Genomic DNA, 57,671 nt, shown 5'->3' on the forward strand with positions numbered 1-57,671 from the left:
AGGGTGATGCGGGAGGAGTTCGGCGCGAAGAACCCGAAGTCGCTGATGCTGCGCTTCCACACGCAGACGGCCGGGGTGCAGCTGACCGCGCAGCAGCCGGAGGTGAACCTGGTCCGCGTCGCCGTCCAGGGCCTCGCGGCGGTCCTCGGCGGCACGCAGTCCCTGCACACGAACTCCTTCGACGAGGCGATCGCGCTGCCCACGGACAAGAGCGCGCGGCTGGCGCTGCGGACGCAGCAGGTCCTCGCGTACGAGACGGATGTGACCGCGACCGTCGACCCGTTCGCGGGCTCGTACGTCATCGAGAAGATGACCGACGACGTGGAGGCGGCGGCGGTCGAGCTCATGCGCAAAGTCGAGGACCTCGGGGGCGCCGTGTCGGCCATCGAGCACGGCTTCCAGAAGAACGAGATCGAGCGCAGCGCGTACCGCATCGCGCAGGAGACGGACGCGGGCGACCGTGTGGTCGTCGGCGTCAACCGCTTCCAGCTCGACGAGGAGGAGCCCTACGAGCCCCTCCGTGTCGACCCGGCCATCGAGGCCCAGCAGGCCGAACGCCTCGCGAAGCTGCGCGCCGAACGCGACCAGACAGCGGTGGACTCGGCCCTGGCAGCCCTGAAGAAGGCCGCGGAAGGCGAGGACAACGTCCTGTACCCGATGAAGGACGCGCTGCGGGCCCGGGCGACCGTCGGCGAGGTGTGCAACGCGTTGCGCGAGGTGTGGGGGACCTACGTGCCCTCGGACGCCTTCTGATCACCAAGGGCCAGATTCATAGCCGGAATTGCAGAGGATCGAAGGGAAACCCCGCATCATGGATCACCCCCTCCGTTTCGTGGTCGCCAAGCTGGGGTTGGACGGGCACGACCGCGGTGCCAAGGTCATCGCCCGCGCTCTCCGTGACGCGGGGATGGAGGTCATCTACACCGGGCTGCACCACACCCCGGAACAGGTGGTCGACATCGCCGTGCAGGAGGATGCGCACGCGATCGGCCTCTCCATCCTGTCGGGCGCCCACATGCCGCTGTGCGCCCGACTGCTGGAAGCTCTGGAACAACGTCAAGCGCAGGACATCCCGGTCTTCGTGGGGGGCATCATCCCGGCGGCGGACATCGTCCGTCTCAAGGAGCTCGGTGTCATGGAGGTCTTCACACCCGGGGCCGCACCGACGGCGGTCGTGAGCACGCTCACGGAGCGACTGACGAGCAGCCGGACCTGACCCGGTCCAGCACGTAACCACCTGTCCGCATCCCGGTCGGCGGGCAGGTGGTTACGTAGTGCGGGCGAGGGCGACGCCGTGGGGCTAGGACGTCACTGGGAGAGGACGTCCTGCGGGAGGTAGAGCGGCATCGAGTCCTCCCACTGGCTGTCGGTGAGCATCTTCTTGCCGGAGCCGTCCGCGTTCATGCGGAAGATCTGGCCGTACGGCTGGAAGGTGTTGTCGTACAACGCCGCCTCGTCCCGGAAGCCGTACTCGCCGCTGCTGTACAGGATGTTCCCGTCGGCGTCCCAGACAGCGTGGCCTTCGTTCGCGCCGCTGCTGGTGAGGACCTTCAGGCCGGTTCCGTCGGGGCAGATGGTGCACACGTCGAAATTGGTCGCGCTCGTCTTGCGGGTGAAGAGGATGAGCTTGCCGTCCGGCGACCAGTCCGGAAGGTTGTCGTACTCGGTGGTCAGTACGCGCGTCTGTCCGGTGGTGAGATCGAGGACGCGCAGCCCCTTGTCCTCCGCGCCCCACACCCGGTAGACGAGCTGGTTGCCGTCGGCGGAGTAACTCGGGAAACCGGCGTTGGTCGTCCCGTCCGTGAGCGTCTCCCAGGTGGAGCCGTCGCTGCGGACCCGCGCCACCACGGCCGTCTGGGTCGCGCGTTCCTGGAACCAGCCGCCCAGGCCGAAGGCGATCCATGCGCCGTCCGGTGACCACGTGGGGCGGAACGCGCCGGCCAGTCCCTTCGCGACCAGGGTCGGGTCGAGGCCCTTGTCGGTGGTGTCGAAGACGAGGAGCCGGTCCGAACCGTCCGGGCGCATGGTGACGATCGAGGAGTTGCCGAGCTGCTTCTCCGTGATCGCGAGGCGGCACTGCTTGGACAGGACGGGGAACACGTCGCAGAAGCGGTACTCCCAGTCCTCGTCCCAGCTGTACAGCGGGGTGTCCATCGGACGCGGCGTGAAGCTGACCTTCTCGTAGATCACCGATGTTCCGTCCGGCGACCAGACCGGTGAGCGCAGCGCCCGCTGGACGGACGGCAGCGCGTCCGACGTGTAGGCCAGGCCCTGGTCGGCTCCGCCCTTGATGAGATAGCCGATGTCGGTGTCGTTCACGTACTGAGGCGCGACCTTCAGATGGGAACCCGAGGTGTGCTCGACGCGCTCACCGGTCGCGACGTCGACCGAGACGATCTGGGACTCGACCGTCCCGATGGCCTCCGGGCGATGGGCGCCCCAGGTGCCTTCGACGGTGATCTCGTAGAAGACGATCCTGCTGCCGTCCGGTGACCAGTTCGGCGAGCCGAGGCAGTACCCCTCCCTGGTCGCGACCTGGCGGAAGCCGGTGCCGTCCGGCCGGATGATGTAGATGCTGAGTTCCTGCGTGTGCTCCCAGCCGCGGCCGTCGTTGTGCCCCTGCCATTGCGTGTTGCGGTCGCTGGAGAAGGCGATCCACGCGCCGTCGGGCGACCAGGAGGGGCGGAAGTGGCCGTCGGGGCTGGCGGGATCGCCGGCGACCGCCGAGCTGTTGGTCAGGTTCGTCAGCTTGTTGGTGGTGAGGTCGAGCACCCAGATGTGTGCCTTGTGGTCACCGCGGGTGGAGACGAAGGCCAGTTTGGTTCCGTCCGGTGACAGGGCGGCGCTGTTGTTCATCGCCGTGCCGGTCACCAGGGGCTGGATGCCTGTACCGTCGACGGAGGCCCGGTAGAGGCCGGAGTTGCCGTCGCCCGTCCGTTCCGATGTGAAGACCACCGACGTGCCGTCGGCGGCGAAGGCGGCGTGGTAGTCGAAGCCAGGGTTCGCCAGCAGCTTGCGCTCGTTCGAACCGTCGATGTCGGAGATGTACAGATCCGACGCGGACGGGCCGATGCGGTTGAGGAGCATCACCCCCTTCTTGCCGTCGGCGGCGGCCGCCACGGAGAAGGACCCGGGCAACAGCGCGGCGCCGACGGAGGCCGCGCCGACCGCCAGAAACGCTCTTCGCCCCATCGCGGTTGATGCCGTGTGTCCGGTGGATCTGCCGGTGCCGGTTCTTCGGTTGCTCATTGCCGTACCGATTCCCTTCATGTGGAATCCCGGTTCTCCCGGGACCTTCTTGACGAACCCGCGGACGACTGGGGCCGCGGGGACTCGTGCCATGGCCGGTGCGCAGGCCGGGCTCCGGGCATGGGTGACCCAGGGCCCGGCCTTGGATGGGGGGTTGGTGTCAGGCGAGTGTCAGGTGCGGTCGTCCGTGGGGCGGCGACGCGCGCTGAGCCCGAGGCGCCTCAGGGCGAGCTTGTCGAGCCAGGTCAGCAGACCGTTCAACAGGAGCGTCATCACGACCAGGACGATCAGGCCGGCAAATTCGGTGGCCGCGTCCAGGTTCATCGCGGAGGTGAAGAGGCCATGGCCGATGCCCTCGGTGGAGGCGATGAACTCGGCCCCGATGACGCCCAGGATGGCCAGCGGGCCGCCGGTCTTGAGCGCGGCGAAGAACGGCGCCGCCAGCGTGGGGATCGTCACGTAGGTGAGCAGGTGGTGCCGGCGTCCGCCCATCACCTGGACGACCTCGACGAGTTCCCGCTCCCTCAGGCGCAGGCCCAGATAGATGTTGTAGAACATCACGAACGCAGGCCCGATCAGCGCGATCGTGATCTTCGACCAGACGCCGATGCCGAAGAACAGCAGGAACAGCGGCGCCAGCGCGATCTTGGGTATGCCGTTGAAGGCCGCGACGAGGGGTTCGAGGACCCGGCCCGCCAGCGGGAAGGAGCCAAGGAGCAGACCCATCAGGGCGCCGACGGCGACACCGATACCGAAGCCCGCGGCCACCTCGATCGCCGTCGTCTTGATGTCGGTCCATCCGGACGACGAGGTGAGCAGCTTGCCGAGGGCGTCCGCCACGTCGGTGGGCTTGCTGACCGCGTACTCGGGCAGGACCGGCCCGCTGAGCACCTGCCAGAGGACCAGCGCGAGCGCGATCACCGCGAGGCGCAGTGCCACCAGAGTGAGCGGGCCCTGCCACCGGCTGCCGCTGCTCCTGCGCTTCGTCGCCGGGGCGACCTGGCTCTGCTTCTTCACCGGTTGGCCTGTGGCAGTCACCATGTCCCGTTCCTTTCCGTTCGCGGCGGCCGGATCACGACCCGCCGCCCGCTGGCGCGTACTCGTTGGTCCAGTCGTCCGCGGTGACGGTCATCTTCTTGGTGAGCACGCCGAGCCCGTTGACGAAGTCGAGCGTCTTCTGCCACTCCTCGTCCTTCATCGCGGCGCTCGTCGGCCAGCCCGGCTGCTTCAGGCTGTCCCGCAGCACCTCGTCCGCGGTGCCCGGCATCGCCTTCTTCGCGATGTCCAGCAGTTCGGTGTCGTCCACGTGGGCGTTCATGTACGCCGTGGCGTCCTGGATCGCGGCGACGAACTTCTTGGCGGTGGCGGCGTTCTTGCCGACGTAGTCCTTGCGTGCGACGACCAGCTCTCCGTATCCGGACTGCTCGGCAGTCCAGTCGGGGAACCGCTCCGGGTCCACCACCACCACGCCGTCCCCGGACTGCTGGATGGACAGCGGTGTCGGCTCGGAGGTGATGAACCAGTCGATCTGGCCGCTGGTGAGGGCGGCCTTGTTCGCCGCCGGGCTCGGCAGCGACACCCACTTCACCTTGCCGGGGTCGACGTCGTGGCTCTTGAGGAACGTGCTCGCCTCGGCCTTGGTGTTGGCCGAGCTGGCGCCGCCGGTGGAGCCGGCCAGCGCCTTGGCCACCTGCTCCCCGGGGGTGCTGTCGGTCAGCTTGTGGGCGTCGGCGAACTTCTTGCTGACGACGATGCCGAGCGGGTTGCCGAGGCCGTCCGCCCCGATGGCGACCTCGGGGACGCCCTTGGCCAGGGCGGAGAGGAAGCCGGTCGGGCTGGAGTTGAGGAACTGTACCGAGCCCGACTGCAGGGCCGCGGGGCCGGTCGCGGCGGTCACCGACACGAACTTGACCTTGAGCCCGTGCTTGCGGAAGTAACCCTGGGCGTCCGCCACCTTCATCGGCAGGTCGAAGATGTTGTCACCGCTGCCGACAGTGACGGAGACCAGGCCGTCCTTGCCGGCCGTGGAGCCGCCATCGGAGTCGGCGCACGCGGTCAGCAGCGTGGCACCGAGGGCGATGGCGGTCGCGGCTGCCATGGCTCGAGGGCCCCGGCGGGTCAGTGGTGCGCGCCCGCGGACGACGAAGCCGTCCGTGTCGTGGTGTCGCATATCGTCTCCTGTCACCATGCTTCTTCCGTCCTGAAGAAACGCTTCCAAAACGCGAACCGGTCCGGATCGGCCACCGGGATCGGCCCGAAGCCGTCCCCGAGTTCCATCACCGCGGCCGAGTCCCGTGCGTATGCCGGCCAGTGCGGGAGCCCCGGGCCGTTGGGGTCCCCCGTGGCGGCGAAGTTGGCCCAGTAGGAGGACATGGCCTCCGCGATCCGGCGGTCGTCGCCGGTCCACCCGGTGCCGTCGTGGTCCGGGCCTTCGTTACCCGGGGCGCCGTGATCCGGGGCGCCGTGGTCCGGGCCGTCGTGGTCCGGGCCGTCGTGGTCCGGGCCGTCGTGGTCCGGGCCGTCGTGGTCCGGGGCGCCGTCCAGGGTGCCGAGCACGAACTCGATCTCCGAGCCGTGGGAGGCGCGCCGGGGAATCTGGCCCCGCGCCGGCGAGGCGTGGGTCCAGAAGTAGGTGTGAACGGGGCGGCGTACGTGCCGGGTCCAGTCCGCCGCCCACAGGAAGGTGGAGGTGCGGGCGTTGTCGCGCACCGCGGCGCAGTGTGCCCGGGCCGCCTCGTCGTCCGTGCCCGCCGGGTACAGCCGCAGGAACTCCCCGGCCAGGGCGCCGAACCTGCGGCGCGCCGCGGTGACGTAGTCGTCCAGCGTCACATGGACCGGGGGCATGCCGGGCCGCGAGGTCCCCGGCCCGGCCGCGCGGTGGGCGGCGAAGGTGCTCTCGGGAACCGCGCCGCTCTCGTCGAGGTTGTTGCCCGCGAGGTAACTGACGTCGTTCTGCAGCCCTTTGGCGTACGTCTCCTCGTAGCCCGCCGGGATCACCCAGCCGTCCACCACCGGGCGGAACAGTGGCGGCTTCGCCGGACCGCCGGTCTCGACCGCGTCGTCCACGGCGTCGTCCCCTGCCACCAGCCGTTGCCAGGGCAGCGACCGCAGCCGGGCCGGCGTCGGCGCGCCGCGCTCTGCGGCGTACCGGGCGCCCGCGCGTTCGGCGTCGGCCAGGAGCCGGTACGACGTGGCCAGGTACCGCAGTTCGGGGTCACGGCAGTAGCGGGCGTGGCTCTGCGCGATGGCCCGCTGGAACAGTCCTGCGGCCAGTGGCGACATGGCCAGGAAGTTCACGGCCCCGGCGCCCGCGGACTGTCCGGCGATGGTGACCCGGCCCGGATCGCCGCCGAAGCCGGAGATGTTGCGGCGTACCCAGCGCAGGACCGCGACGCAGTCCAGCAGCCCGTAGTTGCCCGAGGCGTGATGCTCGGACTCCTCGCTCAGTTCGGGCGTGGCCAGGAAACCGAGGGCGCCGAGACGGTAGTTGAAGGTGACGACGACCAAGCCCTTGCGGGCGAGGGGCTCACCGTCGTAGCGGGCGCTCGCGCCGGTGCCCGTACGGAAACCGCCGCCGTGGATCCAGACCAGCACCGGACGCCGCTGCCCGGCATCGGCCGCGCCCGTCCAGACGTTGAGGGACAGGCAGTCCTCGCTCATCGGCAGGCCGGTGTCGGCCGCCTCGCTGTTCGGAGCCTGCGGGCATATCGGGCCGAAGGCGGCAGCCTCGCGTGTCCCGGTCCAGGACGGCGCGGGCCGCGGCGGCCTGAACCGCCCGTCCCCGACGGGGGCAGCAGCGTAGGGGATGCCCCGGAAGACGGTGACCGAGCGGTCCCGTCCCGGCACGCCCGCCACCTGCCCCGATTCGGTGGTCACTACATGGCGCATAGGGGCCCTTTCTGATCGGGCGGGGGCTCGGGCCGGGCCCGATCACTGGAGTTCGCGGAAGGTGCGGGAGCGGCGGGAGCGGCGGGAGCGGCGGGAGCGGCGGGAGTCACGGGCTGCTCACCGGGGTCAGCACCCGCGTCCTCGTCGCGCTCCGCGTCCTGGGCAGGCTCCGCGTCCTGGGCAGGCTGCGCGGACGGCTCGCCGCTGTCGACGTCGGCCGATCGCAGCAGCAGCGCCCGCCGGGCGGAGGCGACGTGGTGGCGCATCGCTGCCACGGCCGCGTCCGGGTTGCGGGTGACGATGGCCAGCAGGATCGCCTGGTGCTCCTCCAGCGACCCGGACCTGGGGTGCGGCGCGGTCAGATTGCGGTACTGGCGCATGACCAGCGGGTACAACAGGGTGTCGAACGCCCGGGCCAGCGTCTGCTGGTGGGCGGCCTCCTTCACCTGCTGGTGGAACCGGCGGTTGCCCCGCGAGTACGCGGCCTGGTCGCCGCGCTTCTTGCAGTCCTCCATTTCCTCGAGCGTGGCGCGCAGTTCACGGATCTCCTCGTCGGTGGCCCGTTCCGCGGCCTTGCCTGCCAGCGCGGACTCCAGCGTCTCGCGGGCCTCCAAGATGTCGGCGGCCTCCTCGACGGAGAAGCTCCGCGTCCGCACGCCGCGGTTGACCTCGCTGGTGACGTAACCCTCCTGGGCCAGCCTGACCAGCACCGAGCGCATGGTGCTGCGCGAGACGTCGAACATGCGGGTCAGCTCCGCCTCGGTGAGCCGTGTGCCCGGCTTGACGTTTCCCGACAGCAGGAGCGAGCGCAGTCCCTCGTACGCCTGGTTGTGCCGGTTCCCCGACGTCTTGCCCTGATCCCCGGGCTGGTCGTGAGCGCTGAGATTCACCGTGGACACCTGTGTTTCGGCTGGGAGACGACGACTGATCAGGGATTATGTCCGAGGTCAGAGCGCCGCCTGGTGCTATGTGCGAGACCTGGCCGCACCGGATGCGGCCGGGCCCGTCGGCTGGGCCAAGTCCGGGTAGAGCCGCTGCGCCGTGCCCGCGAAGATCTCCTCGCGGCTCTGCTCCGGCAGGTCGGCGAGAACTTCCTCGGCGAGCCGCAGCAGCTCGGGCAGCGACTGCTCGGCTGCCGGGAGGTTCGACCCCCAGGCGATCCGCCCGGCGCCGAACGCCTCGACCACCGGTTCCAGGAAGGCGGCGGCCTCCTTGCCGGCGTCCCGCAGCCGCTCCAGGTTGCGGTGGGTGAGCTTGAGGTACAGGCCCGGGTGCCGGGCGAGTTCGGCCACCGTGCATCCGGCGTCCGCGGGCGAGGCGGCGATGTCCGGGTAACCGATGTGGTCGAGGAGCACCCGCACACCGGGGAACCTCTCCAGCACTTCGTGCAACTGCCGGGTGGCCGGCCCGAGGCGCATCTGGAGGCAGACCGGAACGTCCACTTCCCCCGCCTTCTCCCAGAACGCGAACGCCTCGGGCGCGGCGAACCATTCGCCCTGGACGGGCACGGTGCTTCCGCTGGTGAACAGCCGCACTCCGGCGAGGCCCCCGTCGCCGGTGGCGGCCTCCAGGGCCGAGGCCGCGTCAGGCCGCAGCGGGTCGAAGGTGCCCACCGCCACGAAGCGATCGGGCCGCTTGCGGGTGCTGTCCAGCACGTAGGAGTTGTCGTATCCGTACGCCGTGGTGGCCTGCACCAGCACGCCCTGTCCGATGCCCGCCTCGTCCATCCGGGCCGCCATCGCGTCGGCGGTGACCGGCCGGGAGACGGCCCACTCCGACTGTTTCCCGCCGATCGGTGCTCGCGGGTACCGGGTCACGTCGTCCGATATGACATGGCAGTGCGCATCGACCACGTACACGTTCCAGCTCCTTGTGTTGTGCCGGGGATGTTCCGGTGTTCCCGTGTTCTGGTGTTCTGGTTCTCCGGTTCCGGAGATTCGTCTTGTGCCGGTGAAGGGACGCTCACGCGTCCTGGTAGTCGCCCTCCGCGAAGAGTTCGCGCAGGTCCGAGGGGAAGTCCGCGTCGAGCAGCCCCTGGTCGCGGGAGTAGCGCAGGATCGCGTGCAGGCTCGGCTCGTTGGCGCCGATGCCGTACGGGACGGGGTCGCCGCCGATTTCCCGTGCCTGCCGGGCGAACCTCGGGAGCGCGGACCAGTCCGGGTCGGAGGCGAGGTGCCGTCGTTTGCTCTCGACGAACGCCGCGTACAGCGCCGTCGGCAGGCCGGGTTCGCGTTCGACCAGTTCGGAGCGGATCGCGATCACCGAGTGCAGGGGATAGATCCCGGTCCGCAGATACCAGTCGGCGGCGAGCGTTGCGGAGTCGGCGAAGAGCGGATAGGGGCCCTCGGCGTCGCTCTCGTCGTCGGGGGCGGCGACGCCTGTCGCCGTCCAGTTCGGCCGGGGCGGTCCCGCCCTGCCGGTCCCGGCATTGCCGGAGAGCGCGGCGTCCAGTTCGTCGGCGCGCAGCAGTTCACCCAGGGACCGCCCGTCGGTGACCCGCTCGACGTTCGCGGGCGCGCGGCCCTCGATGTGGTCGTCGTCGTCCACCACCCACGTGATCTTCTCGTGCGCAACGCCGTACTCCTCGGACAGGACGCCCCGCACCCACACGCCGGTGCTCACCGAGTACGCGCGGACCCCGACCCGCCGTCCCTCCAGATCCCGGGGTACCCGGATGCCCGAGCCCTCGGCGCACTGGACGTCCCCGTGGTGGAAGCGCCGGTTGAGGAACACCGGGATCGCGGTGATCGGCACCCCCTCCTGGCGTGCCATCAGGTACGACACCGGTGCCAGCTCGCACACGTCGAACTCGAGGTCCCGGATCATCCGCCGGTAAGCGGCGATGATCGGCCGCACCTGCACCGGCTCGACCCGGTACCCGTCCACCTCCACGTCGCCGTCGAGTAGAGCCTGCCCGTGCGGGTACTCCCCGAGGGCCACCGAGAGCTTCTGCATTGCCTGCCTTCCGATGTGAGCCGTATGTGTCCGTGAGCTGTATGTGGGGCGTCAGCCGTACGTGGGCCGTCAGCCGTACGTAGGCCGTCAGCCGCCCAGGCGTGACGCCGGGACCCCGAGGGCCTCGCAGGAGCGCGCGACCAGCTCGTCGAAGTCGACCGGCCTCGGCAGCACGTCCTGCTCCAGCGCGTACGCCGCCGCCTGCGACACCGGGCCGCGCAGCGCCTCGAAGCCCACCGGGTGCAGGTCCACCGGGCCGTCCTGCGGCTCGGCGGCCAGGACCTCCCGCATCGCGTCGTACGCGGCGCAGACGGCGGCCGAGTGGGTGCGCGCGGCCTTCTCGGTGACGCCCACGACATGGTTGACCGGGGCGAATCCCTTGTCCTTGGACCACGCGGCGGCGACCTGCGCGGCGTCGGGGATGGCGGTGCGGATGCGGTCGTCCGCCGGCAGTTCGTTGCCCAGGACGGCGAAGTCGAGGCGACCGTCGAGGAAGTCCGCCGGCACGCGGGCCCCCGCCGGTGCGCGGCGTACCCAGGACGGGTCGGAGTGCCCGTCCACATGGCCGTCCTCGTACACCACCCAGTCCACCGCGCGCAGGTCGACCCCGTACTGCTCGGTGAGGAAGCCGCGTACCCACACGCCCGTGGTCTGGCTCCAGGAGCGGATGCCCACGGTGGCGCCCGCGACGTCCGCGACGGTCCGCTCGCCCAAGGTCACCAGGGTCTGGTGCTGGAACCGGCCGAGCGTGGTGACGGGCAGCAGGAGCACCGGCCGCTCGTGCGCGACGGCCTGCAGAAGTGTCACGACCGGCAGCTCACAGATGTCGAGTGCCCCTTCGCCGACCATGCCGCGCGAGGCCTTGTTCACCGGGCGCACGTCGATCCGCTCGGACTCGGTGCCGATCCCGCGGATGGCCGACTCCGTGGCGGCCGCGAGATCGTCTCGCCCCAGAACAAACTTCACTTGCGTCCTCCTTGAGGGGGGTGGATTGCTGCGCCGCGCCGCGACACGCCGTACCGCGACCGTGGCCGGTCACTCACCGGTGGAACCGCTCGTGGTGCTGCCGCAGCAGGTCGATGCCGTAGTCGTTGCCGTTGGGCGTGCGCACGACGGTGTGGATGTGGCGGCGCGAGGGGGTGTCGTTGTCGAACATCACGCCGGCCTGGTGCTCGAACTCGATGAGGATCACCGGGCTGTGGATGCGGTAGTAGAAGACCCCCTCGGCACTGGGGTCGCCCATCCAGGCGAAGTGCGTCTCCGCCTCGTGGGCGCGGACCTCCTCCATCCGGACCCGGGCGTGGTCCTCGCGGGCCCGGTTCACGTACAGGCCGAGCAGGTCGTGGGCGATCGCGCGCTGCGGCTCGGTGAGTTCGCCCAGCGGCAGGCCCGCGTAGTTCAGCTCGAAGTTGTCACGGAAGGCGCCGACGAACAGGCCGCCCGGCACTTCGTCCGCGAGCACCGCGCGGCCGCGCTGCTCGCTGGTCAGGCTGGTCAACAGCCGCTGGGCGACGGCCTCCTCGCGGCGGAAGGCGGCGGTCCCGGCGTACTTTCCGGCCTCGGCGACCACCGGCTCGGCGCCGAGGAAGGTCGGGGTCAGCGTCATCTGGTCGCCGACGAAGACACAGTTGACGCAGACGTGGTGGCCGTCGAGCTGCCAGCCCCACGGGCCGCCGCTCTCGGGTGATCCGTAGACGCTGAACCAGTACAGCCACTCGTTGAGCAGATGCTCCTCGCCACGCAGCTCGCCGATGGTCAGGTTCAGGTGCATCATGTCGACGACCTGCTCGTATCCGTACGCGCTGAGGCCGGCGCGGACCACGGCGAGCGCCTTGTCGCGCTGCTTGTCGTCGAGGTCCTCCAGGCACAGTCCGTGTCGCAGGAAGTACCGTGCGCCGTTCGCCCAGTGCCGCCAGGTCACGTCGTCCATGGCGAACTGCCCCTGCGCCAGTTCCCGGGGCGTCAGCGCGGCCAGGTATTCCTCGCCCGCCCGCCGGACACCGCTGACGTCGAGGCCGGTGTCACGCAAGGGGAACAGGTCGGGGCGTACGCCGTCCGACGTGGCCACTCCGCGGAAGGGCTCCGCTGCCGCGCGCCGCCTCCAGTCGATCTTCTCCAGCAGTTCCGGCGTGAGTTCGGCCGGTCGTCGTGTGGGGGCGTAGCCCCGCTTCCGCATTCCTGTCATCGCCGCCTCCCTCCGTGTTCTTCGTTCTTCTCTGCTGTCGGGGGGACCGCCTCGGCCCTCACCGGACGAAGGCCGCTTCCTTCTCGATCGCGTCGATGTCGAGGGGCGAGCGCACGAGTTCCTGTTCGAGGGCATAGCGGGAGGCGAGGTCCAGGCAGGCGCCGAACTCCTCGCTCCAGCCGGCCGCGACGGCGCGTGAGGCCGGTGAGCCGTCGCGGTCCTCGGCGGTGGCGCCGATCGCTTCGGCCAGGGCGTGGTACAGCGCGCGCACCGCGTCGGGGGCGGCGCGCAGCACGTCGTCGCGGACCACGACGACATGGTTGGCCGGGACGAAACCGTGCCGCTCCGTCCAGGCGCGCCCGGCGGCCTCGGCGTCCGGGACGATCGGGACCAGGCCCTCGCCCTGACCCGCGACCGCGCGCGGGCCGAGCACGGCGGCCTCGACGTCGCCGTCGCGCAGCAGGTCCGCGACGCGTCCGGCCGGTGACCGTGTCACGTACGACGGTTCCCGGTACTGCCGGACGTGGGGCTCCTCGGTGGTGACCCAGGTGACGTCGCGGGCTTCGATGCCGTACTCCTCGCGCAGGATGCCGCGCACCCACAGACCGGTGGTCTGGCTGTACGAGCGCACCCCGATCCGCCGCCCCGCGAGCTCGCCCGGGGCGAGTGCGGGGCCGTCGGGCAGGCGGGTGAGCGACCGGTGGTGGGTGCCGCCGATCAGCACCACGGGCAGCAGGGTGATCGGGACGCCCGCCTCGCGGGCCTGCAGATATGTCGCAAGGGCCAGCTCGCAGACGTCGAACTCCAGGTCCCGCACCATGCGGGCGAAGGCGGGATACAGCGGCGAGGAGTCCACGAAGCGGCAGTCCACGCCCTCCACGGACAGCGTCCCGTCCTTCAGCAGGCGCGTGTGCGGGTAGTCACCGAGGAGCACTGTGAGCGGTTTCGTCTGGCTCATGTCACACGTCCTCGCCGAAGAGGAGCCGGCGGTAGGGGACGCTGACCACGTCCCGGGTGATCCGGACGTCGACCACGGTGGGGCGGGGCGCTCGTACGAACTCGGCGAGGGCGGCACGCAGTTGGTCCGCGGTCCTGACGGTGGCTCCGCCGCCGCCGAGAGCCTGCGCAACCGGGCCGAGCTCGGGCGTCGGGATCACCGCGAGGTCGGGGTCCAGGCCGTCGGCCCGTGCCTTGTGGTACTCGGCGCCGAGACCCTCGTCGTTCATGACCACGACCAGGACGGGAATGTCGTATCGGCAGGCGGTCTCGAACTCCGAGAGGTGCATCAGGAAGCTGGCGTCGCCCTCGACCACGAAGGCGGGCCTGTTGCCGTTCGCCACGATCGTTCCGATGGTCAGCAGCGGGGCCTGGCCGATGGCGCCGAACATGCCGTAGTTCGACAGGATCTCGCGGGAGCGCTGGAAGAGCATGGTGCCGAAGTCGGTCTGATGGCCGCTGCCCAGGACCAGACCGATCTCGCCGGGAAGTTCCTCGTCCAGTACGTGGATGACCTCGCGCGGGTCGAGGCGGTCCGGCTCCCCGTGGAACTCGGCGGGGGCCACCAGCGGGGCGGTCAGCCGCTTGTGCACGTCGGCGGTGTGGAAGCCCTCCAGCGTGACCGAGCTGCTGTCCAGCGCGCGGCTGAGCTCGGTGACGGCGGTGACCGCGTCCGCCTGGAGGTAGCAGTCGGCCACCGCGCCGTTGCCCATGACGACGTGCGGGGCCGTGTCGATCTGGATGTAGCGGGCGTCCGGGAACAGGTAACCGTGCTCGATCGTGTAGTGGTTCAGGCTGGCGCCCACCGCGATCACACAGTCGGCCTCCTGCAGCAGCTCCATCGCCGTCTTGTTGCCGTACAGGCCGGCGATGCCCACGTGATAACTCGTCCTGTCGCAGAGCCAGTTCTTCGCCTGGAGGGTGGTGGCCAGCAGGGCGCCGGTCTGCTCCTGCAGGCGCAGGATCTGCTCACCCGCGTCCGCGCGGCGCGCCCCGCGGCCCGCGACGATCACCACCCGCTTGGCGGCCCGGATGATGTCGCGGGCCGCGGCGATACCGGCCGGGTCGGGCAGCGAGCGCACCCGCCGGATGAGGGCGGTGGACGGGACGTACTCGTCGCCGTCCTCGCAGTCCTGCTTCTGGACGTCGATCGGGGCGCTGAGCATGATCGGGCGTGACTCGGTCCTGGCCAGGTAGAAGGCCCGCTGTACGGCCTCCTGCGCCTGGTCGGCCCGCGACACGTGGACGAATCCGCACTCGATCGCGGCGGCGAACCGCTGCTGGTCCAGGTACTGCACGGCGCCCCGGTCGCCCCACGCCGTCTCGCCGCAGAACGCGACCAGCGGGGTACGCGCCCGGCTCGCCACGATCATCGAGGTGGCCAGCTGTGCGACACCCGGCCCACTGGTCGTCGTCACGACCCCCGGCTGCCCGGCAGCCCGCGCCCATCCGTCGGCCATGCCGAGGCCGGAGCCCTCGTGCCGCACCTCGAACAGCCGCACGCCACGGTCGGCGAGCGCGTTCATCCAGTGCATGTTGGCGTCGCCCATCATGCCGAAGACGTCGCGGGTCCCCTCCGCCACGAACGCCTCGGCGAGTGCCTCGTAGACCTTCATTACTTCAGGGCCCCTTTCAATACGTTCTTCGGTGCGTTCTTCGGGGCGTCGTTCGGGGCGTCCCTCGGAGCGTCCTTCGATGCGTCTTTCAGCACGTCCTCGAGGCGTCCGAACACGCGCAGCGCGTTGTCCCCGTACAGCGCCTGACGGTCGGGGCCGTCCAGCGTCGGGATGGAGTCCAGGAGGTACTTGGTGTCGTCGAACCGCCGTCCGGTCTCGGGGTCCACGGCGCGGACGGCGCCGATCATCTCCGAGGCGAACAGGACGTTCGCCGTCGGAACGACGTCCACGAGGAGTTCCAGGCCGCGCCGGTGATACACGCAGGTGTCGAAGTAGACGTTGCGCAGCACCGCCTCGGCCAGCGGCGGCCGGCCCTGGTCCAGCAGGAAGCCCCGGTAGCGATCCCAGTGGTAGGGGACGGCGCCGCCGCCGTGCGGCAGGATGAACTTCAGGGTCGGGAAGTCGGTGAACAGGTCCGACGTGCACAGCTGCATGAACGCCGCGGTGTCGCCGTTGAGGTAGTGCGCGCATGTGCCCTGCAGCGCCGGGTTCCTCGACATCGCGACGTGGATCATCGCCGGTACGTCGAGCTCGACCATCTTCTCGTAGAGCGGGTAGTACACCCGGTCGGTGATCGGGGGCGCCTGCCAGTAGCCGTCGGAGGGGTCGGGGTTGAGCAGGCAGCCGACGAATCCCAGCTCCTCGACGCAGCGCTCCAGTTCGGTGACGCTGTTGCGTACGGAGACGGCGAGGGCGTCGCCGGGCGACTGCGGGAGCTGGCACACCCCGACGAACCGGCCGGGGAACAGCGCACACACACGGGAGATCAGGTCGTTGCTGACCCGCGACCAGTCGAGGCTGGTGCGCTCGTCGCCGTAGTGGTGGGCCATCTTCCCCGCCCCCGGGGAGAAGAGCGTCACATCGGTGCCGCGCTCCAACTGCAGCTTGAGCTGGCCGTTTTCGATGGCGGCCTTGATCTCGTCGTCGGTGATGACCAGTTCGTCGGGCGAGACACGGGCCCCGGACTCCTCGAACGCCCGGATCTGCCGTTCCCGCCACTGCCCGAGCGCGGGCGGCGCGGTGGTGAAGTGACCGTGACAGTCAATGATCATGGGAGCCTCCTTCTCAGGCACGGCCGGTCAGCGTCCGGCCCAGGTCGAGGCCCGGGTGCGAGCGCACCGGGGCCGTCATCAGGAACCGGTAGCCGTCGTCGAGCACCTGCTTGACGTTGTCGGCCGTGACATGGGGGTGGCCGACGGCGACGCCCCGCTCGGCGCACGCGTCGAGAATCCGGCGCTTGGACTCCATGACCCGCGGGTGGTCGTACTGGCGGGGCACCCCGAGTTCCTGGCTCAGGTCGCCCTCGCCGGGCAGAACCAGGCCGATGCCCGGGACCTGGTCGAGGATGTCCGGCAGGTTCTCCACGCCCCGCTGGCTCTCGATCATGAGGACCACGAGGATCTCGCCGTCCGGATCGAGCGGCCAGACGCCGCTCCTCGCGTAGTACTCGGTGGTCGAAAGACCCCAGTAGCGCGCCGCCGCGGCCGGGCTGTCGCCGCGCAGGCCGGCGGGCTGGTGGCGGGCGGCGTCGGGCAGCGTGGGGTAGCGGCAGGCCGCGACCGCGTTGTACGCCTCCTCCACCGACGTGATGTGCGGCCACACGATTCCGTACGCGCCCAGGTCCAAGGCCTGCTTGGCGTGCCACTGCGCCTTCTCGGCGCCGTTGGTGGGGACCCGGACAAGAGGGGTGACCGAGGCGGAGAGGCTGTCGGCGGCGAAGATCTGACGCCGATTCAGCAGGTACTGCAAGCTGTCCCGGAGTGCGGGGACGTCCCATGGTTTGTGCTCGGTCTCGAAGACCAGCGCGTCGTAGTCGGTGGTGCTGAACTCGACGGCGACCGCCGGGTCGGCCGGGGCGAAGGACGCGAAGACGTGCTGCCCCGCGGCCAGGCCGCTGATCACCCTATTGAGCCTGGGCACTGCCACGGCCCGCCTCCTTCGACTGCTCCTGCGACTGCTTCTGCGACTGCTTCTGCGACTGACTCGGCGACTGACTCTGTGGCTGCTGGATCAACACCGACTGTCGTACGGCCGGCTCCCGTGCGCCCGTACGGCGCCCTTTCACAAGCCGCGCCCACCAGGCACGCAACCGGCCGATCAGGCCGGCGGTCCGAGGTGTCCCTGCGGCTTGGGTGGCGTGGGTGGCATGGGTGACACCGGCGGCCTCGGCCTCAGCGACGGCCTCGGCAACGGCCTCCGGGCCGGCGCAGTAGAGGACCAACTGGTCCGTGAACTCCCCCGTCATCCGTGCGACCACGGCTTTGGCGCCCGATTCGACCAGCGAGGCGAGCTTGCCGTTGAGCGTGATCTCGCCGTCGACGGCTACCCGCGTATCGCCGGGCCCGTCGCCCTCGACCACCCGGAACGTGGCGTGTGCGGTGAAGCGGGTGGCCTTCTGGCTGTCCCTGCCGCGTGCGGAGAGGCGGCCCTCCCAGGCCTCCGCGTCCAGTTCGAGCGTGACCCGGGCAGCGAACCTGACGCGTACGGCACCGAACTTGACGACCAGCGTCCCGTCGAACGAGCCGTCGTCGTGGGACTCCCCGAGTTCGGCACCGCCGATGCAGGACACGACGTCCTCGGGGCTCGAGATGACCTCCCAGACACGGGCCCGGGGGCTTGGAACAGTGATCTCTTCTGCGATCGATATCAACGCTGTTGCCCTCGCTCGGCTGATCGGCGGGTCTTCACGCGGTGGCGTCCGAGGTCTCGGACCTGAACAGACTCCAGAGGTCGTTGTAGAGCTCGGAGAACTCCGGCGACTCGATGAGGGAGCCGATCTGCCGCGGGCGTTCGAACGGGACGGGCAGCACACGGCGGATCGTGCCCGGCCCCTCGGACATCACGACGACCTCGTCGGCGAGGTAGATGGCCTCGTTGAGGTCGTGCGTGACGAAGACGAGCGTGCCGTGCTGCTCCTCCCAGAGGTTGAGCAGTTCCTGCTGGAGCTTGAGCCGGGTGATGGCGTCCAGCGGACCGAAAGGCTCGTCCATGAGCACGATGGAGGGGTTGTAGATCAGCGCTCGCGCGATCGCGCAGCGCTTCTGCATGCCACCGGACAGCTCCCGGGGGAAGTGGTCCTCGAACCCGGTGAGCCCGACCACCTTGATCCAGTGCTCGACCCTCGCGTCCCGCTCCTCCTTCGGAACCTTGCGGAACTTCAGCGCCAGGCCGATGTTGCCCCTGACGGTCAGCCAGGGCAGCAGGTTGGACTTCTGAGTCACATAAGCCGCAGCGGAGTTGACCCCCGCGACCGGCCCGCCGTCGAAGTGCACCTCCCCTCTCGTGGGGGAGAGCAGTCCGGCGGCCAGATTGAGCAGGGTGCTCTTGCCGCATCCACTGGGCCCGATCACGGCGACGAACTTGCCGCGCCCGACCTGGAACGACACGTCCTCGATGGCCGGCCGGACGGCCCCGGGGAACTCTAGGGTGACGTGCTCGAAGCGGAGTGCCTCCGGATGGGGGGCGGAATGATCGTTCGACAACGCGTGCCTCCTCGACCGCCAAGAAGGCGGGTAGGACATTGCTGTGCGCGGATCCGTGGGGTGTCACCCCTGTCACCCGTGCCGCCCGTGTCACCCGCGCTGACGCAGGAGCGGGTGAGGGGGCGAAGCGAATGAATTGGGTGAAGTGGGTGAAGTGGTGCGTTTGGCGTTCGCACGAGGGTCGGCTGGCCCGATGGCTCGGTCAGGCTTTTGTCCGACAACTTGTGCGGTGAACGTAACAGTGCCGACCCATGCCTGCAAGAGTCCGCGGCGAATCACGTGATCATCGCCCACTAATTGTCCAACAATCAGGGACCTGACCTGCGCTGTGGATCACTGGCGCAGTCGGCGGGCGATGCCCACGGGGCCGGCCTGGCGAGCGCAAGGGATTGAGGGCGCCACGCACATCGACGTAGCTCAGGACCGCCTGGTCCGCCCGGCCGTGCCCGGCTGACCTGCGACGTCACCAACTCCCAGCTGGTGGAGGGAATTCTGGGCACGGGCCGGTCCCGAGTGAGCCGTCGGGTCGCGCAGCCTTACGTTGCGCCGGATGCAGCCTCAAGCTCGGCACAGCCGTAGACGGCCTCACGGGCGAAGCCCAGACTGTGCGGCGGCTACGTGGTTGACGTTTGGCATTTGGCGTTTGGCATTTGGCGTTCGCATGCAGGGCACGGCTCGTCCCCGACTGGCGTTCTTCGTCTACAGAGAGGTCATCGCGCAGTGTGGGAAAACGAGCACGCCAAAACCGAGACTTCGCCGGCAGGAACCGCCCAACACCCGTCCCGTAGAAGAGTGCTGGGCGCCTTGGGGGCGTCCACAGCCGCCGCGGCCGTACCGACACTCCTCGGCACGCAGAGCGCGAACGCGTCAACTGGTGCGAACGCATCGACTGGTGCGACGCCGGAGCCCCTCTACATCGGCACGTGGCGGGGTACCCAGGTGAACGGCGCCTGGTTCGATCCCGACAGCGGGAGCATGACTCCCTTCGGAATCGCGGCGCAGGTGAACGCCGGCTGGCACACGAAGCACCCGTCGAAGCCGGTTCTCTACGTCGCCAGCGGGGACGCCGGCGGCACCGTCTCCGCGCTCCGGATCGACCGGAAGACCGGCGGCCTCGACCTGATCGGCCAGGTGACGACGGACAGCGCGGGCACGCCCGGTGGCTTGTCGTACATCGGCATCGACAAACCCTCGGACACCGTTCTGGCAACGAACTTCGCGGCGGGCCTGACCGCGGCCGTACCGATCAGAAGGGACGGCGGACTCGACGCCCCGGCATCCATCGTGGTGGACACCGGTTCCGGCCCCAACCCCCGTCAAACAAGCCCGCATCCACACCACGTGGTGGTGGATCCGAGCGGCAGATTCGCACTGGTCGCGGACTTCGGCGCGGACCGCGTCTTCATCTACGGGTTCAACCGCGAGACGCGCGCCCTGTCCACCGACGACACGACCGGAGCACCCTTCTACGCAACGAACCCAGGGTCTGGTCCTCGACGCCTGCTCTTCCACCCCAACGGCCGCAACCTCTACCTGCTGAACGAGCTGACAGCGGACCTTCAGCTCCTCGACTGGTCTCCCCGACACGGGCGAATCACCCTCAACCAGAGCCTGTCGATCGACTCACCCGAATACACGGGCACCAAGAGCGGAGCCGAGCTGAGACTGAGCGGCGACGGCCGCTTCGTCTACGCATCAAGCCGAGGTGAGAACACCCTCGTCGTCTACGCCGCCAACCCGGGAAACGGCCGGCTCACACTCGTCCAGCGCATCCCCTGCAACGGCCCCTGGAGCTTCTCCATCCACCCCAGCAACCGGTGGATGCTCGTAGCGAACCAAGTGGGCAGCTCCGTCCACCTGTTCAGCATCGATCCACGCTCCGGGAAACTGACGGACACCGGGCAGTCCATGCCCATCCCGAATCCGGACTGCATCACGTTCGGCCGGGACGCCGACCACAGTTCGTGATCCACCTTCGCGATCCGAGCAGCGCCGCCGTTCGTCTCCTCGGCCGAAAAGGAGGTCAGTCGGGCGAACGCCCCGGCAGGTAAGGACTCTGGCCGGTGTCCGCCGGGCATGGAACACTGGTAGGCGTGTCCGCCGTGTGCCGTGCGGCAGCCGTCGCGCCCCAGGGAGTCCAAGGAGGCGTATGTGTCCCCGGTCCCTGACTTCCCGGAGCTGATCGACCGGTTGGGCCCCGACGCGGCCCAAGGTCTGCTCGACTGGGCGGAGTTGAACGATCAGTCGGTCAGCCTGCTGCTTCCGTCCTGGCTGCCGCCGGGCAAGGGCCACACCGGAGCCGTGCTGACCGCGCTCGAAGTGGCGCCCCCGCCCAGGGTGGCCATCCTGAAGGTGCTGCCGGAAGGACCGCACCGGACGGAACCCGGGCGGCACACCAGGGCGTTGCGGGCGTCCCCCGGGCAGTTCGCGGAGGACCATCTCGTCGAGCAGGCCTTCGCCCCGTTCCCCCTCAAGGGCGGCGGCGCGCTGATGTTCCAGAGCGTCGCGGGCGACACGCTGCGCGCCGCCGTGCCGCTCGGCGCCCTGCGGGGACCGGAGTTCACGTGGACGTGCGCGCACGTGGTGCGGGGGCTGCTGACCGAGTGGAACACCCCTGTGCACAAGCCCGGACGAATGGCCGCCTCCGCGTTCCTGCGCACGGAGACGGACCCGGAGGGAGCAGGACTGCGCTCGCTCGAGCCGTGGCGTCGGCACGCCGGTCTTGAGGGGTCCGCCGACGCGTGGTTCGAGGCCGCAGGCCGCCGTCTGCCCAACCCGTACCTGATGGTGACGGGGCATCCGGAACTGCCCGACCCCGAGATGTCGGTCCTCACCGGGCTGACCCACGGCGACCTGCACACGGACAACATCATCGTCCCGCTGCGCCGCGACGTTCCGCTGGAGGAGGCGTACCGGCTGATCGACCTCGGCGGCTTCCGCCCGGACGGGGCCCTCACGTGCGACATCGCCATGCTGCTCCTGTCCGCGCTGGCACCGTTCGTCACGGGCCCGCTGCCCCGACAACAGGAGGAGGCACTGATCGACTACGTCGTCGCCCCGCGCGAGGAGCACGTCGACCGGCTTCCTCCTGACCTGGTGCGCCGCGTCGACTGCGTGCGGGACACCGCCGAGGAGGTGATGGGTCAGTGGCGGGAGCCGTGGACGGACCAGCTGCTGCTGTCCGTCGTCGCCTGCGCCCTGACCTTCACCACCTTCTCCGGCCTCGGCGCCCGTGCCCGTGACTGGTACCTGCTGCTCGCCGCGCACGCGGGCGGTGCGGTCCTGCGCTCCCGTACCGGAGGCGCGGCCTCGGTCTCCCGGCCCGCCGCGGACCCTGCACACGAGCCGCCGGCACCGCAACAGCCACTCCCGCCGGATCCAGGCGCAGTGCACCGCGCGCCGGGTCCAGGCGCAGGGCGCCGTCCGTCCGATCCCGGTGCGGCGGACCGCCTGCCGGATCCCGGCCCGACGCATCGCCTCCCGGCTCCCGGCGCACCGCATGCCACGCAGGTCGCGGTGGTCCGGCAGGGCGTCGGCAGCGCGGGCGACAAGGACCGGCGCAGGGCGCTCGTGGAAGCGCTCGAGGCCGTTCCCGCGGTGGCCGACAAGGACTCCCGCGAAGCCGTGCTGCGCCGGCTTCCCAGAAATCTGGCCACCAGCATCCCGAGGTCGAACATCCTGCGTGTGGAACTGCTCGGACTGGTCGACACCTGCCTCGCGTTCCCCGGCGGACTATGCGATCTCTGGGAGGCGATAGCGACAGTGGACACAGGGACCAGGGAACGCGAAGAGCTGCTCGGTGTCCTTCGGCGCATGCCCGACTTCCGCACCACGACGGACGAGGGGACGTGTGCGGGCTGAACGGGGCGTGTGCGGGCTATTCCACCACTCGGGGTTTCCGGGTGCGCGTCGCTGGGACATCATGAAAGAGCAGGACCACGGGCCGCACGGCCCGAGACGGGGAGGGCCGCAGGGAATGGATCACGCTGGGGCGATCATCGAGTCGGAGCTACTCGATCTCTCACAGCTCACGCTGGAAGACGTGCAGGCATATCGGAACGGCCACGAGTGGCAGAACGTGGAGCGGCGGCTGCTGAGGGAGTTCGGCAATCCCTCCGTCTTCGCAGGCGACCCCAAGAGCAGTGCGGCGCTGTGACCTCGAGGCCCAGACGGCTACCACGGAGGCTCATCGGTGCGTGGCTCCTCTATGTCCTCGGGGTGGTCGGCAGCGGGACCCCCACGGCACGGGCTTCCTCCCCGGCACTTTGACCTCCTGGCCGGCGGCGGGGGTGGGCATGCGGTCATCGCCCACCTGTGGGACTCCGAACGCAGCCATCGCCTGGTCCTGTTCGGGATGCTCACGGCCGCGGCGAGCGAACGCCCGGACGCCAAGGGCCCGTTGTCGGACACGGCGGAAGCGTGGGACCTCCTCGTCGCCTCCGAACGGCAGAGCGGCGCCATAGCGGACGACATACTCCTGCTGCCCGAGACGGGGCGCTGGCTGCGCCACTGCCTCCAGCGATTACAAGCGCCGGGGCACGGGCCGAAACCCGGCGAACCCCCGCTCTGGGTGGACGTGGGCCACCTGCACCTCCTGGCCGCCGTGGCCGCGGTACGCACCGGACTCCCGTTCCGCCTCAGGGTCCCCGCCTGGCACGGGCGGGTCTGGCTCCCCACGCTCGGCTGCGCGGTGCTGCCCGGCCACAGCGCCGCCTGGCAGGTGGCCGACGTCTCCTTCGCCGCCCGCACCCTCACCGTGACACTCGGCGGCACGGCCGGCAACGACCACGACCCCGTGCGGATCGAACAGCCCCTGTCCAAACCGTCCGCGCACTGGCGGGTTCCCCAGGTGCTGCCCCTGGACCTGGCGGACGGCCCCCGGGACGTCGTACTGCACGACATGGGCCCCTACCGCGTGCAGGGCGACGCATGGGGCAGGCCGGACCCGTCGCCCGCCCCGGGATGGGAGGAAGCGGCCCGCCACTGGACCGAACTCATGGAACGTGCCTGGCCGTTGCTCGCCCGGGTGGACCCCAGCGGCGCCGAGGACGTCAGCGCCTGCCTGCGCTCCATCGAACCGCTGCCCCCGGCCCGGCCCTTCCGCTGGCACAGCGCGACGATGGAGGACGGCATGGGCGGCATGGCGGCCTCGCAGCCGACCGGAGCCGAACCCGCCGCCGCGGCCCAGTTCGCCGCTGTCCTCACCCACGAGGCACAGCACAGCAAGCTCAGCGCGCTCCTGCACATGTACTCGCTGCACGCGGCCGACGTGGCACACCGCTTCTACGTCCCCTGGCGCGACGACCCGCGCCCGTTGCGCGGCGTCCTGCACGGCATCTACGCCTTCACCGGGGTGGCACGGTTCTGGCGCGGCCACCTGCTCAACGGCTGCGCCTACGACGAAGAGGGGCTGGCCGCCTTCGAGTTCGCCCTGCGCCGCCGCCAACTCCTGCTCGTCCTGCCCAGGTTGGTCCAGGAACCGGAGCTGACCACGCTCGGCCGCAGACTCGTCGAGCGCCTCCTGGAGACGATACGGGAATGGCAGGACGAACCGGTCAGGGCCGACTCCCTCGACTGGGCGGAACTGGCCGTCGACGACCACTCGCTGAGCTGGCGCGCCCACCACATGGTCCCCGATCCGGACCTGGTCGCCGACCTGGTGCAGGAATGGGGGGACGGCACCGCGCACACGGCCACGCCAGACCAGGCATGGCGCTATCCCGCACCCCGCCTCGTACCGGACCCCGCGGCCCGCCACCTGGACGCCCGGGCCGTCCTCATGCGGATGCGTCTGGTGCCCGCCACCGCGGCACAGGTGAGGGCCACGGACACCCTGGGAGACCTGGTGCTGGGAGCGCGGCCGGCGGACGTCCACCTGCTCGAGGGCCGGCCGCAGGCGGCGGAAGCCCTGTACACCGCCGAGATCAGAGCGCACAGCGACGCCGGACCGGCGCCCGGCGCCGTCTGGTCAGGGCTGGCGCGCACGCTGCACGGGCAACAGGAACACGCGTGGGCCGTCCGGGTACTAGGAGCCTGCCCGGAGCTGGTCCGCCACGTCTACGCGTCCATCAAGCTGAAGAGCGCCTCGGCCCCGGACCCGGTGACCGTGGCCGACTGGCTGGGCCGCACCGTGGCCGTGCCCTGACGGCGAGCGGTGCGGCCCCGGCGGCCTCACGGCATCGGGTCGGCGTCGCAGTTCGAGCGGCGCCAGGCCTCGGCATCCGTGGTGGCCGGGTGCGTGGCGCCGAGCTTGGCGCTCATGCCCTCCACCGCGGCCAGGTGCATGGCCTCGGCCTCCTCGGTCCGGCGCAGCGCCCGCAGATCGCTGGCGATGTTGTTCATCAGGGCGAGCGCGGTGGGATGCTGCTCGCCCAGCGTGGCCTTGACCCGCTCCAGGGTGCGCTCGTCCAGTTCCAGCGCGCCGGCCGCGTCCCCTTGGGCGTACATGTCGCTGGCGAGGTTGGTGGTGCACACCAGCACCGTCGGGTGGTCGTCCCCAAGGGCCTCGCGGGCGCGGCCCAGCGCGCTCTCGTTGAGAGCCCGAGCGGCCGCCACCTGGTTGACCAGGCGCAGGGTGATGGCGAGGTCGATGTCCGCCGCCACGGCGTCGGGGTGGTGCGAGCCGAACACCTCGGTGTACAGGTCCCGGGTCTTCTCCCCCAGTTTCAGGGCGTCGTCCAGGTTGTTCAGCTGCCTGAGGTCGACCGACAGGTTCAGGGACGCCACCAGGGCGTCCGGGCTGCGCTCGCCGTAGCGGTCGGTGAGCGCCTTGCTGGCCTGGAGGCTGAGTTCGTAGGCGCCCTCGTGGTCACCGGCCTTGCGCCGGGACACCGCGAGCCGGGCCAGGGCGCGCAGGGTGTGCGGGTTGGTCTCACCGAACACACTGCGGTACTTCTCGACGATCTCCTCGAACATGCGGGCGCCGAGCGCGTAGTCGCCCGCTTCGCGCCGGTCCAGCGCCAGGCCCATCTCCGACAGGAGGGTGTCCCAGGCCTCCTCGCCGTAGACGAGGATGTTGCGGCGCCAGGTCGCCTCGTCCAGCTCCAGCGCCTCGTGGTAGTGGCCGCAGGCGCGCAGGGCCACCGCGAGGTTGTGCGTGTGGTCCAGGGTGAGCGGGTCCTCGTCGCCGTAGGCACGCACGGCCCTGTCGTGGACATCGCGGGCCATGGCCAGGGCACCCAGGAAGTCACCGTCCGAGCGGCGGTCGATCGCGACCTGCCCCATCGAGGCCAGCAGCTCCTCCTCGGCGTCGGAGCCCAGTTCCTGCACGGCGGCCAGCATGCGCCGGCTCAGTTCGGCGGCCTCTCCGTAACGGCCGATCCGCCACAGCACGTACCACAGTCCGCGGCACAGGAGCAGCGTCTGCTGGTCGCCGTCCCCGAACTTCTCCCGCCACCGCTCGTACGCCCTCTGGCCGAACTCGCGGGCGCCCTCGTGGTCGCCCCAGTAGAAGAGGTAGTCGGCGAGGTTGATGACGAGCTGGCGGACGTTGCCGACCTCCGACTCGATCGCGCCGGACTCCACCACATGCGGGTACAGGTCGCCGAAGCGCGCCCAGTGGTCCGGATCCCGGGGGTCGCGGGGGGCGTTGGCCGCCAGGAGCAGGTGCGCGCCGTGCCGCATGCGCTCGCGCTGTTCCTCCGTCATACGGGCGATGAGCACCGCCTGCACCAGACGGTGCATCTGGATGCTGTTGTTGCGGTGGTCGATCTTGGCCAGGGAGTACCGGTTGATCTCCCGGATGGCCCGGGCCAGGCGCAGCGGGTCGGTCAGGGCCCGGTCCAGGTCCGTGGCGATGGGCTGCACCGGCGCCCCGGAGAAGAGGGAACGGGCGATGGGCTCGGGGGCGAAGTACGCACAGATCTGCAGCAGTTGCAGCGCGGCCGGGTTCTTGCTCGCGAGATGGTCCAGAGAGACGTTCCAGGCCGTCGCGACGGTCTGCTCGTAATGCGTGGGACGGGAGACTGTCATGAGTTCTGCACGTTTCTCTGCGAACAGGCGTAGGTATTCGGCGGCGGGCATGCCAGTCTCGGCTCGCCAAGCCGAAGCCTGCTCGACCGCGAGTGGCAGATCGCCCAGCACCTGGGCGAGCTGGTCGGCCTCGTCGTCGGACAGGTCGGGGTTACGGCGCTGGAGCAGCTGAATGCTCTCGTCGCGCTCGAACACGTCGACTTCCAGTGGGCGGGCGAGGGTGTTCCACTGCGGATTGCGCGACGTGATGATGATGGAGCCGCCCGAACTGTTCTCCGAAATGCTCGGGAAGAACTCCTGGACCGCTTCCGGGCTCTCCGCGTTGTCGAACACCAACAGCCACTTGCTGTAGGGATTTCCGGTGCGCAGGGCCTCCAGCACGGCGGGCACCGCGGTGATCGCCTCACTGCTGACCGGCAGATGAAGCCGGTGGGCCAGTTCCACGAGCGCCTGCGCGATCTGCGTGGGGCGCTCCGCGGGAATCCACCAGACAATGTCGTACTGGTTCGCCTGGCGATAGACGTATTCCTGGGCGAGTTGCGACTTTCCGACGCCACCGAGACCATGAAGGGCATGCGGTAGAACAGCGGTCGGGCCGCCGCGCAATTCTCTTTCCAGGTTCACCAGAAGATCGTCGCGTCCGGTGAAGACGAGATTCCGTGGCGGCATGTTTCCCCACACCAGCGGGCGCACATTGGCATAATCGGTGGGGCGGCTCAGAGTGATGCCTTGCCGCGGCGCTGCGTCGGGGTAAGCCGTGACCATGGTGGCGTCTCCTGGAGAGGTGCCAGTATCAGGGCCGCCGAACTTTTCGGCCGGCACCAATGCCTCGGAGGTGTTTGGTTCAGTCACTATGCCATAGCTTTCCGTGTGTCGTGCGATGGGTCGCTCGCCGCGTGTCGATTCGCTCATCTGCTGTATTGATTCCTCATGCGCCCGAATGAGTTGCCCGATCAATTGGGCCCGGCGTGCGTGTGCGCCGGAGAGCGATCGGAGAACCGCCCGTTCTATCTCGCGAAGGTGACGGTTTTCCTCGGTCACCTGCGGCCGGGAAGCGGTTGCTCCTTCCAGGTATGCGAGCATCTCCCGGGCGGCACCGCTGTGCGGCGCCAGTAACTCGGCCGCCGCTTTTGTCGCCACCTCGGTCGCCTGCCGACTGCTCGCGGCCAGCACTTCCTCGCGCACACCGGGGTGAAAGGAGAAAAGCCCCTCGGCGGATTCCGGATCGGCGGCCACCAGGTCGCTCATGAGGAACTCGGCCAGGTGCTCGGGGCCGGTGCGCGGCATGGTGCGCCGCTGGAGCTCGGTCATGACCCGCAGGTCCAGCGGGGCGGTCGCCAGGCGGGTGGCGAGCTGGAACGAGTCGGGGGAGGCCCACACACGGAACAGGGCGACGCGTTCCACCGCGCTCTTGGCGCGGGGCTCGCGCGGGGGCACGGGGGCCCCGCGCGCCGTTCGGGGCAGCACCAGGGCGGCCACCTCGGTCCATCGCGGACCCACGCCGGTGAGGAACTCCGTCCACGGCGCCAGCCACCGCTCGGACAGTTCCAGGACCGGGACGACGGTGTGCTGCCCGCGTGCCTCGGTCCGGCCCGAGGGGTCGACGTACTCCCAGGACGGGCGGGCGGGCCAGGGCCCGGACGAGTGCAGCCGGACGCGGTCGACCCGGTGCAACGCGCTGCGGTACCAAAGATGTTGGGGCAGTACGTCGAGGACGACCGTCGGCTGGTGCCGGCCCCAGGACGCCAGGTGCCGCTGGACGGCGCCGGACTGCCAGGCCGGGCCCAGACCGTCGGTGATGACGAAGACGAGCGTGCGGCCGCCGGGGTCCACCAGACGCCGGGGTGAGAGGCCACGGTCCCTGCCGGGCAGGTGGATCGACGCCGTGTCGGGCCGGGTGGCGTCGAGATGGAGGAGGCGGTAGTCGCCGAAGCCGCCGTACTGGCGGAACAGGCGGGTGACGTGGTCGGTCGTCTCGCGCCACACGGCCATGCGCGGGGAGACGTCCAGGAACAGTACCGCGTTCCAGCGCGGGCCCGGTCCGGCCCGCATGACCGGGGGCAGTCCTGGGTCGACGGCCAACCGCTCGGCCGTGGCGTGCGGGTCGACCTGCGGTGCCCGCAGGGTGGGCGCGGGCCGGCGCAGCGGCCGCATGGCGCGGCCGAGGGCGGGCGCGGGGGCCTTGGGCGGGCGGACGGCCCTGACCGGCCGGGCGGTCGCCGCGACGCCGTTCACCGGGATGTCGCCCCCGTGCGGGATCAGCGGCAGCAGGTCGGCTTCGCCGAGGCGGAGGTCGCCGACGGCGGATCCCCGGCCGTCCGGTGCTGCCTCGGGCGCTGCCGGATCCTGCGCTGCGGGGGGTAACCCGTGGCCGGTGGAGCGCGGGGGGAACCGGGGCGGCCGGCCGTCCTGCTCGGAGCCGGGCGGGACGGCAGGTGGGTGCTCAGGGGTGTTCGGCGGGGCGGGCGAGACCGGGGAGGCGTCGTGCGGTGCGTGAGCGGTGATGTCCGGGTGGTACGCGGCCAGCCACAGCGCGTCCGCGATCTCCTGTGGGTGCAGCTCACCGACGGGCATGGCAGAGGCGTCCGCGGCGACGGACGCCCCAGGTGGTCCGTCGGCCGCGGCGCGACCGTTGATCTTGGGCGATCGGTCAGACACCCCAGTCCGCTCCGTCTCCGTTCAGCGGGTGCCAAATAGCCTCGAGGATGGCCTGCCACTCGGCGCGGTCTTCCTCACCGTAGGAGTAGGCGCCTGAGGTGACCAGGTGTGCTGCGTTGAGCAGTTGGTCGGATGCCAGCCCGTCGACCTGAGCGCTGCGTGTCATGAACTCCCGGACGAGCCTTTCCTGCACGTCTGCCAACCCGTCGCCGAAGTGCGCCGCGACCAACTCGGCCAGCTCCTGCGGACCGGGGCCCGGTATATCAAGGCGCAGGCATCGGCGCATAAACGCCTCAGGGAACTCACGTTCACCATTGGAGGTCATAATCACGATGGGAAACGACCGAGTCTTGACAATTCCGTCCTGAATCGTCGCCGTTCTGCCCGGATCCGATGTGTAGACGGTGACCTCACCCAGGTGGCGCTTCACCCGAACGAGAGGCTGCACGGCGAACCAGCCGTCCTCGAACAGCGACAGCAGGTCGTTGGGGAGGTCGGCGTCCCCCTTGTCCAGCTCGTCGATCAGCAGCACTCTCGGCAGATGATGGGGCAGCAGAGCGGTGCCCAGCGGACCGAGCTGGATGAAGTCGCCGATGTCCAGCGGGGCCGGCGACGCCCCGCCGTCCCCGCCGTCCACGCCTTCCTGCACCGACGCCCGTTCCTGCGCGGCGAACCAGGCCTGTCCCGCCTGGGCGCGGCCCAGGACGTCGTACTCGAACAGCCCCGAGCCCAGTGTCGTCCGGCTGGTGACCGGCCACTGCAGCACGCGTCCCAGGCCCAGTTCACGGGCGAGACGGAAGGCCAGTGCCGACTTCCCGACGCCCGGACGGCCCGTCACCAGCAGCGGACGGCGCAGCAGGATCGCGGCGTTGACCAGGCGCACCTCCGCGGCCGGCGGACGCCGCGTCGCCGAGGCCGGACCCAGCCGCCGGTCCGCCTCCCCGTCCTCGGGCGGCCGGGACTGGACGGGCCCGCCGTCGAACGACCGCCAGCGCGGACCCGGCGGCCACGCGCGCTCCTCGTACGGGGTGGTGTCCTCGTACGCGACACCGGTTCCGGAGTACAACGGCCGGCCCGGGAGGCGTCCGTTGGCTGCCGATAACCCTGCCTGAGACGATGGACTCATTCGATCCCCCCTATGAACGCGACAGGCGCGCCCGCACCACCGTCCAGCAGTTGCTCGGGATCGTCCCAGACGACGCACAGGTGCTGGGCCGGGTCCCGCGCACTGCCATCAGCACGCGCTGTCGAGTCGCTCTTCCACTGTCGGGTATAGAACGGAAGGCCTGCCAGACCGCCTTCGGCCAGGCCGTCCCTGACCATTCCATGGAACTGCACGGACGTCGCGTCACGGTGGTGTATGAAGACAGGAATGCCCAGATCGATACCCACGCGAACTTCCCCCAGGCCGGCCCCGTTGCCGGTGGCCGGGGGTTCGCTCAGCACCATGGCGACGACATCCTTCTTCGCGCCGATGGCCGCGTCCAGCCGCTCCAGATGGTCGTTCACCGCGCGTCCCGCCTGTTCGCACCAGTGAATGGCGTCCTCGTTGCCGGGCGCGCCCTTCCACCGTGCCCAGCGCAGCCGCCAGACCTGGTAGGCGTCCCGCCGGTGAAGGCGCTCCAGGCTGTGCAGGACGATCTCCGGGTACTTGCTGAACAGGGGGTTGGGATAGGCGAGTGAGGGATCGCGGTCCCACCACTCCACCGGCTCGTTGAGCAACTCGGTGGGCAGGAAGAACTCCAGCACCACCTCCTCCGCCCGCGAGTGCCACAGGGAGGACATACGGGTGAGCAGGCGGGCCACCGCGGCCGGCACCTGCGCCCGGGACACAGCCTGCTGGGCCTCGCCCTCCTTGGCGTGATGCAACTCCGGGGACTCCGCGTACTTCACACGGGCCGACACCCAGTAGCGGCGCCCCTTGCGGGCCTGCCGCCGACCGGCGCCCTGCACCGGCGTGAGGTCCGGAACGAGCTTGATGTAGAGCCTTATCACCGGCCGCGCCGACGCGTCGGGACCGTCGGTCACGGACGGCGAGGAGGAGGCCTCCGGCCCGCCGGTGTCGTCCTCCTCGGGCGCGGAACGCCGGTCCCCGAGCGCCGCACGCACCTCGTTGAGGCCACCCGCGACGTCGACCAGATCCCACAGCTCGGCGAAATGGTCGTTCCAGCCGTGCAACTCGCCCACGTGCGAGGCGAGATCGGTGTGGAGCGCGAGATGTTCCAGCAGCACCATGCCGGGCGACAGCGCCACTCCGGGCATGGCGGCGCGACCGGAGAGATGCAGGAACGCCTGCCAGGCAGTGGTGCAGTACGGGGGCAGCCGCACCCGGCCACCCGTGACCCGCGCGACCGTCGCGTCCAGCTCCGTCAGCCCCACCAGCAGAGCGGCACGCAGCGCCGTCCAGTCCCTGCATTCGTACAGCCGCAGCGCGTGGAACTCCTCCACCAGCGGCGCCAGGCGGTGTTCCAGCGCCGGAGCCACCAGCGAGGTGGCTTCCACCAGCAGCGACAGACCGTCGGCCCGCTGCTCGCACACCCGCACCGCCTCGACGAACTCCTGCTGCGCCGTGGGGAACTCCGCCAGGGACTGACCGCCCAGCAGCTGCGTCAGCTCACGCCGCCACTGATGCCGGCCGCGCGTGTCGGTGAGGGCCGACGACTCGGCCAGGACGCCCACGACCTCGCGCAGGATCCGGCGGTGCTGCTCGGTCTGCACAGCGAGCCCCTGCGGCATCGGTGTCTCCCCCTCCGGACCGCAGCCCTACCTGGCGCCTCGGCCACAACACCCGATCAGGGTAGGGGGATTGAGCCCCCAGCCAAACAGATTCGACGAGATTCGGGGGTAGGAACATGGTCCGGCGCCACCGCTCGCGGCGGGGCGTCCGCGTAGGGTTCTGGGGAGTCGAGGGGGAGCAGGGGGACGACGTGAGCCGACCGTTGCCGACGCCGATCGTCGAGCGGCAGAACGACGAGGAGATGCTGACCATCCTGCGCGCCGGCGAGTCCTCGCACGCGCGCGCGCAGAAACTCGCCGCCCTGCACGTCCTCGTGTCCGTGGTCCTCGCCGCGGGAGCGGTGCTCGCCGTCCTCGTCCCGGACCTCCAGCCGGCGCTCACGGCAGGCGGTTTCCTGTGGGCCCTCGTGTACGCCGCCGCGGCCGGCGCGTGGACGGAGAACGAGTTCCGCAGGGCCGCGCTGTTGCAGGAACTGTTCGACACCCGGCTCTACGGCCTGCCGTGGAACGAGATACTCGCGGGCAACGCACCGTCCGCCGACGAGACGAGCCGACTGGCGCGGCGTTACAAAGGGCCGGCGGAACGTCTGCGGAACTACTACGAGATCCGTGACCTGCCCCGCCCCTTCGACGTGCTCTCCTGCATCCTGCAGAACCTCGCCTGGGGCGCGCGGATCCGCCGACGGTACGCGAACACGGTGCAGGCCGGTGTCGTCCTGTGGATCGTGGCGGGCGTCGTGGTGGGCGTGGCGACCCGGATGACCCTCGCCGAACTGCTCATGAACTGGTTCGTCCCCTCGCTCGGACTCCTGTTGTTCGGTGTCGACATCTACCGTGCGCAGCGTGACACGGCGGCGGTGCGTGAGCACACCCGCCAGGTGGTCCTGCGGGCCATGTGGGAGCACGCCCGCTCGGGGATGCCCGCGGAACGCGTCCCGGAGCTGCTGACGCTGGCCCGTCAGGCCCAGGACGCCCTGTTGCGCACCCGCCTCACCCAGGCCCGCGTGCCCAACCGGTTCTTCAAGAGCTTCCGGGAGCACGACCGCGCCGACTTCGCCGCCGCCATGGACGAGGTCGGCGGATGGCTGACCGCTACCGGCCCGCAGCCCTAGGCTGGAGGAGCAGGTCCAGCCCTGGTTCGACGTGATCGGGACGGTTCAGGGACTGAGGTCGATGACTCTGACGGGCTGCCCCCTCCAGGCCTCGGGGTCGGTGGTGGCCACCACGGCCCCGTTCGGGCGTTCGGCCGTGGGCTCGGCGGCGTGACGCGTGTGGGCGGGGGCCCAGGACGTGTCGCGGGCCACGGCGAGCACGGCCGGAAGATCCAGCTCGAGGACCGTGATGCCGGGCAGCGCGGCGAGATGTTCGGCGGTGCCGGGCCGCACCCGGTCGGCTTCGACCAACGCACACGCCGGGGCATAGAGAAACCAGCCCGCCTCGGCGTGAGCGCGGTGGATCAACCGGGAGGCGAGCAGATTGCCCTTCCCGGCCGCGACCATCGCCGTCTCGTCCAGTACGACGTGCAAAGCCTCGGTCACCTGGCCCCCGCCTCACTCAGCCGCCGGTCCAACTCGGCATCCAGAGCGGCCTGTTCCTTGGCACTCGGGTCGTATCCGTTCCACTCCCGCAGCGCGGCCCGCGCCCACTCCGCGCGTGCGCTGCGCTCCTCGGGGGTGAGCAGCGTCTCGGCAAGGTGGGAAAGATAGCCCCGCAGGGACATGCCTTCGGAGGAAGCTATCCGGGCGAGCCGGTCGCGGGCCTCGGCGGGGATGCGGATGTTGGCGTCGGACACGGAGGCCTCCTCGTACAGGTACCACCAGAGTACGGGTACGGGTACGTACCCGTCCAGCGTGTGCGGCGCAGCCCGGACACGCCTGGTTACGGGCACCGCGTCATCAGCGCACACTCCGCCCAGACCGTCTTGCCCGGCCCGTCCGGACGCGGGTGCCAGTCCCAGCGGGTGGCGAGCGCCGATACGAGAAGCAGGCCACGGCCCGCCTCCTCGGCACTGATGGTGTCCGAGGCATGATCGGCACGATCGTCTACTCGACGGACCCGGAGACACGCGAGAAACTACGGTCGCTCATACACCCGGCATCCGGGGTCGAGGCACTGGCACTCACGTAGTCCTTCTGTATGTGCGGAAGTGGTCATCGAACCAGGCTCGCATTAGGTACCCGCTGAACTGCGGCAGACAGGACCGCCGCTTCCGACGGCACAGGCTCTCCGAGACGCGAGGGTCCGACCCCAGCATTTCCACTGGTGACGGGTCTTGGGGGACGTTGGAAGGAGTGCCCCGGCAGGACTGGAACGTGCATACAGCTCCGGAGGGCCCTGCACTGTTCAGGATTCCCGCAGGTCACGGGTCCCCCCATGGCCTGTTGAGTGATTCCCCGTCCACAGATGGTCCGCGGCACGCCAGACGGTTGAGGGCGACTGCTGTCCCAGGTTGCCTGATGGCTGCAGCGCCCGTTGGGGCAGGTCCTCCAAACGGGCGAGTAGCCCGGCAGCTGTCGCTACAGCGGCTACGGCGTCCACCCGCGACCAGGTGAAGTGTTCGGTGGTACCCGCGTCGTCGTGTGGGGCGCCGCTGAACAGCGCGTAGGCTTCTTGGGTCAAGACCGCCCAACGCTCCGCCTAGATCCGGTCGTTGGCGGGCTTCTTCGACGCCTCCCGGCAGACGGTCCGAGTCTTGCAAGCATCGCGCACCGCATCCAGCGCGGAACGGGCCTTGCCGACGGCCGCTTCGAACTCGCCGACCCCGACCAGCTCGCCACCGGCCGCAGCCCCCTCGCCGACAACCGCCTTGAAGGACGCCGATGAGCCTCAGAAACGTCCCGGTGAAGTCCAACCGCCGTACCTGAGCGCGGAGTCACGTTCGACGCGAGCAGGCAGGTCACTCGGATCAGCAGAACGGGGATCTTCGAGTGGACGCGATGATTCCTGTATACCCAGCACGATCTTTACGCCAGGATGAGATCACGACTCGATCCTCAAGGACGCTGCATGGCATCAATATTGACGCCCCGTCACCAAGGGCGACTTGAACTGACCTGGACGGACAAGGACAAGACTCTCCTGTCCACGGGTGACGGCAGGTATGACTACTCATTCGTCGACTCGTCGGACTACCGCGTCTCCGAGGTCCGGTTGCTCCACGAGGTCAGTCGGTTCGCGGCCGCCACGCCCCAGGAGCGGCCGGCGGAGTTACCGGAGCCGACCGAAGACAATCTCCTCGTCACCGGCGACGCCATGCACGTCCTTGACGCCCTGGCGAAGATCCCGGCCTACGCCGACCGGTATCTCGGCAAGGTGAAGCTGGTCTACATTGATCCGCCGTTCAACACCGGTCAGGCGTTCGCGCACTACGAGGACAGCATCGCGCATTCGATCTGGCTCACCCTGCTCAGAGACCGCATCCGCCAGATCAGGCCACTGCTGGCCGAGGACGGCTCCGTGTGGGTCCATCTGGACCACACGGAGTCCCACCGTTGCCGCGTGGTCCTGGATGAGGAGCTGGGCGAGCACAACTTCGTCGCGGAAGTCGCCTGGCAGAAGGCTGACTCGCCCAAGAACGACACCAAGCGGCTCTCGACGTCGCAGGACACCATCCTCGTATACCGCAAGAGCGAGTCCTGGACCCCCAACCGCATGCCGAGGCTTGCCGTCTCGAACACGTCCCGCTACAAGTCCCGGGACGGAGACCCGATCCTGTGGCGCGACGACAACGCAACGGCAAGCGGCGCTGCTACACACCAGTCGATGGTCTACGCGATCGAGCACCCGGTCACCGGGAAGAAGATGTATCCGCGGGAGGGCCGCCACTGGGCTAAGGCGCAGTCATGGATGCTCGAACAGCTATCCCAATATGCACCGTATGAACTTCGCGACATCGGCGACGAGGTGGAGCGGGCCCGGAGATGCGGAATTACACCGAACGAGGTAAGGCCCGGGGTCCCCGCGATCATGCTGTCCATACCGCTCGATGAGGCTGCCGCGCAGGCCAGGGCGCGGTACGACGCCGGTCACTGGCCGGACCTCGTCATGCTCGGCCTTGGGGAGCAGATCCAGCGTAAGAAGCACCTCGAGGATAAGGGTCGGGTACCGGAAACCTTGTGGCTGGGCAGCGAGGTCGGCGGCAATATGCGCGGGAAGAACGAGGTCAGGGCTCTCTTCCCGGACGAGCACCCGTTCGCCACCCCCAAGCCTGAGCAGCTGATCGCCCGCATTGTTCATATCGGGTCGCTCCCAGGCGACATCGTTTTGGACTGCTTTGGTGGATCCGGCACAACGGCGGCGGTCGCCCACAAGATGGGACGCCGGTGGGTGACCTGTGAGCTGCTCTCCTCCAACGTGAGCCGGTTCCTGCTTCCTCGCCTGACGAAGGTCGTTAACGGAGAGGATCCCGGAGGCGTCACCAGCATCACCGAGCGAATAGCCGCGGTTGCCGGTGACGGTGAAGACGACATGGAGCTACCCGAAGGGGTCTCTCCGGAGGACGCGCAGGAGTTCAACCGGGTGCTCAGCAAAGTGACCAAGGCGAACTCGACCGACCTCGACGAGAAGACCATCAAGGCGTTGAAGGCCGCTACCAAGACCAAGAACGTCACGACCCTGAACTGGCATGGGGGCGGCGGCTTCACGCACCTGCGCGTCGGGGAGTCCATGTTCGAGGAGGTCGCCGGCATCGTCGTGCTCGCCGACTGGGCAACCCAGGGGGCGCTCGCCGAGGCGATGTGCGCTCAACTGTCCGTGTCCTACGAACCTGACGACATCTTCGCCGGCCGCCAGGGCCGCACCCGCTATCTCGTGATCGACGGGATGGTCGGGAAAGGGACCATCGCGTCCGTCCTCGACCGATTGCCTGAGGGCGAGGTCGTCGAGATCTGGGCCACCCAGATCGACAGCGAAGCAACCGAGACACTGAGGGTTGATCGACCCGGCTCCAAGCTCGAACTGATCCCGGACAAAGTCTTGGACAACTACCGCCGCACGTCCGCCTCGAAGGCCCCGTTCGGGGCTGGCCGAACCGTACCGTCACCCCGTACCGCCACGGAGACGAGCGACTCCGCCGCCGCAGGGGCCGAGAGGGAGAGTGCCTGATGGGGGAGCTGAGATTCCAGGCCGATCTCCTCAACGAGGTAGCGCACCGCCTCGACCTGCGTGAGCCCAACCGCAAGGCCATCGAGTCGGTGGTCCTCCGCGCCTCCGATCACTACGACGTCCAGGAGATCAACGGCCCCTTCGAATGCATCGTCGACTCGGCGACCGGTGTCGGGAAGACCTATGTGATGGCCGGACTCATGGAGTACCTGGCAGGCGCCGAGAGTCCGGCACGGAACTTCCTACTGCTGGCACCCGGCCGCACCATCCGTGACAAGTCGGTCCAGAACTTCACGCCCGGCAACCCCAAGTCACTGCGGCCCGTGATGCGCTCGGACCCGTACGTCGTCACCGCCGACAATTTCAACGCGCCGGCCACCAGGGTCGCCATGGACGACGCGAGTGTCATCAAGCTGTACATCTTCACTGTTCAGGCGCTGACCACGTCCACGGGCGAGGGCCGCGCCACCCATGTCCACTCCGAGAACCTAGGCGCCTCGTTCTTCGAACGTCTCGCCCGTCTCGACGACCTGGTGATCCTTGCCGATGAGCACCACTGTTACCGCGGACCGGCGTTCTCCCGGACCCTCACCGACCTCAAGCCGCAACTCGTGGTCGGCCTGACCGCCACACCGGTCAGGGCCGACGAGGACCTGGTCGCATTCAGGTATCCGCTCGCTGCAGCCATCGCGGACGAACTGGTCAAGACCCCGGTGATGGTCGCGCGCCGTGACGACCGCACCGACACGGAGACCAAGCTCCTCGATGGCGTCAACCTTCTGCGGTACAAGGGCGCAGCGGCCGACGCGTACTGCACCGAGCATGACCTACCGCCGGTGAACCCGGTCATGCTGGTCATCGCCGGGACAATTGAAGAGGCGAGGGAGTACCAGGAAGTCCTTGACTCCAGCTCCTTCGATGCCGGCGCCTGGGTCGGCAAGACGTTGCTCGTGCACTCGAAGCTGAAAGGCGACGAGAAGGAGAAGGCCCTCGCTGACCTGCAGGCGGTAGAGGAACCCAACTCGCCCGTGCGAATCATCATCAGCATAGGGATGCTCAAGGAAGGCTGGGACGTCAAGAACGTCTACGTCATCGCATCCATGCGCGCCTCCGTCTCCACGGTGCTGACCGAGCAGACCCTCGGCCGCGGCATGCGGCTCCCCTTCGGGCGCTACACACAGGTGGAGTTCCTCGACACCCTAGAGGTCCTGGCCCACGAGAAGTACGGTGACCTGCTCAAGAAGCGCAGCGTCCTCAACGAGGCGTTCATCGACTACGGCACCTACGCGCACCTACGGCGAGCGGCCGACGGCAGCTTGGAGGTCCGCCAGACGGCAATCCCCGCGCCCGGCCCGGTCATCCCGGCTCCTCGGCCTTCCGAACCGGCTCAGACCGGAGAACCTGCAATCAGCGAAGGGTTCTTGTTGTCGCCAGAGCCGGGCAATCTCAAGTCAGCCCCGGGATCGGCAGCCGCAGCTCCCATCGTCGAGATCGTGGACCAAGAGAGCCGGGCACGCCAGGCGAAGAAGGACGCGCAGTCCGACACGATCATCGAGTACCCGCCGCTGCCGGACCGGGAGCCGATCGTGATCCCCCGGCTCATGTCCGTATCCCAGCCGACAACGGTCAGCCTGAACGACATCGATCCGGAGGACTACGGGCCGTTCCAGCGCCTCGGGCGGGCTCTGGCCACCGAGCACTCCGATGATCTGCGCCGCACCAAGTTGTCCGCGAGCCACAACTGGCAAAAGGCCCAGGTCCGCGCGGAGACAGCCCGAGACTCGATAAAGGCCGCTCTGCCCCTGGACATCCCGCTCTCGGAGACCCGCAAGGAACTCATCCGCCGCGTCATGTCGGCCAAGGACGTGCCGAACCGTAAGAACGAACTCGGGGCCGCAGAGAGGATCGTCGACTGCGTCATCGAGGCCATGGGCGACGAGGTCCAGGAATTACTGTCGGCCTTCGTCGAGGTATGCGGGCAGCGACTCGCCAGGCAGATCAGCAAGACACTCCGGGACTTCAACCCCACCCAGATCACATACACCGACGATGTCGAATGGCTGGCGATCGACAAGACCCGCAAAGCGCAGCGGAAACAGGAAGCTGGACACGCAGACGGCACGTTCGACAAGGCTCTGGCGTTCAACGGATGGCAGAAGAACCTATACAGCCACGCCTGGTTCGACAGCACTCCCGAGTTCCAGGCGGCCGGTCTGATCGACAGCAGCAGCTCTGTCGTCGTCTGGGCGCGCCTGCACAACAACGATGTGCCGATCCAGTGGACCACGGACGGCCGGAACTACAACCCGGACTTCGTCGTCATCGAGGAGATCGACGGGAAACGCGTCGGCTGGCTCGTGGAGACGAAGAGCGACAAGGACATGTCGACTGCGGAGGTCCAGGCCAAACGGCGCGCAGCGAAGAAGTGGGCCAATACAGCCAACTCCTCCCCGCAGGTTCAAGGGGTCATGTGGAAGTACCTCCTCGCCGGTGAGCAGGACATTGAGGACGCGGCTGGGCTGTGGGGGCGACTGAAGGAGTTCTGCGGCTAACCTCAGTCCACCACCCACCCCAGCTCTCATCCCGTCCGCCGTCGACCCACACACCGTGGAGCGGGCGTGGTTCATGGCGTCCAGGTGGAGCGCGCCACTGTACGAACGACCTGGACGCCACGGGCCACGTCTGCTCGGCTCTGCCTGGGTCGATGGTGGACGGGATGGGAGCCCACTACCACCTCATCCGCGCCGGCCTCGTCGACAGGGGAACCCCGCACACGATCCGGGACCACCCCCGGGTCTTCGCCACCCTGACCTGCCCTCGCTCGACCCGGTCCACAACCGGCATGGCAACCGGCCCTGCCGTTGTGGCACCCGCCACGCCGAGGACGCACCCGGGTTGGGGACCCAGCTCGACCCGGACTCCTATGACTACGCGGGCGCCGTGCTGTGGAACAACTACGCCTCCGACCTGTGGCGCTACTTCACGATCTACCTGCGCCGCGAGATCGCCAAGCGTGCGTGTGCATCGCTGTACCCCCACCGGCCTCAGCCACGCTATCGGTGCCGTTGACCAGAGCAGGCCGCGACGGCCGGCGCGTGGTCGCAACTCGAAGCTGCTGCCCGTTCTCAAGGCCCGCAGTTTGGGAAGCTGCGGTCATTTGGGGCTGGTTAGGCCGCTGACCTGGTTGAACGGCCGAGCTGCGGCAGCGTCGGGCCCGGCTGCTTTCACCGTGATTCCCCGCTGTTCCCCGCTCGTTCTGGTGCGCTTGTGGTGCGGCCCGCGTCTCCGGACTGCTTCAGCAGAGGCCCTTGTCTACTTCCTGGTATGAGGTCGTGCTCACACTCACTGCGCTCGTTGGGGTTCGATGTGGTGGCACCGTGCCCGCTGGGTGTAGTTGCCGGGAACGTCAACGCTGACGGAATCCCAGAAGGGCTCGGACTCGCGGAAGTGCCCGCCTGCCGTGTGCCACTGGATTCCGGGGTAGGCGAGGCGCAGAGACCGGAGGGCGGCTGAGGCGAGGCCGCAGCGCTTGTAGCCCTCGTAGGATGTAGGCGCTTCCACCCAGCCGATCTCGCAGAGATCGCAGACCACGTACTCGACCTCGAAAGCCAGGTCGGATCTGAAGTAGGCCGATCGGATCCGCCAGCCTGTCCGCTCGTAGTAGCCGGCGGGCCGGTCGATCCACGGCCTCGGCGGGATGGCGGTCCGGTCGAAGCGGTAGGACTCGGGAGATGCCCATCGGCGGAGCCGGTCGCGCCAAGTCGGCTTGTCAGGCCACTCCCGTACCCAATGCGCGTGCTCAGCGAGCTGTGCCAGGGCGCGGATCGCCGTTTCCTTCTCCGCCATGGAGCTCTCCTCCCGGGCTTCTGACGAGCTACTTCTGTCCGGGTGTCCACTTCATGCCGAGCCGATAGGCTCGCGAGATTACGTCTTGGATGGCAGGGCCATCCTGCGGGGTGAACCATCTCACCTCGCGCCCCACGACGAGCTCCCCCTTTTGGCGCTTGATCAAGGCAATCGCACATGCGTGGCCCTGCGGCGGGCATTCATCGAGGCGCACCTCAAAGCAGTCGCCGCGATCAGAAGTGAGGGTCACTACTGCGTCGAGCCCGCGGAAGTCCCCGGAACCGCGGTAGATGTAGACGAAGAGCAGGAGCTTTGAGAACTCAGCTTGGTGGTCGAGATTGATCACCAGGTTCTCGCCTGCGGTTCGGGTGCCGCTCCGATCGTCCGCGTCTAACGCGACGTAGGGGAAGCGATCCACAGCGCCGAACGCGTTGCCGAGAGCCTGCACCACAGTCTTGCTGCCATCGCTGCATCTGATCATGCAGCCCAGATCGAGATCCACATCCTTAGCTGCGCTCGCCCGCAAGGAGGCCCGCATCCTCCGGAACCAACCACCACTTACTTCCTGGGCTTCCCGCTCCGCCGCTGCCCGAGGTGAGGTCCAGTTCAGGTTGACCCGGATCAGCCCCGAAGTCACCGCGTGCTTGTCCAACGAGACCGTAGGCGAGTCCTTGGTCAGGACCACTGCTCCGGACTGAGTCATCTTCGCAGTCCTTTGCGGGGGAAGGGGATCCACGGGCGTGGCTCGACGACACGGACGTCGTGTGAGAGCCGGAGATGACATCTCATAGCCGCTTGAGCTGGCGAGGCGCAGGTTTGCGTATTTGTGACCAACTTGTCGCCACTGTGTGGCAAGGCCCGTCATGTTGCCAGTAGGCAGAGAGCCAGACGGCATTCGTGCTCTATACGACGGCCAGCCCGGCGCGGCTGCGAGCACCTCGCGCTCTCAGCTTGGGGGCTTTGGAGCGGGTCCCGTTTCTGAGCTGCGACGGAGTGGTCCGGAGCCTGGCTGTGCTGGTCGCTCATACCCCAGTGTTCCCCGTAGTTCCCCGCACGATCTGGCACGTGTCTGGCAAGGGCACCGCTGTCTGGGCTGTCCGCGCTGGGCGTCCTCGCACAGCTCACGCCTGGGCAAGCTCCGCTACGTCGTCGAGCAGGCCTTCGCCCTGCTCCACCAGTTCAAACGCCTTGCCATCCGATGGGACGGCGCCTCGAACTCCACAACGCCTTCGTCTCGTTGGCCTGCAGCCTGATCTGCTGGAGGCGCCTCAAGAAGGCCCACTCGTGATCCTGTTACGAACTCGTAGATCTCACCGCGCAGTCAGGCGGTGATCCCTTCGCGTGCACCCATGACCTGACCGATCCTCTCCCCAAAAACATCGAAGGGATCGACATCGAGAGGGGTCGGGAGATCATCACTCAGCGTGGCCATCCGCTGCAGCCCGGCCGGGGGTCGGGCCGCGCGCGGGGAGCGGAGCGAGCCGCCTTGAACCAGTAGAGAAGGTTGTAACTCATGCGTGCGCGTGGGGTTTGTCTGGATCTGGTTGGCACCTGACACGTCGATCCCCGGTTGGTGCTGCTTGCCTCAGAGGTGAGAGCACATCTTGCCGTGTACCCACCCAGGGGCAGGCGTTCTGAGGCGGGGAACATGGAGGCCCGGCCTCAAATGGAGGCCGGGCCCAATGTGCGTCTCACTCAATGCAGCTGGTGAATGCTGTCCCTCATCTATGAGGCAGTTGCGGATCCGCTTGATCCCGGTGACTCTTCCTCAGCCGGGGCGCCGCGTCCGATGGTTATGGACCAGCGGACGGCCGCAGGGGCTGTGACGGATACGGTGCCGCTACGGTCCACACCGCTGACGGCTACCTGGTTGTAGGTGGTGCTGACTTGGCCTGCGACGCACTCCAGGGGGAAGGAGACGTGGACGGATGGCAGCGCCACCTTGATCTTCCCCTGGCCCTGGCAGCGCACCGCGACGATGAGGGCGTCGCCTTTTCTGCCCTTGCTGAACTCGAGGCTGGCGTTGCCGTTGGTCGCGCTCTGACGGCCGGCGAGTGTTTCGCCATCGTCGAGTTCAGGGGGCTGTTGGACAGAGGGCTGTGTTGTGCTGGGGGATGCGGTTGCCGTAGCAGGGGTTGGTTCGGACGAGTGCGTGGGGGGCGCGGACCGTTTGGCGCCCGCGGTGTCGGATGTGCATGCCGTGACGGGCGCGAGCATCGCGATACAGGCAATGCTCAGGCCTGCAAGAGTCCGATGGGACATGTCACCCCTCCCAGATTGCCCAGCCGATGCGGTGCGGCGTGTAGATGGTGACGTTCTTCTTTGCGCCCTTGGTGCAGTTGAGGTGCGTGTACTGGCTGTAGCCGTAGCTCTTGAGGCGGTACACGCCGTAGCGGGCGTAGGTCGTCTTGCGGGACGGGGTGTCTACGCTGATGGTGTTGCCGATCTTGGCGGTGAGTGATGCGGAGACGTTGACGCCGAACTTGCCTTCGATCTTGACAACTGCCGCGTTGCCTTCCACCTTGAGTTCACCGCTGACGGCTATGCCGACGGTGCCCGACACTTCAGAGACGAACGTCGACTTCGCGGTTCGAGATGTGCCGTTGTAGTTCGCCTGCTCGGCGCCAACGCCTTTGTGGTAGTCCTTGTCCTTGCTCGTGGGGTAGTAGTACCAGCCGTCCGAGCAGGTACTAGCGTCCGGCTTGTCACTCGGCTTGGACGTTGGCGCGTTGAGGTCGTCATCCGATGAGGTGCTGTCGGACGGTGCAGGTGCGGCCGTTTCGGGGGCGCCCTCGACGAGGTCCGTCTCCTCCGGTTGGGAGGGGGGAGCGGTCCCCACAACAGGGGTGTCCGTCGGGGCAGAAGTGGGGTCGGCCGCGAAGGCAGGGCTGGCAGCCGCCAACGCGGCCACGGCGAGCACTGGAATCAGGATCTTAGGCGTGCGCATGACATTCTCCTTGGTCAGGGGAGTACCGCACAGTGAAATCAATTCCCCCGGCGGCTGTCGAGATCATGTCAGGACGCGAAGGTGGAGGCCTAGCTTCCGGGCGTTTTCTGAGCAAGACGTGAGGTAGGGATTGCAGGTCGACTGGCGGCGCTTTCGTTACTTGGTCAACAGGCTTAGCTCGCCGACTCCAATTCGGGACTTGCGGCAGGTAGAGCTTTTCCGGGCGTAGGGCGGAGTGTGAGCATCGACGATCTTCGATACCGGTGTTTAGTGGCGGCCGCGGGGCAAGCCTTGAAGTCGTGCGCACAAGCTGGAGGTTCGGCTCCTTCGTGGTCCGCGAGAGTGGGAGGAAGCAGGAGGGGCGGACTGTCCAAGCGACGCGGATGCTGGACCGGGTGACCTTCACTGCGCAGGGTGCTGCGCCTAGGAGCCCTGAACGAGTGATGACGCGGCGCTCGTGGAACCAATCCCATGGCTCGTCGCGGGCATCGGCGTCCAACATGGCCTCATGAAGGGTGCCCCGGCAGGATTCGAACCTGCGCACACGGCTTCGGAGGCCGTTGCCGCGCGGCGGACAGTCACTCTGGGCCCAGCAGTTGGTACTCAGCTGATCTGCGGGCATGCGGTGGGGCTACGAACCGCTCGTTCGTAGCCCCACGTGTACGTCAGTGTCCGGCCGCGAAGTCCACAAAGGCGGCCCACTCCGGGCGTCGGAAGGTGAGTTGGGCGCGCGTGGGGGCCTTGGAGTCGCGGACGTGGATGGTGTCGGCGGTGACGGCGGCTTCAAGGCACTCGCCGCCCTCGTTGCCGCTGTAGCTGCTCTTGAACCAGGCAAGTCGCGCGGGTTCCGCAGTGCTCATTGTGCCCCCAGCAAGTCCTCGATCAGGGCGAGGGACTCCCGCATGGTGAGAGCCTGGGCCCTGATGCTGCCGTACCGTGCGGCCAGGATACGTACTTCTTCAGGGTCCGTGATCAGTCGGCTGGAGTTCTGCGCCTCGGTGTATCCCAGCTGGGCTTTCCCCTTCGGCGTGAGGAGCACGAACGAACCGCCCATCCCCGCATGCTCATTGCGGTCCGTCGGCATCACCTGGAGCTCCACGTTCCGCATGCGTCCGAGCTTGAGCAGGTGTTCCAGCTGTTCCCTGTGGATCTCCCGCCCGCCAAGGGGGCGCCGCAACACCACCTCCTCAATGACGGCGGTAACCATGGGCGGAGGCCAACTGGGCAGGATCACCTGACGAGCCATCCGAGAGGTCACCCGCTGCTCGATGGTCTCCTCGTCCAGCAACGGCTTACGCATCTCGTACAGCGCTCGGGTCCGCCGCTCCGTCTGCAAAAGACCTGGGACGTCGTGGTTGTTGTAGAAGTTGATCTCGACCGCTTCGCGCTCCAAGCGCGCATAATCCTTGAACCAAGCTGGGTGTCTCACCCTCGCCCTCGCCTTGGCCTGCTCCACATCCTCGATCGTGGCCTTCAACAACCCGTCGGCGTTGAGCAGTTCATCAGCCGACTCCAGGAACTCCCGTTGCGGCGTCCGCCTCCCCCGCTCAAGCGACGAAATCAGGTCCTCGCTGTATCCGAGCTGGTCGCCCATCTCCCTCTGAGTGAGCCCCGCCCGCTCCCGAAGTACCCTGACCTGCTTGCCGATTGCTCGGTTCAGGTCGCTGGCCTGCTCGCCCTCGTCGTGCGTGTCCTGCTGTTCCGTCACCGTCACTTCAACACCCACCTTGCCGAACAACACGCCCCCACCAGGTCACGGCCGACACCCCGTACAGGACACCGTCCCTACCGGTACACACACCCTGCGTACCGAAGGATTCCCTGGTCAGGGTAGAGCGGGGCGGCCACGCTCAGTGACATGAAGTCAGAAATTTCCACCCACCACTTCGCCCAACTCCTCAGCGCCACGCCTCGCGGCGCCCGCCTTGCTCGGTTCCTGGCTGTGCAGCAACTCGACGAATGGGGCTGGCCGCCGACCTGCACGGTGAGCGATTCCGCGGCGCTGGTCGTCGCCGAGTTGGCGGCGAATGCTGTCGCGCACGGGCGCGTGAAGGGGCGCGGGTTCCGGCTCATGCTCACTGTCGAGGCGTCGGACACGCTCCGTATCGAAGTTGCCGACTCACGAGGCGACCGCTTGGCCCTGGCCCGTCGTGCTGCGAGTACCACCGACGAGACGGGGCGCGGGCTGCTGCTCGTAGACGCCCTGGCCGCCCGGTGGGGCAGTGATCCATGGCCGCCGTCCGGCAAGGTCGTGTGGGCGGAGATCGGTCTTCCTCACCCTGTGCTCGCTGCTTCCGCGTCCGCCGCTCAGCCCTCAATCGGGGCCGTTCCGGCACCGGAGACGGAGGCGGAGGCGGAAGCGGCACGCTGATTGTGGAAGGCGGCGATCGTGATCGACAGGGTCGACGACGGGCTTCTCACGTGCACGGAGACCTGCTCCTACTTGGAGAAGGCAGACGAGTCGGGCTATACGCCGGGTTCTGTCGCCCGGTCGCCTCGCGGCGGCCGGGGAGACGGCCATCCATCTAGGGCCAGCGTTGCCGCCGGCCTCGTGCGGTCTACCCGCGGACTCGGGCGGGCAGCCCTCGAACGTCCGCGCAGAAACACCGGGGTGTTTCCTTTTGACCTTGCTCCGGGTGGGGTTTACCTAGCTGCCCAGGTCGCCCTGGGCACTGGTGGTCTCTTACACCACCGTTTCACCCTTACCGAGAGCCGGAGCTCTCGGCGGTTTGTTTTCTGTGGCACTGTCCCGCGGGTCACCCCGGGTGGCCGTTAGCCATCACCCTGCCCTGTGGAGCCCGGACGTTCCTCGGGAAGTGCCTTAGGGGCACTCCACGCGGCCGTCCGCCCGGCTCGTCTGCCGTGTGGACCATGTTACCGGGCGCGAGCCTCGTCTCGGTCCGGCCAGGTGTCCGGCCCGCGGCGCAGCCGCCGCTGTCGGGTGCTGCCTCCCCCGGGTCGGCGCAGCACCGGGCCGGAGTCCGAGTCCTTCTTCGGTCCGGCCGCCGTCGCCAGTACTGAGCCCGCCAGGATCAGGAGAAAGGCGGACACGATGCCTGCCGTGAGGCGTTCGTCCAGGAAGAGCGCCCCGACCGCCACCGCGACCGCCGGGTTGACGTACGTGATGACCGTCGAGCGGGTCGGGGCGGGCCGCTGCGGCCGAGCCCCGGCCGTGTCCACATCGCCTGCTCGGCCATCGCCCCGCACCCCCTTGTCCATGAGCCCTGAGGGGTGCAACGCCCTCAGGGCTCGTTTTCAGTCCGGGGTGCAGGGGCCTGCTCAGAGGAAGTCGGACGTGTCCAGGTCGAAGGCGAAGGGTTCGGGGAGGGTGAGCGACTTGCCGAAGGGGAGGGTGCAGCGCTGGCGGTAGTCGTCCTGCCTCGGGTCCCTGAGGAGCGTCACCTCGGAGGTGTCCCGGTCCACGAGCAGGTAGAGCGGGATGCCGGCGCGGGCATAGCAGCGGCGCTTGACCTCACGGTCGGCCTTGGGCTTGGTGGAGGTAACCTCCAGCACCATGGCGACGCCCTGGCAAGGCATCCAGGGGTCGGCCCCCCGGTAGAGCCGCAGCACCTTGGGAGCGAACGTGCCGTCCGGGATCACGTGGTCCTTCGGGCACGCCTCCGCTTTGCCCAGCTTCAGCCCCTTGTTCCCGGAGAACTGCATCTCCGTCCGGGACCGTCTGATCACCTGGCTCACGATCAGGCCGATGTAGTCCTCGTGATCCCCGTCCGGCGGCGGCGTCACTACGATCTCCCCCTCGACAAGCTCCGCCCGGAAACCCTCCGGGGTGTCCAGGGCGAGAAAGCCGTCCAGCAGGACCTCTTCCTGCGTGAGCGGCTCATGGGCCATGGCAGTCATGTCACGCCCCTCCTTCGGTCGCTCGCCAGACTGGGGCATCGGTGGATCACCTGTCCGTGGATCGGGAGCCGTTACCTCGATCGTGGCACACGATCCCTCACGCGGGCGCGAAGCGCACTTTCGCCGTGGCCGGATCGGCCTGGGTGAGGCGGACCCGTAGCCGTTCGCCCAAGGGGAGGCGGTCGCCTTCGATCCGGCCGATCACTGCAGGGGACTCCAACTGGACGGTTCCAAGGGTCGGTTGATGTTCCTCGACGTCCACCACGCAGCCGTCGAAGAGGTCGCCGACGCGGTCCTTGAGCAGTGCGGCCTCGACGATGTCGACGCAGGCGCGCTCCACCGCGCCCGCGCGCCGGCTGCCGTCCCGCATCTCCGTCGGCAGCGCGTCGAGGGCGGCGAGCACCCAGCCGGGCGGGGCCTGGTCGGCGGCGGCCGCGAGGCAGAGCTCCGAGGCGTAGCGGTCTGCGAGGCGGCGCAGTGGGGCCGTGCAGTGGGCGTAGGGCGCTGCGACCGCCGCATGGGTGGTGATGTCCGGGAGCTTGCCGTCCCGGAAGACCGTGTAGCCCGCGCCGCGCAGCAGGGTCGTGCACTCCTGGAGGAAGGCCGCGTGGTGCGGCTGGTGCGGGTCGAGGGAGCGGATGAGCGCCGCGTACGAGACATGGTGCGGCCAGTCGATGTGCAGGGCGTGCGCGGTGCGGCGCAGGCGGCCGACGGCGCCGTCCGGGGCGGCGGGCAGGGTGCGCAGTACGCCGGTGCCGTACGACAGCATCAGGTCGGCCGCGGTCATGCCGGTGAGCAGGGAGATCTGGGCGTTCCAGGAGTCGGCGGGCAGCGGGGCGCGGTAGGTCGGCTCGTAGGTGTGGTCGTGCTCGACGATCTCCTGCTCGGGCACGTTGAGTGAGATGCCGCCGCGCTCGACCTCCAGCTGTTCGCGCAGTTGCCCGACGGTCTTCAGGAGGGCGAGGGGCTCCTCGGCGGTGCCGTCGTCGATCTGCTTCTGCACGCCCTCGTAGTCGAGTTTGGCCCGGCTGCGTACGAGGGCCCGGCGGACGTCGGCGGCCAGCGTACGGCCGTCCGCGTCGAGGTCGATCGTCCACAGGGCGGCCGGGCGCACCTGGTCGGGGAGGAGGCTCGCGGCGCCCTCGCTGAGCGGGAGCGGGTGCAGCGGGACCCGCTCGTCCGGGAAGTAGAGGGTGTTCACCCGCCGGTGGGCCTCGGCGTCCAGCGCTCCGCCGGGTGCGACGAAGGCGGCGACGTCGGCGATGGCGTACCGGACGCGGTAGCCGGTGCCCTGCCGGGACAGGTGCAGGGCCTGGTCGAGGTCGGTGGAGGCGGGCGGGTCGATGGTGAAGAAGGGGATGTCGGTGGCGTCGAACTCCGGCAGCGCGGGGGACGCCGCCGCTCGGTCCGCCTCGGCCAGGACCGCGGGCGGGAAGCTCTCGGGCACGCCGAGTTCGGCACGCAGCGCGGCGAGGGCGGCCCGCAGCGGGGCTTCGGGGGCGCCGGTCACGCGGATGTGGCGGCGGGGCATGTGTCGAGCGTAGGGCGGGGGTGGCATGGCGGCACGCCGTACGCTGGCTCGGAGCTCTAGAGAAGGAGACCCCCGTGCTTGTCCTGCTGCCGCCTTCCGAAGGCAAGGCATCTTCCGGCCGCGGCGCCCCGCTGAAGCCGGAGTCGCTGTCGCTGCCGGGGCTCAGCGCTGCCCGCGAGGCCGTGCTCGACGAGCTGGTCGAGCTGTGTGCGGGCGACGAGGAGAAGGCGCGCGAGGTACTCGGACTGAGCGAGGGCCTGCGGGGCGAGGTCGCGAAGAACGTGGAGTTGCGGACGGCGGGCGCGCGCCCGGCCGGGGAGATCTACACGGGTGTCCTCTACGACGCCCTCGACCTGGCCTCCCTCGACGCGGCCGCGAAGAAGCGCGCCGCGCGCTCGCTGCTGGTCTTCTCGGGGCTGTGGGGTGCGGTCCGGGTGACGGACCGGATCCCCTCGTACCGCTGCTCCATGGGCGTGAAGCTGCCGGGGCTCGGGGCGCTGGGCGCGCACTGGCGTACGCCGATGGCGTCGGCGTTGCCCGAGGCGGCCGGGGACGGGCTGGTGCTGGACCTGCGCTCGTCGGCGTACACGGCCGCGTGGAAGCCGAAGGGTGAGGTCGCCGGGCGGACGGCGACCGTGCGCGTGCTGCACTCCCAGGTCGTGGACGGGGTGGAGAAGCGGTCGGTGGTCAGCCACTTCAACAAGGCGACCAAGGGGCGGATCGTGCGCGGCCTGCTGACGGCGGGGATCGCGCCGAAGGACCCGGCCGAGCTGGTGGAGGCACTGCGGGACCTCGGGTACGTGGTGGAGGCGGAGGCGCCCGCGAAGGCGGGGAAGCCGTGGGCGCTGGACGTGGTGGTGACGGAGATCCACTGAGGTTCCTTCCGTAGGCACCTTCTGTAGGCGCCCTCCACAGACGCGTTGCGGCATGTGCAACGCCCTTTGCGCATGCTGCATCACGCGGGCAGGATGAGGCCATGACCTCACCGCTGCCCTCCTCTTCGGCTGCCTCGGAATCGGTATCGGTATCGGTATCGGTATCGGTTCTGGATCTCGCGCCCGTCATGCCGGTCGTCGTCCTCCATGACGCCGCCGATGCCGTACCTCTGGCCCGGGCCCTGGTCGCGGGCGGGCTGCCCGCGATCGAGGTGACGCTGCGGACGCCCGCCGCCCTCGACACGATCCGGGCCATCGCCGACGCGGTGCCGGACGCGGTGGTCGGCGCGGGCACGGTGATCACGCCGGAGCACGTGACGGCGTGCGCGGCGGCCGGGGCGCGTTTTCTGGTGAGCCCGGGCTGGACGGACGTACTGCTGTCGGCGATGCGGGCGTCCGGGGTGCCCTTCCTGCCGGGAGTGTCGACCACGTCGGAGGTCGTGGCGCTGCTGGAGCGCGGGGTGCGGGAGATGAAGTTCTTCCCGGCGCAGGCAGCGGGGGGCACCGCCTATCTGAAGTCGCTGGCCGGGCCGCTGCCCCAGGCGCGGTTCTGCCCGACCGGCGGGATCGGACCGGCGTCCGCCCCGGAGTACCTGACGCTGCCCAACGTCGGCTGCGTGGGCGGGAGTTGGATGGTCCCGGCGGACGCGCTGGCGGCGCGGGACTGGGACCGGGTCGAACGGCTGGCCCGCGAGGCGGCGGCCCTCAGCGCAGGTGGGACGTGTCGTTGAACAGCCGCACGCTGGCGTTGCCGTCCGCGTAGTACGCCACCGCCGACAGGGAGGCGGCCGACAGTTCCATGCGGAACAGGGACTCCGGCGGGGCGCCCAGGGCGAGCCGTACGAACGTCTTGACCGGGGTCACGTGGGTGACCAGCAGCACCGTGCGGCCCGCGTACGCCGCGACCAGCTTGTCGCGGGTGGCGGCGATGCGGGTGGCGGTCGCCGCGAAGCTCTCGCCACCACCGGTCGGTTCGGCCTCCGGGTCGGCGAGCCAGGCGTTCAGGTCGTCCGGGTAACGCTCACTGACCTCGCCGAAGGTAAGGCCCTCCCAGGCGCCGAAGTCTGTCTCGCGCAGCCCGTCGTCGATGGTGACGTCGAGGCCGAGACGGGCGGCGACGGCCCCGGCGGTCTCGCGGGTGCGGGCGAGGGGGGAGGCGACGATCGCCTGGATCGTGCCACGCCGGGCCAGCGCCGCCGCGACCCGCTCGGCCTGCTCCCGCCCGACGTCGGAGAGGGACGGATCGGTACCGCCGCTGCCGGAGAACCGCTTCTGGGGAGTCAGCGGGGTCTCCCCGTGCCGGAGCAGTACGAAGGTCGCCGGCGCGCCCATATCGGCGGGAGCCCAGCCGGGCGAGGTCGCGGGCGTGGGCGAGGTCGCGGGCGCGGGCGAGGTTGCGGGCGCGGCCACGCTGCGGGCGGCACGTACGTCGGCGTCGGCCTTCGCCGCACGGACGTCGGCGTCGGCCTTCTTCGTGGTGCGGGCGCGCGCGTCGGCCTTCGCGGCCCGCGCATCGGCGTCAGCCTCGACGGCTCCGCCGCCCGCACTGTCGGCGGCCGAGGGACCGGCGGAGGGAGTGCGGCCCGCCAGCGCCGCCCGCGCCTTCGCCGCGCCCGCGGCGGCGTCTCCGGGCGGGCCCTCGGGCTCGGGTGCCGCAGACCTCGACGCGCGGGTGTCCAGCTCCGCCGTGGACGCGGACGCGGACCACTGCTCGCCCCGCTTGCCCGCGTCCATCGCCTCGTTCGCCAACCGGTCGGCGTGCTTGTTCTGCTCGCGTGGGATCCACTCGTAGGTGACCTGTCCCGGCGGGAACACCTGCGCCGCCACCGCCGCGAGCGGCTTCATGTCGGGGTGCTTGATCTTCCAGCGGCCCGACATCTGCTCGACGACGAGCTTGGAGTCCATGCGGACATGGACCTTGGCGGACGGGTCCAGGTCGTGGGCGGCGCGCAGGCCGGCCAGCAGGCCCCGGTACTCGGCCACGTTGTTCGTGGCGACGCCGATGTACTCGGCCCGCTCGGCGAGGGTCTCCCCCGTCGCCGCGTCGATCACCACGGAACCGTAGCCCGCAGGTCCCGGGTTGCCCCGGGAACCGCCGTCGGCCTCGACGATGAACTCCCGCACGCCCAAAGCCCCTTTACCCTTACAGCCCCTCTATCCCTTGGCCCCTTACAGGCCGGAGTCCGACGTGCGTACCAGGATGCGGCCGCAGTTCTCGCAGCGGACGACCGTGTCGGGCGCCGCCGCGCGGACCTCGTTGAAGTCGGTGATCGACAGCTCCTGGCGGCAGCCCTGGCAGGTGCGCTGGTACAGCTTGGCCGCACCGATGCCGCCCTGCTGCTGGCGCAGCTTGTCGTAGAGCTTCAGCAGGTCGGCGGGGACGGTACCGGCGATGACCGCGCGTTCCTTGGTGACCGACGCCGCCTCGCCGTCGATCTCCCCGAAGGCCGCGTCCCGGCGCGCGGTGGCGTCGTCGATCTTCGACTGGACGGAGCCGACCCGCTCGGTCAGTTCGCCCACCCGCTCCTGAGCGGACTCACGGCGCTCCATGACCTCCAGCACCACGTCCTCGAGGTCGCCCTGCCGCTTGGCGAGGGAGACGATCTCCTTCTGGAGGTTCTCCAGGTCCTTGGGGGAGGTGACGGCGCCCGAGTCGAGGCGCTGCTGGTCGCGGACGGCGCGCTGGCGGACCTGGTCCACGTCCTGCTCCGCCTTGGTCTGCTCGCGGCCGCAGTCGCTCTCCTCGGTCTGCGCGGCCACCAGGAGGTCGCGCAGCTGCGTGAGGTCCTTGGTCAGCGAGTCGATCTCGGCGTGCTCGGGCAGCGACCTCCGCTTGTGCGCGAGCTGCTGGAGGCGGACGTCGAGGGCCTGGACGTCGAGGAGTCGGATCTGGTCGGCGGGCGCGGCGTTCAGTTGGGGGCTCCCAGTGGGTCAGAAGTGGTGGCGGACGCCGCGTGGGCGGTCCAGGGGTCGGTGACCGTCTTCGAGACGTGGACGCGCAGGTCCCATCCGTTCCGGTCGGAGATCTCGTCGAGCTGCGCGGCGGCCAGCTCGCACCAGGGCCACTCGGTGGCCCAGTGCGCAGCGTCGAGCAGCGCGAGAGGACTGTGGGCGCCGGCCGCCATGAACTCTGACGCCGGGTGGTGGCGCAGGTCCGCGGTGAGGAAGGCGTCGACGCCGGCCGCGCGTACGTGGTCGAAGAGGCTGTCGCCGGAACCGCCGCTCACGGCGACCGTACGGACGACTCGCTCGGCGTCACCGGCGACGCGGATGCCCTGCGCGGTGGCGGGCAGCCGCTCGGCGGCACGGGCGGCGAACTCGCGGACGGTCAGCGGGTGGTCCAGCTCGCATACGCGACCCAGGCCTCGACGGCCCTCGGGGTCGGTGGGGTCCGGCACGAGCGGACCTACGACACGCAGGTCCAGCGCTCCGGCGAGCGCGTCGCTGACTCCCGGGTCGGCCGTGTCGGCGTTGGTGTGGGCCACGTGCAGCGCGATGTCGTTCTTGATGAGGGTGTGCACCACGCGGCCCTTGAAGGTGGAGGCCGCGACCGTCGTCGTACCGCGCAGGTAGAGCGGGTGGTGGGTGACCAGCAGGCCGGCGCCCAGCTTCACCGCCTCGTCGACGATCTCCTGGACCGGGTCGACGGCGAACAGGACCCGGGAGACCTCCTGGTCGGGGTCGCCCACGACAGTGCCGACCGCGTCCCAGGACTCGGCCCGCGCGGCAGGCCACAGGTTCTCCAGCGCGGCGATGACTTCAGACAGACGGGGCACGGGAGCAAGGCTACCTGGCCGTTCTGCCCGGTTGTACCGGCTGCGCCCGCACCGGCCGGGACCACCATCGCTCAGCACACGGGACGACTACCGCTCAGCACATCGGTCCCGGTCCGCTCAGGAGAATCGCTTCTGCGCCATCCTTATGTGTGAAGTGGCCGCTCGACGGTCCCACGTCCGTGCGTACGAAAACTAGCTTCGTTGCCGGAGGTGACCGAACGATGACGGCCTGTGCGATCGAACCTTCGGCAGCCAACGAGGATGACGGTGCGCCACGGGCGGGCTGCACGATCACGGCGGACGGCTCCTACGCCGCACGTCTCGCGCGGGATGGCGACTCCTGGTTCCCGGAGCGCTGGACGCTGGACGGCCCGGAGCCGTACGCCGTGCCGCTGCCAGGCCACCAGCCGGAGGAGCCCGGCACCGAGGTACAGCCGATGGGGGACGGACGGGTCCTCATCCGCCGGCTGGTGGACGGACGGCACACCTTCTCCCTCCTCTACCCCACCGGTCCCGGCACCGGTGAGCTGCTCCTGGGCGCGGTCGAGTGCCCGACCGAGGACACCCGGCTGCGGCTGCTGCCTCCGGCTCCGGGCGGCGGGCGGGCGTACGCCCTCGCCGTGGGCCGGCGCTCCACGGCCGTGTGGCTGGTGGCGGGCGGCGCCTTCGGACCGGAGCACCTCGCCGAGCTCCCCGGGCGCTGCTCGGGCGGGGTGTGGCTGGACCGTACGGGGCGGATGCTGGCCCTGGACCGGGAGGCGGGCGGCCGGACCAAGGCGGTCGTGGTGGACCTGGGGCGCGGTGGCGAGGTGTCGCCGCTGCTCCAGATCGCGGCCCACAGCGACGACCGGGTGCTGCTCGCCGACCCGGACAGCGGGCTGCTGCTGATCCGCTCGGACGCGCCCTCTCCGGGCGAGGGCCGGCTCGGCTGGGGGGTCCTGGGGAGCACACTGCCGGTGCGCTTCCCGGAGTGCCTGCGGGTGCCGGAGTGCGCCGTGACGCCGTTCGCGATCCAGCCGGGGCAGGCGCTGATGCCGGAGAGCTGCGCGGTGGCGCTGCGCTTCGACGGGCCGCTCGGCAGCTGGGTCGGTGTGTGGCGGCCCGACGAGCGGCACGTGCACCATCTTCCGGCGCCCGAGGGGTGGCTGGCCGGCGCCGGGCTGTGGACACCGGCGGGTGTGCTGCGGCTGCCGTATGCCACGGAGGCGGTGCCGTGCGGGGTGGCGGGGGTGGGGCTGCCTCCGGCTGAGGCGGGGGTGCCGCCGGCGCCGACGGGGGTGCGGTCGGAGTCGACGGGGGTGCGGTCGGAGTCGGAAAAACCCGCGGAACCGGAACCTCCGGGGCCGGTCGTGCCGCGCCCTGTGCCCCTGCGGGAAGCGCCGCTGGGACGTCTTGTAACGAAGTAGTGCCGGTTGGCGTGGCCGCCTGGATTCGGCCCGAGGCGGGTTGGTTAGACTCGCCCGGCGGTAAGAAGGATCATGTTGACGGGGTGAAGTTTTCCGATGAGCGACGCAAGCACGACGCAGCCGCTGTCCTCCGACACCTGGGAGGACTCCGGCCACGGCAGGCACCGCGGTCCGGTCTCGGCGCAGGACGGCGAGACGGCCCCTCACGGCCGCCACCGCAGGCCGGCCGAGGAAACCGAAGCGGCTGCCTGACGGTACGCCGGAAGGGGCCCGCACGTCAGCCGGCGTGCGGGCCCCTTCCGCTTCTCCGCTTCTCGGCCCCTCTGCTTCTCTGCCTTCTCTGCCTTCTCTGCTTCTCTACCGGCGCCTCAGCCCCAGCACCTCCGCCGCCGCGAACGTCTCCCCCTTCGGACGGTCCGCGTAGTGCGGGGTGAGCAGGGCGTCGAGCTCGTCGTACGTGAAGGTGTCCTGCTTGCTGTCGAACTTGGCCTGGACGCGGGGCCGTTCCACGATCGCCACCATGCCGCCGTGGACGACGAGCATCTGCCCGTTGATCCGCTCGGCGGCCGGCGAGGCCAGGTAACCGACGAGCGGGGCGACGTGCTCGGGGGCGAGCGGGTCGAGGCCCTCGGCTGGGGGCTCGAACCCGGCTCCGGCGAAGACGTCCTCGGTCATCCGGGTGCGGGCGCGCGGGCAGATCGCGTTCGCCGTCACGCCGTACTTGGCCAGGGCGAGGGCCGTGGAGGTGGTCAGGCCGACGATTCCGCCCTTCGCCGCCGCGTAGTTGGGCTGTCCCGCCGAGCCGGCCAGGAACGCCTCCGACGAGGTGTTCACGATCCGCCCGTACACCGGCCCGCCCGCCGCCTTCGACTGCTCCCGCCAGTGCGCGGCCGCGAAGTGGGTCATGTTGAAGTGACCCTTGAGGTGGACCCGTATCACGGAGTCCCACTCCGCCTCGGACATCGAGAAGACCATCCGGTCCCGCAGGATGCCCGCGTTGTTGACCAGGATGTCCAGTTTCCCGAACTCCCTGACCGCCGACTCCACCAGCGCACGGGCCTGTTCGAAGTCGGCGACGTCCCCGGTGTGGGCGAGGGCGCGTCCCCCCGCCGCCCGGATCTCCGCGGCGACGTCCTCGGCGGGGCCGGCGGAGGCCGTACCGGAGCCGTCCCGTCCCGGCTGCCCGTAGTCGTTGACGACGACGGCCGCGCCGAGGCGGGCGAGCTCCAGCGCCTCGACCCGGCCCAGTCCGCGGCCCGCGCCGGTGACGACCGCGGACCGCCCCTCGAGTGGCAGTGACATCAAGTCCCCTTCATCACAAGTGGGTTCAGAGTCCCCTTCACTACAGGTGGGTTCAGATCTCGATGCACGTGCGCAGGGCCGTCCCCGTGCGCATCTGGTCCAGGGCCTCGTTGATCTCGGCCAGCGGCACCCGGTGGGTGATCAGGCCCGCGAGGTCGATGCGGCCGGCCCGCCACAGGGCGATGGTGCGCTCGTAGGAGCGCATGACGTCTCCGCCGCCGTACATCGAGGGCAGGATGCGCTTCTCGTCGAAGAACAGCTCGAACATGTTGAGCTGGAGGTGGTCGTCCATGGCTCCCGCACCGACGACGACGAGCGTGCCGCCGCGCCGGGTGTTCTCGTACGCCGTCCGGGCGGTGGCCGACCTGCCGACGACCTCGAAGACGTAGTCGAAGCCCTCGCCGCCGGTGACCTGCTGCTTGGCGCCCGGCAGCTCGTCCGGCGAGACGGCCTTCGTGGCGCCGAACCTGAGGGCGGCCTCGCGGCGGGCGGCGACCGGGTCGACGGCGACGATCTCGGCGGCGCCCTTGAGCCGCGCCCCCTGGATCGCGGAGATGCCCACTCCCCCGCACCCGATGACGGCGACCGACGAACCGGCCTCGACGTCCGCGGTGTTGAGGGCGGCGCCGAGCCCGGTGGTGACCCCGCAGCCGATGAGGGCGGCTATGTCGAAGGGCACGTCGTCGGGTATCGGGACCGCGCACCCGGCGTCGACGACGACCTCCTCGGTGAAGGTGCCGGTGCCCGCGAAGCCGAAGACGTCCCCGCCGGGGCGCCTGAAGTTGGGGGTGCCCGCGTTCATGAACCCGGCCAGGCACAGCTCGGTCTGGCCGCGCTTGCAGGCCGGGCAGGCGCCGCAGGCCGGCAGCCAGCAGACCACGACCCGGTCTCCGGGCTTCAGGTGGCCGACACCTTCGCCGACTTCGAGGATCTCGCCCGCGCCCTCGTGCCCGGGTACGAACGGCGCGGGCTGCGGCAGCACCCCGCTCATCGCGGAGAGGTCCGAGTGGCACAGCCCCGTGGCCCGCACCCTGATCCTCACCCTGCCGGGGCCGAAGCCCACCGCCTCGACGTCGTCGAGGACCTCCAGCTTCTCCTGGCCGATCTCGTGCAGTACGGCTGCGCGCATGGTGCGGCTCCCCTCGACGGTGGGCGGGCTCAGGTGCGTGGA

47 protein-coding genes, 1 tRNA gene, 1 other RNA gene and 2 pseudogenes are annotated in these 57,671 nt (G+C 69.5%); 15 read left to right on the forward strand and 36 right to left on the reverse strand.

The annotated features are described in order from the left end of the window. Positions 1-753: methylmalonyl-CoA mutase family protein (locus ABT114_RS35670; protein WP_351147184.1), on the forward strand; the 753-nt coding region annotated here is incomplete at its 5' end. Positions 754-811: 58 nt separating this feature from the next. Beyond that, entirely contained in the window at positions 812-1,216 is a 405-nt protein-coding gene (locus ABT114_RS35675) for a cobalamin B12-binding domain-containing protein (protein WP_351147185.1), read from the forward strand. A gap of 92 nt (positions 1,217-1,308) precedes the next feature. Here the strand turns inward: ABT114_RS35675 and ABT114_RS35680 are convergent, their stop codons facing one another. The 15 genes from ABT114_RS35680 to ABT114_RS35750 form a co-directional block, all read right to left on the reverse strand. Beyond that, complete coding sequence (locus tag ABT114_RS35680) at positions 1,309-3,249, reverse strand: hypothetical protein (protein ID WP_351147186.1); 1,941 nt, start codon at positions 3,247-3,249, stop codon at positions 1,309-1,311. 171 nt (positions 3,250-3,420) lie between these two features. Next, the gene (locus ABT114_RS35685) at positions 3,421-4,290 is read right to left on the reverse strand and encodes an ABC transporter permease (RefSeq protein ID WP_351147187.1); all 870 of its coding nucleotides are present in this window, start codon (positions 4,288-4,290) and stop codon (positions 3,421-3,423) included. Positions 4,291-4,321: 31 nt separating this feature from the next. Further along, the gene (locus tag ABT114_RS35690; RefSeq protein ID WP_351147189.1) at positions 4,322-5,419 is read right to left on the reverse strand and encodes an ABC transporter substrate-binding protein; all 1,098 of its coding nucleotides are present in this window, start codon (positions 5,417-5,419) and stop codon (positions 4,322-4,324) included. 11 nt (positions 5,420-5,430) lie between these two features. Continuing rightward, entirely contained in the window at positions 5,431-7,125 is a 1,695-nt protein-coding gene (locus ABT114_RS35695) for a carboxylesterase/lipase family protein (RefSeq protein ID WP_351147191.1), read from the reverse strand. After that, positions 7,125-8,027 carry a GntR family transcriptional regulator gene (locus ABT114_RS35700; protein WP_351147193.1) on the reverse strand — a complete coding sequence of 301 codons (903 nt, stop codon included), beginning with the start codon at positions 8,025-8,027 and terminating at the stop codon, positions 7,125-7,127. The genes ABT114_RS35695 and ABT114_RS35700 overlap by 1 nt, the downstream gene beginning before the upstream one ends. Positions 8,028-8,102: 75 nt before the next feature. Next, positions 8,103-8,996, reverse strand: coding sequence for an amidohydrolase family protein (locus tag ABT114_RS35705; RefSeq protein ID WP_351147195.1), 894 nt, complete (start codon positions 8,994-8,996; stop codon positions 8,103-8,105). 103 nt (positions 8,997-9,099) lie between these two features. Continuing rightward, positions 9,100-10,092: an ABC transporter substrate-binding protein gene (locus ABT114_RS35710; RefSeq protein WP_351147197.1), complete on the reverse strand. Its 993-nt coding sequence runs from the start codon at positions 10,090-10,092 to the stop codon at positions 9,100-9,102. Between the two features lie 87 nt (positions 10,093-10,179). Continuing rightward, positions 10,180-11,058: a hypothetical protein gene (locus tag ABT114_RS35715; RefSeq protein ID WP_351147199.1), complete on the reverse strand. Its 879-nt coding sequence runs from the start codon at positions 11,056-11,058 to the stop codon at positions 10,180-10,182. Between the two features lie 73 nt (positions 11,059-11,131). Continuing rightward, the gene (locus ABT114_RS35720; RefSeq protein ID WP_351147201.1) at positions 11,132-12,277 is read right to left on the reverse strand and encodes a DUF3500 domain-containing protein; all 1,146 of its coding nucleotides are present in this window, start codon (positions 12,275-12,277) and stop codon (positions 11,132-11,134) included. Positions 12,278-12,335: 58 nt separating this feature from the next. Next, a complete protein-coding gene (locus ABT114_RS35725) occupies positions 12,336-13,235 on the reverse strand; it encodes a substrate-binding domain-containing protein (protein WP_351147203.1) in 900 nt (299 codons plus the stop codon). A 1-nt stretch (position 13,236) separates the two neighbouring features. Then, entirely contained in the window at positions 13,237-14,889 is a 1,653-nt protein-coding gene (locus ABT114_RS35730) for a thiamine pyrophosphate-binding protein (protein WP_351147205.1), read from the reverse strand. Continuing rightward, positions 14,889-16,001 (reverse strand): amidohydrolase family protein, encoded by a 1,113-nt coding sequence (locus ABT114_RS35735; protein WP_351147206.1) that lies wholly within the window; start codon positions 15,999-16,001, stop codon positions 14,889-14,891. The genes ABT114_RS35730 and ABT114_RS35735 overlap by 1 nt, the downstream gene beginning before the upstream one ends. Positions 16,002-16,014: 13 nt before the next feature. Further along, positions 16,015-16,875, reverse strand: a complete 861-nt coding sequence (locus ABT114_RS35740) for an HpcH/HpaI aldolase family protein (protein ID WP_351147207.1) — start codon at positions 16,873-16,875, stop codon at positions 16,015-16,017. Further along, complete coding sequence (locus ABT114_RS35745; RefSeq protein ID WP_351147209.1) at positions 16,853-17,599, reverse strand: SRPBCC family protein; 747 nt, start codon at positions 17,597-17,599, stop codon at positions 16,853-16,855. Before ABT114_RS35745 ends, ABT114_RS35740 begins: the two co-directional genes overlap by 23 nt. Positions 17,600-17,633: 34 nt before the next feature. Then, positions 17,634-18,431 carry an ABC transporter ATP-binding protein gene (locus ABT114_RS35750; RefSeq protein WP_351147211.1) on the reverse strand — a complete coding sequence of 266 codons (798 nt, stop codon included), beginning with the start codon at positions 18,429-18,431 and terminating at the stop codon, positions 17,634-17,636. Between the two features lie 792 nt (positions 18,432-19,223). On the opposite strand from ABT114_RS35750, the gene ABT114_RS35755 reads away from it, so the two are divergent. From ABT114_RS35755 to ABT114_RS35770, 4 genes are all read left to right on the forward strand, one after another. Beyond that, positions 19,224-20,399: a lactonase family protein gene (locus ABT114_RS35755; protein WP_351147213.1), complete on the forward strand. Its 1,176-nt coding sequence runs from the start codon at positions 19,224-19,226 to the stop codon at positions 20,397-20,399. Between the two features lie 183 nt (positions 20,400-20,582). Next, a complete protein-coding gene (locus ABT114_RS35760; RefSeq protein WP_351147214.1) occupies positions 20,583-22,292 on the forward strand; it encodes an effector-associated domain 2-containing protein in 1,710 nt (569 codons plus the stop codon). 115 nt (positions 22,293-22,407) lie between these two features. After that, positions 22,408-22,587, forward strand: a complete 180-nt coding sequence (locus ABT114_RS35765; RefSeq protein WP_351147216.1) for a hypothetical protein — start codon at positions 22,408-22,410, stop codon at positions 22,585-22,587. Between the two features lie 36 nt (positions 22,588-22,623). Beyond that, positions 22,624-24,576, forward strand: coding sequence for an HEXXH motif domain-containing protein (locus ABT114_RS35770; RefSeq protein WP_351147218.1), 1,953 nt, complete (start codon positions 22,624-22,626; stop codon positions 24,574-24,576). Positions 24,577-24,602: 26 nt separating this feature from the next. Here ABT114_RS35770 and fxsT read toward each other — a convergent pair whose 3' ends face one another. Genes fxsT through ABT114_RS35785 form a run of 3 tightly spaced genes read right to left on the reverse strand, consistent with a single transcriptional unit; the run spans position 24,603 to position 31,796 of the window. Then, a complete protein-coding gene (gene fxsT / locus ABT114_RS35775; protein ID WP_351147220.1) occupies positions 24,603-29,060 on the reverse strand; it encodes an FxSxx-COOH system tetratricopeptide repeat protein in 4,458 nt (1,485 codons plus the stop codon). Continuing rightward, positions 29,053-30,126: an AAA family ATPase gene (locus tag ABT114_RS35780; RefSeq protein ID WP_351147222.1), complete on the reverse strand. Its 1,074-nt coding sequence runs from the start codon at positions 30,124-30,126 to the stop codon at positions 29,053-29,055. Before ABT114_RS35780 ends, fxsT begins: the two co-directional genes overlap by 8 nt. 56 nt (positions 30,127-30,182) lie before the next feature. Further along, entirely contained in the window at positions 30,183-31,796 is a 1,614-nt protein-coding gene (locus ABT114_RS35785) for a VMAP-C domain-containing protein (protein ID WP_351147224.1), read from the reverse strand. 191 nt (positions 31,797-31,987) lie between these two features. Between ABT114_RS35785 and ABT114_RS35790 the strand changes: the two genes are divergently transcribed. Continuing rightward, on the forward strand, positions 31,988-32,908 hold the full coding sequence (locus ABT114_RS35790; protein ID WP_351147225.1) for an S-4TM family putative pore-forming effector: 921 nt from the start codon (positions 31,988-31,990) through the stop codon (positions 32,906-32,908). Between the two features lie 45 nt (positions 32,909-32,953). On the opposite strand, the gene ABT114_RS35795 is transcribed toward ABT114_RS35790, so the two are convergent. From ABT114_RS35795 to ABT114_RS35805, 3 genes and pseudogenes are all read right to left on the reverse strand, one after another. After that, positions 32,954-33,334, reverse strand: a complete 381-nt coding sequence (locus ABT114_RS35795; protein ID WP_351147227.1) for a PIN domain-containing protein — start codon at positions 33,332-33,334, stop codon at positions 32,954-32,956. Further along, positions 33,331-33,588 carry a hypothetical protein gene (locus ABT114_RS35800; protein ID WP_351147228.1) on the reverse strand — a complete coding sequence of 86 codons (258 nt, stop codon included), beginning with the start codon at positions 33,586-33,588 and terminating at the stop codon, positions 33,331-33,333. The genes ABT114_RS35795 and ABT114_RS35800 overlap by 4 nt, the downstream gene beginning before the upstream one ends. A gap of 86 nt (positions 33,589-33,674) precedes the next feature. Beyond that, positions 33,675-33,797 (reverse strand): annotated as a pseudogene (locus tag ABT114_RS35805) (ATP-binding protein); the annotation flags it as partial. Between the two features lie 1,005 nt (positions 33,798-34,802). On the opposite strand from ABT114_RS35805, the gene ABT114_RS35810 reads away from it, so the two are divergent. The 3 genes and pseudogenes from ABT114_RS35810 to ABT114_RS35820 all read left to right on the forward strand — a co-directional run. Further along, positions 34,803-36,899: a site-specific DNA-methyltransferase gene (locus ABT114_RS35810; RefSeq protein ID WP_351147230.1), complete on the forward strand. Its 2,097-nt coding sequence runs from the start codon at positions 34,803-34,805 to the stop codon at positions 36,897-36,899. Then, positions 36,899-39,451 (forward strand): DEAD/DEAH box helicase family protein, encoded by a 2,553-nt coding sequence (locus tag ABT114_RS35815; RefSeq protein ID WP_351147231.1) that lies wholly within the window; start codon positions 36,899-36,901, stop codon positions 39,449-39,451. The genes ABT114_RS35810 and ABT114_RS35815 overlap by 1 nt, the downstream gene beginning before the upstream one ends. A gap of 167 nt (positions 39,452-39,618) precedes the next feature. Next, positions 39,619-39,917: pseudogene (locus ABT114_RS35820) on the forward strand (replication initiator); the annotation flags it as partial. 324 nt (positions 39,918-40,241) lie between these two features. On the opposite strand, the gene ABT114_RS35825 reads toward ABT114_RS35820, so the two are convergent. The 6 genes from ABT114_RS35825 to ABT114_RS35855 form a co-directional block, all read right to left on the reverse strand. Beyond that, positions 40,242-40,745: a hypothetical protein gene (locus tag ABT114_RS35825; protein ID WP_351147233.1), complete on the reverse strand. Its 504-nt coding sequence runs from the start codon at positions 40,743-40,745 to the stop codon at positions 40,242-40,244. Positions 40,746-40,773: 28 nt separating this feature from the next. Beyond that, the gene (locus tag ABT114_RS35830; RefSeq protein WP_351147235.1) at positions 40,774-41,448 is read right to left on the reverse strand and encodes a hypothetical protein; all 675 of its coding nucleotides are present in this window, start codon (positions 41,446-41,448) and stop codon (positions 40,774-40,776) included. A 1,560-nt stretch (positions 41,449-43,008) separates the two neighbouring features. Further along, positions 43,009-43,692 carry a hypothetical protein gene (locus ABT114_RS35840; RefSeq protein ID WP_351147237.1) on the reverse strand — a complete coding sequence of 228 codons (684 nt, stop codon included), beginning with the start codon at positions 43,690-43,692 and terminating at the stop codon, positions 43,009-43,011. Between the two features lie 516 nt (positions 43,693-44,208). Then, a tRNA-Arg gene (locus ABT114_RS35845) sits at positions 44,209-44,324 on the reverse strand. Positions 44,325-44,357: 33 nt separating this feature from the next. Further along, a complete protein-coding gene (locus ABT114_RS35850) occupies positions 44,358-44,552 on the reverse strand; it encodes a DUF397 domain-containing protein (protein WP_351147239.1) in 195 nt (64 codons plus the stop codon). Next, complete coding sequence (locus tag ABT114_RS35855; RefSeq protein ID WP_502988446.1) at positions 44,549-45,433, reverse strand: helix-turn-helix domain-containing protein; 885 nt, start codon at positions 45,431-45,433, stop codon at positions 44,549-44,551. Before ABT114_RS35855 ends, ABT114_RS35850 begins: the two co-directional genes overlap by 4 nt. Before the next feature lie 117 nt (positions 45,434-45,550). On the opposite strand from ABT114_RS35855, the gene ABT114_RS35860 reads away from it, so the two are divergent. After that, on the forward strand, positions 45,551-46,063 hold the full coding sequence (locus ABT114_RS35860; protein WP_351147241.1) for an ATP-binding protein: 513 nt from the start codon (positions 45,551-45,553) through the stop codon (positions 46,061-46,063). An 82-nt stretch (positions 46,064-46,145) separates the two neighbouring features. On the opposite strand, the gene rnpB is transcribed toward ABT114_RS35860, so the two are convergent. The 4 genes from rnpB to ABT114_RS35880 all read right to left on the reverse strand — a co-directional run bounded on the left by rnpB (position 46,146) and on the right by ABT114_RS35880 (position 49,081). Then, positions 46,146-46,548, reverse strand: an RNA gene (rnpB, locus tag ABT114_RS35865) — RNase P RNA component class A. Positions 46,549-46,566: 18 nt separating this feature from the next. Then, positions 46,567-46,872, reverse strand: coding sequence for a hypothetical protein (locus ABT114_RS35870; protein WP_502988447.1), 306 nt, complete (start codon positions 46,870-46,872; stop codon positions 46,567-46,569). A 99-nt stretch (positions 46,873-46,971) separates the two neighbouring features. Beyond that, positions 46,972-47,550, reverse strand: a complete 579-nt coding sequence (locus ABT114_RS35875; protein WP_351147243.1) for a Uma2 family endonuclease — start codon at positions 47,548-47,550, stop codon at positions 46,972-46,974. 97 nt (positions 47,551-47,647) lie between these two features. After that, entirely contained in the window at positions 47,648-49,081 is a 1,434-nt protein-coding gene (locus tag ABT114_RS35880) for an RNB domain-containing ribonuclease (protein ID WP_351147245.1), read from the reverse strand. Between the two features lie 74 nt (positions 49,082-49,155). Between ABT114_RS35880 and yaaA the strand changes: the two genes are divergently transcribed. Together yaaA and ABT114_RS35890 are read left to right on the forward strand one after the other, a co-directional pair. Then, positions 49,156-49,956, forward strand: coding sequence for a peroxide stress protein YaaA (gene yaaA, locus ABT114_RS35885; protein ID WP_351147247.1), 801 nt, complete (start codon positions 49,156-49,158; stop codon positions 49,954-49,956). Positions 49,957-50,057: 101 nt separating this feature from the next. Then, entirely contained in the window at positions 50,058-50,747 is a 690-nt protein-coding gene (locus ABT114_RS35890) for a bifunctional 4-hydroxy-2-oxoglutarate aldolase/2-dehydro-3-deoxy-phosphogluconate aldolase (protein WP_351147249.1), read from the forward strand. Here ABT114_RS35890 and ABT114_RS35895 read toward each other — a convergent pair. From ABT114_RS35895 to ABT114_RS35905, 3 genes are read right to left on the reverse strand one after another with little or no spacing between them, the layout of a single operon-like run. Further along, a complete protein-coding gene (locus ABT114_RS35895) occupies positions 50,722-52,140 on the reverse strand; it encodes a bifunctional RNase H/acid phosphatase (protein ID WP_351147250.1) in 1,419 nt (472 codons plus the stop codon). The genes ABT114_RS35890 and ABT114_RS35895 overlap by 26 nt on opposite strands. A gap of 45 nt (positions 52,141-52,185) precedes the next feature. Then, positions 52,186-52,929 (reverse strand): zinc ribbon domain-containing protein, encoded by a 744-nt coding sequence (locus ABT114_RS35900; protein WP_351147454.1) that lies wholly within the window; start codon positions 52,927-52,929, stop codon positions 52,186-52,188. After that, the gene (locus ABT114_RS35905; RefSeq protein WP_351147252.1) at positions 52,926-53,792 is read right to left on the reverse strand and encodes a Nif3-like dinuclear metal center hexameric protein; all 867 of its coding nucleotides are present in this window, start codon (positions 53,790-53,792) and stop codon (positions 52,926-52,928) included. Before ABT114_RS35905 ends, ABT114_RS35900 begins: the two co-directional genes overlap by 4 nt. 221 nt (positions 53,793-54,013) lie before the next feature. Between ABT114_RS35905 and ABT114_RS35910 the strand changes: the two genes are divergently transcribed. Both ABT114_RS35910 and ABT114_RS35915 read left to right on the forward strand, forming a co-directional pair. Then, complete coding sequence (locus ABT114_RS35910) at positions 54,014-55,198, forward strand: hypothetical protein (RefSeq protein ID WP_351147254.1); 1,185 nt, start codon at positions 54,014-54,016, stop codon at positions 55,196-55,198. A gap of 96 nt (positions 55,199-55,294) precedes the next feature. After that, positions 55,295-55,450, forward strand: coding sequence for a hypothetical protein (locus ABT114_RS35915; protein WP_351147256.1), 156 nt, complete (start codon positions 55,295-55,297; stop codon positions 55,448-55,450). Between the two features lie 105 nt (positions 55,451-55,555). On the opposite strand, the gene ABT114_RS35920 is transcribed toward ABT114_RS35915, so the two are convergent. Both ABT114_RS35920 and ABT114_RS35925 read right to left on the reverse strand, forming a co-directional pair. Further along, entirely contained in the window at positions 55,556-56,500 is a 945-nt protein-coding gene (locus ABT114_RS35920; RefSeq protein ID WP_351147257.1) for a 3-oxoacyl-ACP reductase, read from the reverse strand. Positions 56,501-56,552: 52 nt separating this feature from the next. Then, positions 56,553-57,629 (reverse strand): Zn-dependent alcohol dehydrogenase, encoded by a 1,077-nt coding sequence (locus tag ABT114_RS35925; protein ID WP_351147259.1) that lies wholly within the window; start codon positions 57,627-57,629, stop codon positions 56,553-56,555. Positions 57,630-57,671: the final 42 nt, after the last annotated feature.

Source organism: Streptomyces sp. NPDC002088 (assembly GCF_040296605.1).
Lineage (GTDB): Bacteria > Actinomycetota > Actinomycetes > Streptomycetales > Streptomycetaceae > Streptomyces.

What these genes read in the sequence shown, in the direction of transcription:
- ABT114_RS35675 (WP_351147185.1), top strand. Translation starts at nt 812, where the DNA reads ATGGATCACCCCCTCCGTTTCGTGGTCGCCAAGCTGGGGTTGGACGGG.
- ABT114_RS35680 (WP_351147186.1), bottom strand. Translation starts at nt 3,249, where the DNA reads ATGAGCAACCGAAGAACCGGCACCGGCAGATCCACCGGACACACGGCA.
- ABT114_RS35685 (WP_351147187.1), bottom strand. Translation starts at nt 4,290, where the DNA reads ATGGTGACTGCCACAGGCCAACCGGTGAAGAAGCAGAGCCAGGTCGCC.
- ABT114_RS35690 (WP_351147189.1), bottom strand. Translation starts at nt 5,419, where the DNA reads ATGCGACACCACGACACGGACGGCTTCGTCGTCCGCGGGCGCGCACCA.
- ABT114_RS35710 (WP_351147197.1), bottom strand. Translation starts at nt 10,092, where the DNA reads ATGCAGAAGCTCTCGGTGGCCCTCGGGGAGTACCCGCACGGGCAGGCT.
- ABT114_RS35720 (WP_351147201.1), bottom strand. Translation starts at nt 12,277, where the DNA reads ATGACAGGAATGCGGAAGCGGGGCTACGCCCCCACACGACGACCGGCC.
- ABT114_RS35725 (WP_351147203.1), bottom strand. Translation starts at nt 13,235, where the DNA reads ATGAGCCAGACGAAACCGCTCACAGTGCTCCTCGGTGACTACCCGCAC.
- ABT114_RS35730 (WP_351147205.1), bottom strand. Translation starts at nt 14,889, where the DNA reads ATGAAGGTCTACGAGGCACTCGCCGAGGCGTTCGTGGCGGAGGGGACC.
- ABT114_RS35735 (WP_351147206.1), bottom strand. Translation starts at nt 16,001, where the DNA reads ATGATCATTGACTGTCACGGTCACTTCACCACCGCGCCGCCCGCGCTC.
- ABT114_RS35765 (WP_351147216.1), top strand. Translation starts at nt 22,408, where the DNA reads ATGGATCACGCTGGGGCGATCATCGAGTCGGAGCTACTCGATCTCTCA.
- ABT114_RS35785 (WP_351147224.1), bottom strand. Translation starts at nt 31,796, where the DNA reads ATGCCGCAGGGGCTCGCTGTGCAGACCGAGCAGCACCGCCGGATCCTG.
- ABT114_RS35810 (WP_351147230.1), top strand. Translation starts at nt 34,803, where the DNA reads ATGGCATCAATATTGACGCCCCGTCACCAAGGGCGACTTGAACTGACC.
- ABT114_RS35815 (WP_351147231.1), top strand. Translation starts at nt 36,899, where the DNA reads ATGGGGGAGCTGAGATTCCAGGCCGATCTCCTCAACGAGGTAGCGCAC.
- ABT114_RS35825 (WP_351147233.1), bottom strand. Translation starts at nt 40,745, where the DNA reads ATGGCGGAGAAGGAAACGGCGATCCGCGCCCTGGCACAGCTCGCTGAG.
- ABT114_RS35830 (WP_351147235.1), bottom strand. Translation starts at nt 41,448, where the DNA reads ATGACTCAGTCCGGAGCAGTGGTCCTGACCAAGGACTCGCCTACGGTC.
- ABT114_RS35840 (WP_351147237.1), bottom strand. Translation starts at nt 43,692, where the DNA reads ATGCGCACGCCTAAGATCCTGATTCCAGTGCTCGCCGTGGCCGCGTTG.
- ABT114_RS35850 (WP_351147239.1), bottom strand. Translation starts at nt 44,552, where the DNA reads ATGAGCACTGCGGAACCCGCGCGACTTGCCTGGTTCAAGAGCAGCTAC.
- ABT114_RS35860 (WP_351147241.1), top strand. Translation starts at nt 45,551, where the DNA reads ATGAAGTCAGAAATTTCCACCCACCACTTCGCCCAACTCCTCAGCGCC.
- ABT114_RS35875 (WP_351147243.1), bottom strand. Translation starts at nt 47,550, where the DNA reads ATGACTGCCATGGCCCATGAGCCGCTCACGCAGGAAGAGGTCCTGCTG.
- ABT114_RS35880 (WP_351147245.1), bottom strand. Translation starts at nt 49,081, where the DNA reads ATGCCCCGCCGCCACATCCGCGTGACCGGCGCCCCCGAAGCCCCGCTG.
- ABT114_RS35890 (WP_351147249.1), top strand. Translation starts at nt 50,058, where the DNA reads ATGACCTCACCGCTGCCCTCCTCTTCGGCTGCCTCGGAATCGGTATCG.
- ABT114_RS35910 (WP_351147254.1), top strand. Translation starts at nt 54,014, where the DNA reads ATGACGGCCTGTGCGATCGAACCTTCGGCAGCCAACGAGGATGACGGT.
- ABT114_RS35915 (WP_351147256.1), top strand. Translation starts at nt 55,295, where the DNA reads ATGAGCGACGCAAGCACGACGCAGCCGCTGTCCTCCGACACCTGGGAG.
- ABT114_RS35920 (WP_351147257.1), bottom strand. Translation starts at nt 56,500, where the DNA reads ATGTCACTGCCACTCGAGGGGCGGTCCGCGGTCGTCACCGGCGCGGGC.
- ABT114_RS35925 (WP_351147259.1), bottom strand. Translation starts at nt 57,629, where the DNA reads ATGCGCGCAGCCGTACTGCACGAGATCGGCCAGGAGAAGCTGGAGGTC.